36 protein-coding genes (1 of these 36 cut by a window edge) are annotated in these 49,357 nt (G+C 66.2%); 26 read left to right on the forward strand and 10 right to left on the reverse strand.

Translation table 11 applies throughout. The features are described 5' to 3' along the window. The 19 genes from ABIA73_RS02600 to ABIA73_RS02690 all read left to right on the forward strand — a co-directional run. Window positions 1-955, forward strand: the 3' portion of a protein-coding gene (locus ABIA73_RS02600) for a chemotaxis protein CheA (RefSeq protein WP_354275389.1). The gene continues 872 nt to the left of window position 1, outside the view; the window shows 955 of its 1,827 coding nt (coding positions 873-1,827); the start codon falls outside the window, past its left edge; its stop codon occupies window positions 953-955. Window positions 956-1,101: 146 nt separating this feature from the next. After that, on the forward strand, window positions 1,102-1,842 hold the full coding sequence (locus ABIA73_RS02605) for a flagellar motor protein (protein WP_025878976.1): 741 nt from the start codon (window positions 1,102-1,104) through the stop codon (window positions 1,840-1,842). Window position 1,843: 1 nt separating this feature from the next. Beyond that, window positions 1,844-2,857 (forward strand): flagellar motor protein MotD, encoded by a 1,014-nt coding sequence (gene motD / locus ABIA73_RS02610; protein ID WP_059064122.1) that lies wholly within the window; start codon window positions 1,844-1,846, stop codon window positions 2,855-2,857. Window positions 2,858-2,861: 4 nt separating this feature from the next. Beyond that, entirely contained in the window at window positions 2,862-3,644 is a 783-nt protein-coding gene (locus ABIA73_RS02615) for a ParA family protein (protein WP_059064121.1), read from the forward strand. Continuing rightward, the gene (locus ABIA73_RS02620) at window positions 3,641-5,005 is read left to right on the forward strand and encodes a chemotaxis protein CheW (RefSeq protein WP_354275390.1); all 1,365 of its coding nucleotides are present in this window, start codon (window positions 3,641-3,643) and stop codon (window positions 5,003-5,005) included. The genes ABIA73_RS02615 and ABIA73_RS02620 overlap by 4 nt, the downstream gene beginning before the upstream one ends. 94 nt (window positions 5,006-5,099) lie before the next feature. Beyond that, window positions 5,100-5,408 (forward strand): STAS domain-containing protein, encoded by a 309-nt coding sequence (locus tag ABIA73_RS02625; protein WP_032975458.1) that lies wholly within the window; start codon window positions 5,100-5,102, stop codon window positions 5,406-5,408. Beyond that, a complete protein-coding gene (locus ABIA73_RS02630) occupies window positions 5,405-5,770 on the forward strand; it encodes a response regulator (RefSeq protein ID WP_025878971.1) in 366 nt (121 codons plus the stop codon). The genes ABIA73_RS02625 and ABIA73_RS02630 overlap by 4 nt, the downstream gene beginning before the upstream one ends. Window positions 5,771-5,815: 45 nt before the next feature. Continuing rightward, window positions 5,816-7,795, forward strand: a complete 1,980-nt coding sequence (locus ABIA73_RS02635) for a chemotaxis protein CheA (RefSeq protein ID WP_025878970.1) — start codon at window positions 5,816-5,818, stop codon at window positions 7,793-7,795. A 385-nt stretch (window positions 7,796-8,180) separates the two neighbouring features. Next, window positions 8,181-10,427, forward strand: coding sequence for a methyl-accepting chemotaxis protein (locus ABIA73_RS02640; protein ID WP_025878969.1), 2,247 nt, complete (start codon window positions 8,181-8,183; stop codon window positions 10,425-10,427). Window positions 10,428-10,640: 213 nt separating this feature from the next. After that, on the forward strand, window positions 10,641-11,414 hold the full coding sequence (locus ABIA73_RS02645) for a flagellar brake protein (RefSeq protein ID WP_099842420.1): 774 nt from the start codon (window positions 10,641-10,643) through the stop codon (window positions 11,412-11,414). A 229-nt stretch (window positions 11,415-11,643) separates the two neighbouring features. Then, window positions 11,644-12,135, forward strand: coding sequence for a chemotaxis protein CheW (locus ABIA73_RS02650; protein ID WP_354275391.1), 492 nt, complete (start codon window positions 11,644-11,646; stop codon window positions 12,133-12,135). Window positions 12,136-12,272: 137 nt separating this feature from the next. Next, window positions 12,273-12,656 (forward strand): hypothetical protein, encoded by a 384-nt coding sequence (locus ABIA73_RS02655; protein WP_025878966.1) that lies wholly within the window; start codon window positions 12,273-12,275, stop codon window positions 12,654-12,656. Between the two features lie 98 nt (window positions 12,657-12,754). Continuing rightward, window positions 12,755-15,130: a methyl-accepting chemotaxis protein gene (locus tag ABIA73_RS02660; protein ID WP_354275392.1), complete on the forward strand. Its 2,376-nt coding sequence runs from the start codon at window positions 12,755-12,757 to the stop codon at window positions 15,128-15,130. 517 nt (window positions 15,131-15,647) lie between these two features. Next, entirely contained in the window at window positions 15,648-17,912 is a 2,265-nt protein-coding gene (locus ABIA73_RS02665) for a methyl-accepting chemotaxis protein (RefSeq protein ID WP_309908931.1), read from the forward strand. Window positions 17,913-17,944: 32 nt separating this feature from the next. Beyond that, entirely contained in the window at window positions 17,945-18,814 is an 870-nt protein-coding gene (locus ABIA73_RS02670; RefSeq protein WP_032975462.1) for a CheR family methyltransferase, read from the forward strand. Further along, entirely contained in the window at window positions 18,811-19,407 is a 597-nt protein-coding gene (cheD, locus tag ABIA73_RS02675) for a chemoreceptor glutamine deamidase CheD (RefSeq protein WP_025878962.1), read from the forward strand. The genes ABIA73_RS02670 and cheD overlap by 4 nt, the downstream gene beginning before the upstream one ends. Further along, window positions 19,404-20,477, forward strand: coding sequence for a protein-glutamate methylesterase/protein-glutamine glutaminase (locus ABIA73_RS02680; RefSeq protein ID WP_099842416.1), 1,074 nt, complete (start codon window positions 19,404-19,406; stop codon window positions 20,475-20,477). Before cheD ends, ABIA73_RS02680 begins: the two co-directional genes overlap by 4 nt. Window positions 20,478-20,564: 87 nt before the next feature. Further along, a complete protein-coding gene (locus ABIA73_RS02685; RefSeq protein ID WP_313283419.1) occupies window positions 20,565-22,154 on the forward strand; it encodes a hypothetical protein in 1,590 nt (529 codons plus the stop codon). A gap of 112 nt (window positions 22,155-22,266) precedes the next feature. Next, a complete protein-coding gene (locus ABIA73_RS02690) occupies window positions 22,267-22,641 on the forward strand; it encodes a hypothetical protein (protein ID WP_144435748.1) in 375 nt (124 codons plus the stop codon). Between the two features lie 115 nt (window positions 22,642-22,756). Here ABIA73_RS02690 and ABIA73_RS02695 read toward each other — a convergent pair whose 3' ends face one another. The 4 genes from ABIA73_RS02695 to ABIA73_RS02710 all read right to left on the reverse strand — a co-directional run bounded on the left by ABIA73_RS02695 (window position 22,757) and on the right by ABIA73_RS02710 (window position 27,923). Next, complete coding sequence (locus ABIA73_RS02695) at window positions 22,757-24,184, reverse strand: WG repeat-containing protein (RefSeq protein WP_167552081.1); 1,428 nt, start codon at window positions 24,182-24,184, stop codon at window positions 22,757-22,759. A 473-nt stretch (window positions 24,185-24,657) separates the two neighbouring features. After that, window positions 24,658-27,249 carry a bifunctional aconitate hydratase 2/2-methylisocitrate dehydratase gene (gene acnB / locus ABIA73_RS02700; protein ID WP_025878957.1) on the reverse strand — a complete coding sequence of 864 codons (2,592 nt, stop codon included), beginning with the start codon at window positions 27,247-27,249 and terminating at the stop codon, window positions 24,658-24,660. Window positions 27,250-27,290: 41 nt separating this feature from the next. Continuing rightward, entirely contained in the window at window positions 27,291-27,692 is a 402-nt protein-coding gene (locus tag ABIA73_RS02705) for a type II toxin-antitoxin system VapC family toxin (protein WP_049466025.1), read from the reverse strand. Window positions 27,693-27,698: 6 nt separating this feature from the next. Next, window positions 27,699-27,923, reverse strand: coding sequence for an AbrB/MazE/SpoVT family DNA-binding domain-containing protein (locus tag ABIA73_RS02710; protein WP_025878955.1), 225 nt, complete (start codon window positions 27,921-27,923; stop codon window positions 27,699-27,701). Between the two features lie 190 nt (window positions 27,924-28,113). Between ABIA73_RS02710 and bamE the strand changes: the two genes are divergently transcribed. Together bamE and acnA are read left to right on the forward strand one after the other, a co-directional pair. Then, complete coding sequence (gene bamE, locus ABIA73_RS02715) at window positions 28,114-28,485, forward strand: outer membrane protein assembly factor BamE domain-containing protein (RefSeq protein WP_025878954.1); 372 nt, start codon at window positions 28,114-28,116, stop codon at window positions 28,483-28,485. A gap of 257 nt (window positions 28,486-28,742) precedes the next feature. After that, window positions 28,743-31,496, forward strand: coding sequence for an aconitate hydratase AcnA (gene acnA, locus ABIA73_RS02720; RefSeq protein ID WP_354275393.1), 2,754 nt, complete (start codon window positions 28,743-28,745; stop codon window positions 31,494-31,496). A gap of 113 nt (window positions 31,497-31,609) precedes the next feature. Here acnA and ABIA73_RS02725 read toward each other — a convergent pair whose 3' ends face one another. Then, window positions 31,610-33,160, reverse strand: a complete 1,551-nt coding sequence (locus ABIA73_RS02725; protein ID WP_025878952.1) for a BCCT family transporter — start codon at window positions 33,158-33,160, stop codon at window positions 31,610-31,612. Between the two features lie 170 nt (window positions 33,161-33,330). On the opposite strand from ABIA73_RS02725, the gene betI reads away from it, so the two are divergent. The 5 genes from betI to ABIA73_RS02750 all read left to right on the forward strand — a co-directional run bounded on the left by betI (window position 33,331) and on the right by ABIA73_RS02750 (window position 40,192). Continuing rightward, window positions 33,331-33,921 carry a transcriptional regulator BetI gene (betI, locus tag ABIA73_RS02730; RefSeq protein WP_354275394.1) on the forward strand — a complete coding sequence of 197 codons (591 nt, stop codon included), beginning with the start codon at window positions 33,331-33,333 and terminating at the stop codon, window positions 33,919-33,921. 41 nt (window positions 33,922-33,962) lie between these two features. After that, window positions 33,963-35,435, forward strand: a complete 1,473-nt coding sequence (gene betB / locus ABIA73_RS02735; RefSeq protein ID WP_080148841.1) for a betaine-aldehyde dehydrogenase — start codon at window positions 33,963-33,965, stop codon at window positions 35,433-35,435. Between the two features lie 101 nt (window positions 35,436-35,536). Continuing rightward, window positions 35,537-37,219 carry a choline dehydrogenase gene (betA, locus tag ABIA73_RS02740; protein ID WP_080148842.1) on the forward strand — a complete coding sequence of 561 codons (1,683 nt, stop codon included), beginning with the start codon at window positions 35,537-35,539 and terminating at the stop codon, window positions 37,217-37,219. Between the two features lie 262 nt (window positions 37,220-37,481). Continuing rightward, entirely contained in the window at window positions 37,482-39,158 is a 1,677-nt protein-coding gene (locus ABIA73_RS02745) for a long-chain fatty acid--CoA ligase (protein ID WP_025878948.1), read from the forward strand. 161 nt (window positions 39,159-39,319) lie between these two features. Then, on the forward strand, window positions 39,320-40,192 hold the full coding sequence (locus tag ABIA73_RS02750; RefSeq protein WP_025878947.1) for a crotonase/enoyl-CoA hydratase family protein: 873 nt from the start codon (window positions 39,320-39,322) through the stop codon (window positions 40,190-40,192). A gap of 96 nt (window positions 40,193-40,288) precedes the next feature. Here ABIA73_RS02750 and ABIA73_RS02755 read toward each other — a convergent pair whose 3' ends face one another. The 5 genes from ABIA73_RS02755 to ABIA73_RS02775 form a co-directional block, all read right to left on the reverse strand. Beyond that, on the reverse strand, window positions 40,289-42,460 hold the full coding sequence (locus ABIA73_RS02755; protein WP_032975476.1) for a response regulator: 2,172 nt from the start codon (window positions 42,458-42,460) through the stop codon (window positions 40,289-40,291). Continuing rightward, window positions 42,457-43,602: a cyclic di-GMP phosphodiesterase response regulator RpfG gene (rpfG, locus tag ABIA73_RS02760; RefSeq protein ID WP_025878945.1), complete on the reverse strand. Its 1,146-nt coding sequence runs from the start codon at window positions 43,600-43,602 to the stop codon at window positions 42,457-42,459. The genes ABIA73_RS02755 and rpfG overlap by 4 nt, the downstream gene beginning before the upstream one ends. Window positions 43,603-43,805: 203 nt before the next feature. Next, window positions 43,806-45,317, reverse strand: coding sequence for a lysine--tRNA ligase (lysS, locus tag ABIA73_RS02765; RefSeq protein WP_025878944.1), 1,512 nt, complete (start codon window positions 45,315-45,317; stop codon window positions 43,806-43,808). 394 nt (window positions 45,318-45,711) lie between these two features. Next, window positions 45,712-47,352 carry an acetolactate synthase large subunit gene (locus ABIA73_RS02770; protein ID WP_025878943.1) on the reverse strand — a complete coding sequence of 547 codons (1,641 nt, stop codon included), beginning with the start codon at window positions 47,350-47,352 and terminating at the stop codon, window positions 45,712-45,714. Window positions 47,353-47,427: 75 nt separating this feature from the next. Next, window positions 47,428-48,819, reverse strand: a complete 1,392-nt coding sequence (locus tag ABIA73_RS02775) for an NAD-dependent succinate-semialdehyde dehydrogenase (protein WP_354275395.1) — start codon at window positions 48,817-48,819, stop codon at window positions 47,428-47,430. Window positions 48,820-49,357 lie beyond the last annotated feature (538 nt).

The following is a 49,357-nucleotide window of genomic DNA, read 5'->3' on the forward strand; positions in this document are numbered from 1 at the left end:
CCGTATGCAGCCGGTCGGCAAGGTGTTCTCGCGCTTCCCGAAGGTGGCGCGCGACGTCGCGCGTTCGCTGAAGAAGGAAGTGGACCTGGAACTGATCGGCGCCGAAACCGAGCTCGACCGCAACCTGGTCGAAGCGCTGGCCGACCCGCTGGTGCACCTGGTCCGCAACGCCATCGACCATGGCGTGGAAATGCCTGACCTGCGCGAAGCGCAGGGCAAGCCGCGGATGGGCCACGTGCGCCTGTCGGCACAGCAGGAAGGCGACTACGTCAGCATCGAAGTGCAGGACGATGGCGCCGGCATCGATCCGGAAAAACTGCGCGCCAAGGCGCGTGAGAAGGGCCTGATCGATCCGGAAGCCGCCGCCCGCCTGAGCAGCGAGGAATGCCTGCACCTGGTGTTCCTGCCAGGGTTCTCGACCAAGCAGCAGGTCACCGACATTTCCGGCCGCGGCGTCGGCATGGACGTGGTGCAGTCGCGCATCCGCGAGCTGAGCGGGCAGATCCAGATCCAGTCGGAACTGGGCCGCGGCAGCCGTTTCATGATCCGCGTACCGCTGACCCTGGCGATCCTGCCGACCCTGCTGGTGCAGGCCGGCGAAGACGTCTACGCACTGCCGCTGGCCCGTGTGATGGAAGTGCTGCATGCGCCGCGCACCTCGTTGGGCTGGTTCGACGGCCGCGCCGTGCTCGACCGCCGCTCGCACACGCTGGCGCTGGTCGACCTGCGGCAATGGCTGGATGTGACGCCGGCCACCTCGCCCCTGCTGACCATCGTCGTGCTGCAGGCCGGTGAAGCACGCTTCGGGCTGGTGGTGGACCAGGTGCGCGGGCGTGAGGAAGTGGTCATCAAGCCACTACCCAAGGCCCTGCGCGGCCTGCGTGGTTATGCCGGTGCAACTCTGATCGGCGATGGTCGCATGGCGCTGATCCTGGACGTGGACGGGCTGCGCTGAAGCCCGCCGGGCATGGCCCGGCGCTACCGGAAACGGCCCCGCAGGGTAGCGCCGGGCCATGCCCGGCGACCCGAAAACTGTGACTACCGTCTGTACACGACCTACCGGTGTCTCAAGTCCCATTCATACAAGCCGATACCGGACCCATGGATAGACTCAGCCTCATTGGACTTTTCCTCGCCCTGGCCTCGCTGGTCGGTGGCAGCATCCTCAAGGGCGCCGGCCTGGCGTCGTTGTGGTCGCCTGCGGCGTTCGTGATCGTCATCGTCGGCACCATCGCCGCCATCCTGCTGCACACCTCGCCAGCGGTGTTCAAGCACGCCTTCAAGATCGTGCGCTGGGTCGTGCGGCCGCCGCACAGCGACCGTCGTGAACTGATCCAGCAGATCGTGGAGTGGAGCAACATCGCCCGCCGCCAGGGCCTGCTCGGCCTGGAATCGCAGGTGGAAGCGCAGCAGGACCCGTTCCTGCGCAAGGGCCTGCAGCTGCTGGTGGACGGCGTTGAACCCGAATCGATCCGGCACATGCTGGAGATCGAACTGGGCAGCCAGGAGCACCAGGACCAGGCCGCCGCCAAGGTGTTTGAAAGCATGGGCATCTATGCGCCCACGCTGGGCATCATCGGCGCCGTGCTCGGCCTGATCGCGGTAATGAAGAACCTCGCCGACCCGAGCAAGCTCGGCCACGGCATCGCCGCCGCGTTCACCGCCACCATCTACGGCATCGCCTCGGCCAACCTGCTGTTCCTGCCCATCGCCGCCAAGCTGAAGGGCGTGATCGCCCATTCCAGCCGCGACCGCGAAATGGTCATCGAAGGCCTGATCTCGATTGCCCAGGGCGAGAACCCGCGCAACATCGAAACCAACCTCTCCGGCTTCCTGCACTGACATGGCCCGCCGCAAGCACCACGAAGAGCACGCCAATCACGAGGCATGGGCCATCCCCTATGCCGACCTGATGACGCTGCTGCTCGCCTTCTTCGTGGTCATGTACGCGATCTCCTCGGTCAACGAGGGCAAGTACCGGATCATGGCCGACGCCCTCACCGATGCCTTCGGCGGCGCGCCGCGCACCATCAATCCGGTGCAGGTGGGCAACAAGCAGGTGCAGGGCGGCGGCTGGGACAGCCCGTCGGTGATCAAGTCCGGCACCAAGATCGGGCCGTCCGCTCCCGCGCCCTCGCACGACCCCACCCTGCTGCCGGCGATGGCCTCGCAGATGCGCATGCCGGTGTCGGTGCACAACCAGGAACAGATCGCGCGTGCCGAGCGCCAGCTCAACAGCATCGCCGACCGCCTGACCGCCGCGCTGGCGCCACTGATCGACCGCGGCATGATCAGCGTGCGCCGCACCGAGCTGTGGATCGAAGTGGAGATCAACAGCGACATCCTGTTCCCGACCGGCTCGGCGGCGCTGGACGTGCATGCGCGCGACACCCTGGCCAGCCTGGCCGGCGTGCTGCGCGACGTGCCCAACAGCGTGCGCGTGGAAGGCCACACCGACAACGTGCCGATTGCCACTGCCACCTTCCCGTCCAACTGGGAACTGTCGGCCGGGCGCGCGGCCAGCGTGGTGCATCTGTTTGCCGACCAGGGGCTGCAGCCATCGCGGCTGGCGATGGTCGGCTACGGCCAGTTCCGCCCCCGCGAAGACAACGACAGCGCACAGGGCCGCAATCGCAACCGGCGGGTGATGGTCATCATCCTGGCCGACACCAGTCATTCGGTGGACCCGCTCGGCGAACGCCTGAATGCCGCCACCGGCACTGCCCGCGGCGCCAGCGAACAGGCCGCCGCAGCACCGGCCACCACCCCCACTTCCCCCATCGCACCGGTGCAGTTGCCACCGGTGCCGGCTGGCAGCCGTGTCGGCGCCGCCGTTCCCCCGGCAATGAAGGAGTAATCCGATGCGCATCTGGGCAGTCGCCAACCAGAAGGGCGGAGTCGGCAAGACCACCACCACCCTCGCCCTCGGTCGCGGCCTGGCCGCGCTCGGCCACCGCGTGCTGCTGATCGATCTCGATCCACATGCCTCGCTGACCCGCGCCTTCGGCGTGCCGATCGAGCCGGCACCGGCCGGCGTGCTGGAACTGTTCGCCGCACCGCCGGCCGACCTGTCCGCGCTCAGCCATGCCAGCAACATCGGCGGACTCGATTACGTGTGCGCGCAGGCCTCGCTGGCCACGCTGGAACGACGCAGCGCCAACCAGCCCGGCCTCGGCCTGGCCCTGCAGAACGCGCTTGCCCGCCACCAGGGCCAGCACGACTACATCCTGCTGGACTGCGCACCGACCCTGGGCCTGCTGATGATCAACGCACTGGCCGCGGCCGATCGGCTGATCATTCCCACCCAGGCCGAGCCGTTGGCCCTGCACGGCCTGGATGGCATGGTCCGCACCGGCGAGATGGTCGAGCGTTCGCGCCGCCGCCCGCTGCCGATCTCGATCCTGCCAACGCTGTTCGACCGCCGCACCCGCACCGGCAATGAATCGCTGCGCGCCATGCAGGACCGCCACGCGAGCCGCGTCTGGGAAGACGCGATTCCGATCGACACTCGCATCAGCAACGCGGCCGGCCTGACCCTGCCGAGCATCGGCGAGGACTACCCGGGACGCGGCCTGGCGGCCTATCGACGCGCGTTGAACTGGATCCTCGGTGAGGACGCACGTGCCCTGGAGCAGGCGGCATGAACACCACTGGCATGCTGGACGACTATCTGGACGAACTGCTCGGCGACATTGCCGTCGCACCGGTCGCCACTGATGCCGCGCCACGCCCGACGAGCGCAGCGGCCGACGGCGAGCGCGAGCCGACCTGGGATGATCTGCCGGCCGAAGTGGTCTACGAAACCGACGCCGTCGCAGTGGCTCCGGCCAACGACGATGCTTCGCTCGAAGCCGCCTTCGACGCGGCTGCCTTGCCTGCAGCCGATACCGGGCGCGAGCCGACCTGGGACGATCTGCCGGCCGAAGTGATCTACGAAACCGACACCGTCGCAACCGCTCCGGCCAATGATGATGCGGCGCTGGAAGCCGCCTTCGACGCCGTTGCCACGCCTGCGGCCGATACCGGGCGCGAGCCGACCTGGGACGATCTGCCGGCGGAAGTGATCTACGAAACCGACGCCGTCGCAGCCGCTCCGGCCAACGATGATGCGGCGCTGGAAGCCGCCTTCGACGCTGCTGCCGCACCTGCCGCCGACGCTGACCGCGAGCCCACCTGGGACGACCTGCCGGCCGAGGTCGTCCATGAAACCGCGCCCGTGGCCACTGCCGCTGTCGCACCGCCCGCGCCGGAACCCACCTGGGATGACCTGCCGGACGAAGTGATCTACGAAACCGACGCCGCCGACAGCCTGGCGCACACCGACAGCCCCGGATTGCAGGCCGCCTTCGAAGCCGCCGCCGACGGCGAGGTGGTTGCTGCCATCGCTGCGCCGGCCGTTGCCAAGGCCGCCGCGCGCCCCGCACCAGCACCGATGCCATCGATGACCCGCGCCGCTGTCGCACCGCCGCCGCAGTTCGCGGTGGACACCCCCTCCAGCAACCGCCCCGGTTCCTGGCAGGAGCTGCAGGCCCAGGCGCATCAGCCCGCCAGCAGCCCGCATCCGCAGAACCGCCGCGCCGGCGAACGCACGTCGCGTTGGCTGCGCCTGCGCTGTGGCACCCAGGCCTACGCGCTGGAACTGCTGAAGGTGCAGGAAGTGGTGCTGCCGGTGCCGTTGCTGCCATTGCGCGGCACTGCCCCGGAAATGCTCGGCATCATGAACCTGCGTGGCCAGGTGGTGCCGGTGATGGATCTCGGCCTGCACCTGGGTGCGGCCTCCGCCGAGGATGACGCGCAGACCCGCATTGTCGTGCTTGAAGAGAACGGCGAGACCCTGGGCCTGCGTGTGTCGGCCGTGGAGGACGTCGCCAACCTGACCGACTCGCAGATCGAGCCACCCGATACCGCCCGCATCTGCCAGATCTCCAATGAACTGTTCCGCGGCGTGGCCCGCATCAGCCAGCGGCCGATGATCCTGCTCGACGCCACGCAGCTGCTGGGGTGAATCCGTGCTCTGAATCGGCGCGCAGCGCCGATACCCCTAAAGAACCGCCCCACGGTGCCGTTATGAATGCTGGAACCGTTTGTCCGGAGCAACGATGAGCACTGTCGAACTGGGTGAGGATCTCGGCATCGAGAGCAGCACCGAGCTCAAGAACCGCCTTTCGCCCTTGGTGGCGGAAGCAGGCGAGCTGACCCTGGATGCAAGCCAGGTCGGCCGCATCCACACCGCCAGCATGCAGGTGCTGTGCGCCTTCGTGCAGGCCCGCCGCGAGGCAGGCCTGGGCACCGGCTTCCACGGTTGCACTGCAACCTTCCGTGACGCTGCACGCCTTTTGGGCGTCACCCAGGCCCTGGGCCTGGACGTACCCCATGACAACCTGAAATCTGTGGAGAACGCTGCATGAGCGCACGTATCTTGGTGGTGGACGATTCGGCGTCGATGCGCCAGATGGTTTCCTTCGCCCTCACCTCGGCCGGTTTTGCCGTCGAAGAAGCTGAAGACGGCGCGGTCGCGCTCGGACGTGCCAAGGGCCAGCGCTTCAATGCGGTGGTCACCGACGTCAACATGCCGAACATGGACGGCATCGCGCTGATCCGCGAACTGCGCCAGCTGCCGGACTACAAGTTCACGCCGATGCTGATGCTGACCACCGAGTCGGCAGCGGACAAGAAGTCCGAAGGCAAGGCCGCCGGTGCCACCGGCTGGCTGGTGAAGCCGTTCAATCCCGAACAGCTGGTCGCCACCGTGCAGAAAGTGCTGGGCTGATCGCCCCGCACTGCTCCCCCTCTTCGCTTCCGGATCGCCACTGCCATGAGCATGGACCTGCAACGCTTCCACGCCACCTTCTTCGAGGAGAGCCGCGAAGGCCTCGACGCCATGGAGGCTGGCCTGCTGGCCCTGGAATCGGGACAACAGGACCCGGAGATCATCAACTCGGTGTTCCGTGCCGCCCACTCCATCAAGGGTGGCGCAGGCACGTTCGGTTTCGATGCCATCGCCGGGCTGACCCATGTGCTGGAAACGCTGCTCGATGAGCTGCGGGCCGGCAAGCGCGCACTGGAAGGCAACGCCGTCGATGCGATGCTGTCGTCGGTGGACGTACTGCGCGCCCTGTTGCGCGAGGCCGAGCACGGCCAGCCCGCCGATCCTGCAGCGGTTGCTGCGGTGAAGGCGCGCCTGGAAGCGGTGCTGTCCGGCCAGGCACCCGCCGCCGCTGCACCCGCTGCCGCCAGCAAGGTGGACGACACGCCGGAAGCCTGGCAGATCGGCTTCACCCCGGCGCCGTCACTGTTCATGAGTGGCAACGACCCGTTGCGCATCATCCGCGAACTGGAACACCTGGGTTCGCTGCAGGTGGCCGCGCGCATGGATCGCCTGCCCGGCTTCGCCCAGCTCGACCCGCTTGAAGCCCACCTGGCGTGGGACCTGGGCCTGGTCGGCAAGGTGCCGCGCAGCAAGATCGAAGACACCTTCGCCTGGGTGCTGGACGACTGCGAACTGGACATCCGTCCGGCCGCACCGCCAAGCCTGGCCACCCAGGCACCGGCTGCCGCGCCGGTCGCTGCGCCTGCGCCCGCCGCTGCCGCACCGACGGCCAGCACCGGGGCCAGCCAGGAAGCAGAAACCTCCATCCGTGTCAGCGTCGACAAGGTCGATGCACTGATCAACCTGGTCGGCGAACTGGTCATCACCCAGGCCATGCTCAAGCAGGTCTCGCACGCGCTGGACCCGGTGCATGCCGAGAGCCTGTTCGCCGGCCTGGACCTGCTTGAACGCAATACCCGTGACCTGCAGGAGGCTGTGATCGGCGTGCGCATGCTGCCGGTCGACGCAGTGTTCCGCCGCTTCCCGCGCCTGGTCCGCGACCTGTCCGGCCGCCTGGGCAAGCACGTGCGCCTGCGCACCATCGGCGAAGGCACCGAGCTGGACAAGGGCCTGATCGAGAAGATCGCCGATCCGCTGGTGCATCTGGTCCGCAATTCCATCGACCACGGCCTGGAAATGCCGGACGTGCGTCGCGATGCCGGCAAGGACGAGACCGGCACGATCACCCTGGCGGCCTCGCACCAGGGCGGTCATATCGTCATCGAAGTCAGCGACGACGGCCGCGGCCTGAACCGCGAGAAGATCCTGGCCAAGGCGCAGGAACGCGGCCTGGCCGTACCGGACAACCCCACCGACTCGCAGGTCTGGGACCTGATCTTCCAGCCCGGCTTCTCCACCGCCGATGCGGTCACCGACCTGTCCGGTCGTGGCGTGGGCATGGACGTGGTCCGCCGCAACATCCAGGCGCTCGGTGGCGAGGTGCAGATTGAAAGCGGCCTCGGCACCGGCACCCGTACGCTGATCCGGCTGCCGTTGACCTTGGCCATCCTCGACGGCATGACCGTGGCGGTGGCCGGCGAAACCCTGATCCTGCCGCTGGCCTACGTGCTTGAAGCACTGCAGCCGCAGCCTGACGACATCCGCAGCATGGCCGGCGAAGGCCGCGTGCTGCGCGTGCGTGGCGAATACCTGCCGATCCTGTCGCTGAGCGAGTACTACGGCTATGGCCAGCGTGCACCCGGCAGTGAATCGCTGGTGGTGGTGGTTGAAGGCGATGGCCAGAAGATCGCGCTGGAAGTGGACGAACTGGTCGGCCAGCAGCAGGTCGTGGTGAAGAACATCGAGAACAACTACCGCCGCATCGGCGGGGTCTCCGGTGCCACCATCCTCGGCGATGGCCGCGTCGCCCTGATCGTCGACATCGGCGGCCTGGTGCGTTCGCTGCGGGTGCCGCAGGCCGCCTGAGCTGCGCTACACGTTGTACCTGACCGCCGCCCTCCGGGGCGGCGGTTTTCGTTTGCGCGCGAGCGCAGGCAGCAATCGTACCCACGCGCAACGCGGCGGCGCCCGCAACTGTGACCTCCGTCGTCCTGCGTCGTGAACCTGATCGGGCGCATGGTTTCGCCTGAAACCACGCCGCCACGGCGAAAGCCCCGCCACTGTTTGCTTTCCGTTGGTTTCCCCTACGCCAGCGAATGTGACATCGGTCCATAAAGTACGGCGCAGCTGCGCCGCTATCTCGGGTTGACGGCAGTCACCGATCCTTCACCCGGCACCACCGTTCCCTCCTGCAACGACCTTTTGCCCGCGGCGCCGCCGCCGGTATTCTGCCCACCTTGGAGCACCCTGCATGAAGTGGTTCCACGATCTGCCCATCGCCCGCAAGCTGGCTGTGGGATTCACCCTGACCACCCTGATGACCGTCGTGCTGGGTGCGTTCGCCCTGGTCCGCCTGTCCGAAGCCAACGCCAAGCTGACCTCGATGGCGACCAACGACATTCCATCGGTGCAGTACCTCGGTGAAGTGCGCTCGCAGCTGGGTGAGTTCCGCACCTATGAACTGGCCCAGATCAGCATGCTGGACCAGCCGGAGAAAGTGGCCGACTACAACAAGCGCATGAACGACACCGCTGCAGTGGTGCGCGAGCAGCTGGCGGCCTATGCCAAGCTGCCGTCCGGCGACAAGGAGCGCACGCTGTACCAGGCCGTGCAGGCTGACGTCGATGGCTACTTCGCCGCCAATACCAAGCTGCGCGAAGCGGCCACCGCCGGTGATGGCGAAGCGGCCCGGCAGATTTCCGATGAGCAGTCGCGCCCCCTGCGCCGCAAAGCCTTCGAGGACCTGAAGGCGCTGGGTGCGCTGCTGGGAACCCAGATGCAGGGCAAGATCGACGACGCCAACGCGACCCACCGCAACAGCATGCTGGCCATCATCGCCGCCATCGTGCTGCTGGTCGTGGTCGCCGCCACCCTGGCCGTGATCATCTCGCGCGCCGTGGTCGGCCCGCTGGGCAAGGCAGTGCATGCCATCCAGGCCGTCGCCCGCGGCGATCTCAGTGTCACTACCCAGGCCACCGGCAAGGATGAGGCGGGTCGCATGTTGGCGGCCACCGCGGAGATGACCGCGATGCTGCGTCGCTTCTCCGAGCAGACCCAGCTGATGGCACAGATGCATGCCGGCCCCGATATCAGCCACCGCATTCCGGAAGACTTCCCGGGCGTCTATGGCCAGCTCGCCGGCGGCATCAACACGGTCATCTTCGAACACCTCGATGCGATCCGTGATGCCATCGATGTGCTCAACCAGTACGCCACCGGCAACCTCGCCCCCGATGCGCGCCGGTTGCCGGGCAGCCGCGCGATCCTGCACGAATCGATGGATGCGGCCAAGGCCAGCCTGCTGGCCATCAACACGCAGATCCAGCAGCTGGCATCGGCCGCTGCCGCCGGCGACTTCAGCCAGCGCGGCGATGCGCAGCGCTTCGATCACGATTTCCGCGTGATGATCGAGCAGCTCAACAGCATGATGGAGGTCGCCGACGGCAATCTTGGCCAGCTGTCGCAGCTGCTGCAGTCCATCGCCGCAGGTGACCTGACCGCACGCATGGACGGCCAGTTCCACGGCGTGTTCGCCCGCATGCGTGACGATGCCAACACCACCGTCGCCCAGTTGACCCAGATCGTCAGCCAGATCCAGGCCAGCACCTCGAGCATCACCCTGGCCTCGGGCGAAATCGCCTCCGGCAACAGCGACCTGTCGCGCCGTACCGAACAGCAGGCGGCCAACCTGGAAGAAACCGCCGCCTCGATGGAGGAACTGACCTCTACCGTGCGCCAGAACGCCGAACACGCGCGCCAGGCCAACCAGCTCGCCATCGGCGCGCACGGCGTGGCCTCGCAGGGCGGTGAAGTGGTCGGCCAGGTGGTCACCACCATGTCGGCCATCGAAGCCTCCTCGAAGAAGATCGCCGAGATCATCTCGGTCATCGATGGCATCGCCTTCCAGACCAACATCCTGGCGCTGAATGCCGCAGTGGAAGCGGCCCGTGCCGGCGAACAGGGCCGTGGCTTCGCCGTGGTCGCCAGCGAGGTGCGTACCCTCGCCCAGCGCTCGGCCGCCGCCGCCAAGGAGATCAAGGGGCTGATCGACGAATCGGTCGGCAAGGTCGCCGAGGGTTCCAGCCTGGTCCACCAGGCCGGCAGCACCATGGGCGAGATCGTCGCGTCGGTGCAGCGCGTGACCGACATCATGGCCGAGATCTCCGCCGCCTCGCAGGAGCAGTCCGCCGGCATCGAGCAGGTCAACCAGACCGTGGTGCAGATGGACGAAACCACCCAGCAGAACGCCGCGCTGGTGGAAGAAGCCACCGCCGCAGCGCGGGCGATGGAAGACCAGGCCGCACAGCTGGGCGAGGCCGTCGCACGCTTCCGCCTGGCCGCACCGAGCGCGGGCAATGCGATACCGCGCGCAGCCATGGCCGTGGCCAGCAGTGCTCCGCGCAAGGCGGCGCCCGCATCCATCGCCGCACCGGCGCGCGTGCGCAAACCCGTTGCGCAGCCGGCCCTGGCCGGTGACGGCGACTGGCAGGAGTTCTGATCGCAGCATCGGGGTGGCCGCGCGCCACCCCGTCAGCGGAAAGGCAGCGCCGGGCCATGCCCGGCCCGGGCACCACGCTTGCCCGACCGCCGCGGGCATGGCACAACGGAGCAAACGAGTGCGTTCGGTGCTACATAAATCCGCAACGCAGCCGATACCTCTTTCGAGCCACGCGCCCACACGCGTCGGCGCCCGCCCCTGACCACAGATTCCATGTCCGACGGCCACGACACTGCACTGCCCGAAGTCCATGCGGCCGATGCCGCGGATGATCGCTTTCTGGTCCGCAACCCCCGCCAGGTGCGGCAGCTGCTGCGTTCACTGATCGACCAGCGATCACTGATCAACGCCCATATCGACGGCCGCGATCGATCCTTCCCCACCGCCCTGCTTGAACTGGACGACGACGAGGATTTCCTGCTGCTCGATGGCAGCCCGCAGGAGGCCTCCAACCGCGCCGCCGAACAGGCCGACCACCTGCTCTGCTTCGCCCAGCTGGAACGAGTGATGGTGCGTTTCCGCCTGCACGAACTGCAACGCGTGGACAACGAAGGCCACGTCGCCTTCCGGGCACCGTTCCCCGAGGAGCTGGTGCATCTGCAGCGACGCGAACTGTACCGGCTGGAGACCCCCATCACCGATTCACCGCACCTGCTGCTGCCGCCGGGCGAGGCCCAGGCCGAAGCGCTGTCGATGCGGGTGGTGGACATCAGTGGCGGCGGCCTGGCGGTGACCGTGCCCGTCGATTGCGCGATCTTCGGCCTGCAACAGCGCTACCGCGCGCAGCTGTCGATGCCCGATGGCCCAGACCTGCAGATCGAACTGGTGGTCTGCAACCTGCTGCCGCAACGCCTGCCCAACGGCACCGAGGTCAAGCGCGTCGGCATGCGCTTCGACGACCTGCCGCGCGGTGGCGACAGCGCCATCCAGCGCTACATCTTCCGCATCGACCGCCAGCGCAAGGCACGCCGCAACGGCGAGCTCTGACACCCCCACGGCGGGTGGTGCCGGCCGCTGGCCGGCAACCTCGAAACCGCGTGGATACCGGTGCCAGTAGATCCACGCCATGCGTGGATGCAGGAACCAGTAGATCCACGCCATGCGTGGATGCAGGATTGCCGGCCAGCGGCCGGCACTACCAGATGCCTAAAGTCCCCCACCCAGGGGCCGATATCGAGCCTGACACCGGCACTTCCGGCAGAACCAGGACCCCTCGATGAACGACAAGAACAGCTCCGCCGCCGGCGCCGATGGCGAATTCCTCAGCTTCACCCTCGGTGCCGAGCACTACGGCGTGGACATCCTCAAGGTGCAGGAAATCCGCGGCTACGACGCCGTCACCCGCGTCCCCGATGCCCCGGACTACATCAAGGGCGTGATCAACCTGCGCGGCACCATCGTGCCGGTGATCGACCTGCGCCTGAAGCTGCGCCTGGAAGACGCCCGCTACGACGCCTTCACCGTGATGATCGTGCTCAACGTGGACGACCGCGTGGTCGGCATCGTGGTCGACAGCGTCTCCGACGTGATCCCGCTGTCGGCCGAGCAGATCCGCCCGACCCCGGAATTCGGCGCCGCCGTCGACACCCGCTTCATCTCCGGCATCGGCACCCACGACGACCGCATGCTGATCCTGCTGGATATCGAAACCCTGCTGGACAGCGCCGACATGGGTCAGACCAACGTCGTCGAAGACGCTGTCGCCTGAGCAAACGGACCTTTTTCACGTTTCTGTTACGCAGCCCTTCAGTTCCCCTCATCCACGCCGATAGGGGGACAGAAGCCGGTCGCGCAGGAACGCGCCAAGGCCGGATCCACCATCACCATCCCCGGAGAATCACCCCGATGAAGTCCCTGCTTGCGTTCGTTTCGGCTGCCGTCCTGGCCACCACCGCTTCCTCCGCCTTCGCGCAGTCGGCCGAGATGATTCCGCCGGAGATGGCACCGCGCGCCGTCGGCAAGGACGGCATGGTCTGCGGCAAGGTCGAAAAAGCCCGCTTCGCAGAAGGTTCCGAAGGCCAGCCGACCTTCCTGTACATGGGCGGCGCCTTCCCGCGCCACACCTTCTCGGCACGCATCGCCGGCGAGAACCGCGGCAAGTTCTCCTTCCCGCTGGAAACCCTGGAAGGCAAGACCGTGTGCGTGATCGGCAAGATCCAGCGCGACGCCTCGCGCGCGGAAATCGAAGTCAGCTCGCCGTCCAGCCTGAAGCTGGCCAACATCAAGTAATCCGCTGTCCGTCAGACCGCGCCGGCCAGCGTGCCGGCGTGGCTGTTGCAACCGGGCCCCGCGCCCGGCCGCGTCTGCCTTAGGAGATCGCAACGCCCATGCCGTGGATCAACAACCTGAAACTGATGCCGAAGCTCATGCTGACCTTCGGTGTCCTCTTGCTGGTGATGCTGCTGCAGGGCATCGTCGCCTACCGTGGCCTGCATTCGCTGAACAACGTGACCACCGAACTGGCTGGTTCACGCATGGAGAGCATCCGCATGGCCGGCGAGATGCGCGGCATGCTCGGCGAGTACCGCAACAGCGCCTACCAGCAGCTGATCCGCGCCAGCGACGACGTCAAGGCCGACGCCCGCAAGCAGGCCGTCGAACTGCGCACCAGCATGGACAAGTCGATCAAGGACTATCCGAAGCTGGTCGACAACGCACAGCAGAAGAAGCTGTTCGACACCTTCGCCAAGGACTGGAAGGACGCGCTGGCCTCCTATGACAGCGTCACCGAAATGCTGGAGCTGGACCTGCCCGACGATGCGATCGACACCTTCGTCGGCGAGACCCGCACCAAACACCGCAAGGCCGGTGCCGCGCTTGAAGCGCTGATCGCCGAAGACAACCGCCTCGCCCGCGTCTCGCGCGACGAAGCCGCCTCCACCTACTCCGCCTCGGCCGTGCTGATCGTCATCGCCCTGCTCGGCGGCGCCGCGCTGGGCCTGGTGCTGGTGTGGCTGTTCGCCCGTGCCCTGGTCGGCAGCGTGCGTGGCGCCGTCTCGGTGGCCAACGACGTCGCCGGTGGCAAGCTCGATGGTCACATCGATGTCAGCCGCCAGGACGAAGTGGGCGAACTGATGCAGGCCATGCAGCGCATGCAGCGCGACCTGCGCGAGCGCACCGAAACCGACCAGGCCATCGCCCGCGAGAACCTGCGCATCCGCACCGCGCTGGATTACAGCTCGACCGGCGTCTACCTCACCGACCCCAACAACACCATCGTCTACAGCAACCGCGCCCTGCAGCAGACCCTGGCCCAGTACCAGGACGAGCTGCGCCGCGACCTGCCCGACTTCGACGTCCACGCCTCGCTGGTCGGCAAGCCGGTCACCGTGCTTGAACACCGCGGCGAGATGGACAACACCCTGCTGGCCAACCTCAAGCAGCATGGCGTTGCCCGCCGCCCGATGCAGTACGGCGATGCCCAGTTCGCCCAGGTCGTGTCGACCATCCGCAACGAAGACGGCGACACCGTCGGCTACGTGGTGGAATGGCGCGACCGCACCCAGGAAGCGCAGGTCGAGGCGGAAGTGGCACGGGTCATCGCCCAGGCTGCTGCCGGCGACCTGTCCGGCCGCATCGATGCCAACGACAAGGAAGGCTTCTTCCTGCAGCTGGCCCAGCAGATCAACGGCCTGCTGGACGCCAACTCGGGCAGCATCGAACAGATTTCCGGCCTGCTCGCCGCACTGTCGCAGGGTGACCTGACCGTGCGCATGCATGGCGACTACCAGGGCGTGTTCGCCCGCATGCGCGACGATGCCAATGCCACCGCCGCGCAGCTGAGCGAGATCGTCACCCGCATCAAGCAGTCCAGCCGTGCGATCAGCTCGGCCGCCGGTGAAATCGCCTCCGGCAACAGCGACCTGTCGCGCCGCACCGAACAGCAGGCCGCGAACCTGGAAGAAACCGCCGCCTCGATGGAGGAACTGACCTCCACCGTGCGCCAGAACGCCGAGCACGCGCGCCAGGCCAACCAGCTCGCCATCGGCGCGCACGGTGTGGCGTCGCAGGGCGGCGAAGTGGTCGGCCAGGTGGTCACCACCATGTCGGCCATCCAGGCCTCGTCGAAGAAGATCGCGGAAATCATCTCGGTCATCGACGGCATTGCCTTCCAGACCAACATCCTGGCGCTGAACGCCGCGGTGGAAGCGGCCCGTGCCGGCGAACAGGGCCGTGGCTTCGCCGTGGTCGCCAGCGAGGTGCGTACCCTCGCCCAGCGCTCGGCCGCCGCCGCCAAGGAGATCAAGGGCCTGATCGACGACTCGGTCGGCAAGGTCAACGACGGCTCGGCGCTGGTGCACAAGGCCGGCGCCACCATGGGCGAAATTGTTGCCTCGGTGCAACGCGTGACCGACATCATGTCCGAGATCTCTGCTGCCTCGCAGGAGCAGAGCGCCGGCATCGAGCAGGTCAATCAGACCGTGGTGCAGATGGACGAAACCACCCAGCAGAACGCCGCGCTGGTGGAAGAAGCCACCGCCGCCGCACGTGCGATGGAAGAACAGGCGGGCCACCTGAGCGAGGCAGTCTCGATCTTCGTGGTCGACGAAGCCGAAGCCGTGGTCGCCACGCGCGCACCGGCACCGCGCGCGTCTGCACCGGCAGCCCCGGCTCCGGCAGCGGCCGTACCGCCGGCCCGCCGCAGCACCGGCGGCCGATCCATGGCCACCGAACTGGCTGATGGAGACTGGCAGGAATTCTGATTCCCGCCTGACCTGAGGCACGAAAACGCCCCGGCCCTGCGCTGGGGCGTTTTCTTTTGCGGCCTCGCCAGGTGTTGTCCAGCCAACGGCGCAGTGCTTCCGGGGTCAGATCCGTTTTCCTGCGGAAAACGGATCTGACCCCTCTTTCCAATTGGAAACTCAACGCACTTGCCGTCCGACACCGGGATGCCAGATGAGTCGTGCGGGGATGGGCTGGCGGGACCGTTGGCGCCATGGATGGCGCCATCGAGCCCCCATGGATGGGTTTACGGCGTGTCCCGCCAGCCCATCCCCACACGGCTCGCCCTCAACATTGCAGGGCCGACCATCCGCAGTTGCTGTTGCTCTCGCTCCAAAAGCCTGCCGCAGGCAGCGCCGCAGCCGCCGCTGCGAACAAACCTGAATACGTTCGAACAGCCCACCTCAATCCCCCGCCCCCGCGGCCGATAACGGTCATGTCACCGCTGCTCCCGATCAGCACCGGCGCCTCCACCCACCACCACCCGGGTACTGCTCGATGAATCTCCTGCATCGCTGGCAACACTACTTCAGCAATCTCTCCGTCCGACGCAAGCTCAATCTGCTCACGCTGCTGATCGCACTCGGCGTGATCGCGCTCTCGGTGATCGCTGCCCGCATGCAGTACCTGGACCTCAATGAAACCCGCAAGTCGTCGTTGAAGACCCAGGTTGAACTGACCTACGGCATCCTCGACCACTACCACGGGCTGGCCGCCAGCGGCGAACTCACCGAGCCCGCCGCCCGCCAGGCCGCGCTCGATGCGCTGGCGCGCATGCGCGCCGACAGCGATACGTATTACTACAGCGTCTACGACACGAACTACCGCGTGCTGATGCATCCGTTCCGCAAGGACCTGATCGGCAAGGACATGAAGGACTTCCGCTCCGAGGACGGCGTGCAGCTGTTCCACGACCTGGTGGAAGTGGCTCGCAAGGGCGGCGGGGTGGTCTCCTACAAGTGGGCCAAGGCCAACAGCGAAGGCCTGTACGACAAGGCGTCCTACGCCGGCCTGTTCAAGCCCTGGAACTGGGTGGTCAGCAGCGGCGTATACATGGATGACGTGCAGCAGCAGGCACTGGTCTTCACCGCCATCATGACCCTGGCCGGTGGCGTACTGGTGCTGATCGTGCTCGCATTGAGCTGGGTCATCGGCAACCGCATCGCACGCCCGCTGAAGCAGGCCACCGCCGTGGCCGAAGGCATCGCCGGCGGCAAGCTGGACAGCCACATCGGCCCGCAGCCGCATGACGAAACCGGTCGCCTGCTCGAAGCCATGTCGCGCATGCAGCAGCAGCTGCACGCGGTCATCAGCGGCCAGCGCGAGATGGCGCGCCGCCACGATGGCGGTGAACTCAGCTACCGCATCGACGCCAGCAGCTTCCCCGGCGAGTACGGACTGATGGTGCAGGAAACCAACGTCCTGGTCGGCAGCCACGTGCAGACCCTGCACGATGTACTGAATGTCGTGCAGCAGTACGCCGTGGGCGACCTCAGCAGCGACATCGCGCGCTATCCGGGCGAAAAGGCGGCGATGACCACCACCGTCGACACGGTCAAGGCCAACCTCGGCCGCATCAACGCCGAGATCAAGCAACTGGCCAGTGCCGCCGCCGCGGGCGACTTCAGCCAGCGCGGCGATGCACAGCGCTTCGATCACGATTTCCGCACCATGCTGGAAAACCTCAATGCCATGATGGCAGTCAGCGATGACAACCTCGGCAAGCTCTCGCAGCTGCTGTCGTCCATTGCCGACGGCGACCTGACGGCACGCATGCACGGTGACTACCAGGGCGTGTTCGCCCGCATGCGCGACGATGCAAACGCCACGGTCAGCCAGCTGACCCAGATCGTCGGCCAGATCCAGGCCAGTGCCTCCAGCATCACCCTGTCGGCCGGCGAAATCGCGTCGGGCAACAGCGACCTGTCGCGCCGTACCGAGCAGCAGGCCGCCAATCTGGAAGAAACCGCCGCCTCGATGGAGGAACTGACCTCCACCGTGCGCCAGAACGCCGAACACGCGCGCCAGGCCAACCAGCTCGCCATCGGCGCGCACGGCGTGGCCTCGCAGGGCGGCAGCGTGGTCGGCCAGGTGGTCACCACCATGTCGGCCATCGAAGCCTCCTCGAAGAAGATCGCCGAGATCATCTCGGTCATCGATGGCATCGCCTTCCAGACCAACATCCTGGCGCTGAATGCCGCAGTGGAAGCGGCCCGTGCCGGCGAACAGGGCCGTGGCTTTGCCGTGGTCGCCAGCGAAGTGCGTACCCTCGCCCAACGCTCGGCCGCCGCCGCCAAGGAGATCAAGGGGTTGATCGACGACTCGGTCGGCAAGGTCGCCGAGGGTTCCAGCCTGGTCCACCAGGCCGGCAGCACCATGGGCGAGATCGTCGCGTCGGTGCAGCGCGTAACCGACATCATGGCCGAGATCTCCGCCGCCTCGCAGGAGCAGTCCGCCGGCATCGAGCAGGTCAACCAGACCGTGGTGCAGATGGACGAAACCACCCAGCAGAACGCCGCGCTGGTGGAAGAAGCCACCGCTGCAGCACGGGCGATGGAAGACCAGGCCGCACAGCTGGCCGACGCCGTGGCGATCTTCCGCCTCGACAACCAGGTCGCTGTCGCAGTGAAGGCGGTGACCGCCAAGGTCGCGCCGAAGGCTGCCAGCCCTGCGCCTTCGCGACCGTTGTCGACGCCCGCACCGATCCGCCGTACCCACTCCAGCACCGTCGTCTCCAACGACGGCGACTGGCAGGAATTCTGATCCTCGCGGCGGCTCCGGCCGCCGCCCCGCCGATGGACACGTCACCCGTGCAGAGCCCTACCCCCATCGTCAGCGGTACGCGCGAATTCGAATTCGCCGACCGTGATTTCCGCCGCGTCTGCGACCTGATCTACCAGCGCGTGGGCATCGCCCTCGCCCCGGCCAAGCGCGACATGGTGTACGGACGCCTGTCGCGCCGGCTGCGCACGCTGGGCATGCGCAGCTTCCAGCAGTACCTGGACCACCTGGAACAGGGTGATGGTGACGAGTGGCAGGCATTCACCAATGCGCTGACCACCAACCTCACTGCGTTCTTCCGCGAGCCGCACCATTTCGACAAGCTGCGCGAAGAGCTGCAGCAGCGCAACGGGCGCGGTCCGCTGCTGTTGTGGTCGTGCGCCGCCTCCACTGGCGAAGAGCCCTACTCGATGGCGATCACCGCCTGCGAAGCGTTCGGCACCCTGAAGCCGCCGGTACGCATCGTCGCCACCGACGTCGACACCCAGGTGCTGGCCACCGCCGGGCGCGGCGTCTACAACATCGACCGTGTCGCCGGCCTCGATCCGGACCTGCGTCGCCGCTATTTCCAGCGTGGCAGTGGCCCCAACGAAGGCCAGTGCCGCGTACTGCCGGCGCTGCGCGAACTGATCGAATTCCGCCCGTTGAACCTGCTGGCACCGCGTTACGACGTCGGCGGCCCGTTCGATGCGCTGTTCTGCCGCAACGTGATGATCTACTTCGACAAGCCGACCCAGCGCGCGATTCTTGGCCGCCTGGTCAACCACCTGGCCGACGACGGCCTGCTCTATACCGGCCATTCGGAGAACTACCTGCACGCGGCCGATCTGATCCAGCCCTGCGGCCGTACCCTGTACCGTCGTGCGGCAAAGGCCGGCGCATGAACGCATCACTGCGTACCGACGATGTGATGCGCTACCAGGACGCACGCTTCAAGACCATCGCCGCCAAGCTGCTGCCAACCCAGTACCTGGTGGTGGATGACACCACCGCGCTGACCACTACGCTGGGCTCCTGCGTGGCGGCTTGCCTGCGCGACCCGGTACTGAAGATCGGCGGCATGAACCACTTCCTGCTGCCCGAAGGCAACGCCGGCGACGGCGCGCCCGCACGTTATGGCAGCTACGCGATGGAACTGCTGATCAACGACATGCTCAAGCGCGGCGCCCACCGCAAGCGCATCGAGGCGAAGGTGTTCGGCGGCGCCAACGTGCTGAAGGGCTTCACCAGCAATCCGGTAGGCACCCGCAACGCCGAATTCGTGCGCCAGTACCTGCAGGCCGAACACATCCCGATCCTCGCCGAGGACCTGTGCGGCATCCATCCGCGCAAGATCTGGTTCTTCGCCGATACCGGCCGCGTGGTGGTGCAGCGCCTGCCACACGCCCACGAAGCCGAAGTCGCCGCGACCGAATCGGCCGTGCGCGCACGCCTGTCCAAGGCCCCGGTCACCGGTGGCGTGGAGCTGTTCGAATGACCCTGACCGGCAACGCCCCCTGCCGGGTCCTGATCGTCGACGACTCCGCCGTCGTGCGGCAGATGCTTACCGAGATCCTGTCCAGCGATCCGGCAATCGACGTGGTCGGCACCGCCGCCGACCCGCTGCTGGCCCGCGAGAAGATCAAGCGCCTGGCCCCGGACGTGATCACCCTGGACGTGGAAATGCCACGCATGGATGGCCTGGCGTTCCTGGAAAACCTGATGCGCCTGCACCCGCTGCCGGTGGTGATGATCTCTTCGCTGACCGAACGCGGCGCCGATACCACCCTGCAGGCACTGGGCCTGGGCGCGGTGGACTTCGTATCCAAGCCCAAGCTCGACGTGGCCCGTGGCCTGCAGGGCTATGCCGATGAAATCATCGCCAAGGTAAAGATGGCTGCGCGTTCCCGGGTGCGCCCGCTGGTACGCGTGGCCGCACCGAAACTCACGCTGGACGCCGCCCCTGCCGCGCGCCCGGCAGCAACGCAGTTCCGCACCACCGACCGCCTGATCGCCATCGGCTCGTCGGCTGGCGGTACCGAAGCATTGCGCGTGGTGCTGGAAGGCATGCCCGCCGACGGTCCGGCCGTGGTGATGACCCAGCACCTGCCCGCCAGCTTCAGCACCGCCTTCGCCGAACGACTGGACCGTCACTCGGCAATGGCCGTGCGCGAAGCCAGCGACGGTGAAGCGGTGCTGCCCGGCCACGCCTACCTGCCTCCGGGCGGCAAGCACCTGCGGATCATCCGCGACGGTGCGCGCTGGCGCTGCCGTGTCGACGATGGTCCTGCGGTGAACCGGCACAAGCCGGCGGTGGACGTGCTGTTCCGCTCGGTGGCACAGAGCGCGGGCGGCAATGCCATCGGCGCGATCCTCACCGGCATGGGCGACGACGGTGCACGCGGCCTGCTGGAAATGCGCCAGGCCGGCGCGCCGACGCTGGTGCAGGACGAGGCGACCAGCGTGGTCTGGGGCATGCCCGGCGCGGCCTTCAAGCTCGGCGCCGCCGAAGAACAGGTGCCGCTGGAGCGCATTGCCGAACGACTGCTGGCGCTGGCCCGCGGCTGACCGACCACAGCGCCGCAGCGCTTCATCCCGTCTTTCAAACGCCGGCCCCGGAGGGGCCAGCTGTTTCGTTCTTCAAGGAGCTTCACCATGGCCCAGCGCCGCTTCCCCACCCGAACCTCGCTGCTGACTGCCGCGCTACTGGCCCCGCTGGCGGCCACGTCTGCCGCACAATCAGCACCGCCGCACACAACACCCGTCGCTGCCACCGCTACCACCACCGACCACCCTGCCCCCTGGACTGATCGCGTACAGATCCAGAGCGGTCCGGCCGGCGCGCTGAAGCGTATGCACGCACCCGACGTGGCGCTGCGCATCGTCACTCCCGATGACAGCGAGGCGCTCACGCCTAAGGGGCTCGCGCTTCTCTTCAGCGGCAACGAGCCGGACTACTTCCAGCGTAACAACCTGCCCGGCAGCATCATCGAAGGACAAGCCAGTCCCGCCATCACGCTGATGCCAAACGTGGCCAAGGCGCTGGTGGGCGGCTACTTCCGCTATGCACCCGACGCGCTGCCCGCGCAGACCAGTACCCTGCGCTTCAGTGCAGACACGTGGGCCCTGGTGCACCAGGGCAACACGCGCAAGGATCCCCTCTACCGCCTCAACCATTCCAGCACGATCCAGCAGCGCCGCGCCGATGGCAGCCTGGCCGAGATCATCAGCTGCAACGACAGTGATGACCGGGCGACCCTGGGCGCGTGGCAGGCCGATGATTACGCGCGGCTCAAGGGGGCCGCGCAGATGATCACGATGAAATGCATCGAGAAGCTGGTCAAGAGGATCCCCGCAATGTACCCGCGCCCGTTGGCCGCTGAAGATGTCAGCGCCTATGCTGACGGCGCCGCTCCCCCGGCACGGGTGCGCGTCTACGCAGCCATGGGGCGCACCACCACCCTGTACACCGATGCCGCCTGCCGCGAGGATTACCGCGACAGGATCGACGTCAAGTACAACAACGCCGGTGACAAGGGCCTGCTTGGCATTCCCAGCACCGAGGCCCTGCGCAGCAAGGAGAACCAGCGATTCTCCACGCTCAGCTACCAGGAATACGAAGTGCCCGGTGGCAAGCCGCTGATCTTCGAGGCACGCTTCGACGCAAGCAGTCGCGTGTACTGCGACGGCAAGCTGTCGGGTCAGTTCGTGGCCAGGCCCGGTCAGGATTACGAAGTGGAATTTGAAGTGGCCGACAAGATCTGTCGGCTGCATATCCGCCAGGTGCATGCCGACGGCAGCATGACACCGCAGCAGGCGCGGCCAACCCCCACGATCTGCGAGGGCACCCGCGCGCCGGTGCGCATCGAACCGCGCCAGGACATGCAGGTCCTGCTGTTCACCCCGGGCAAGCTGCAGATCCAGGACGCCACGCAGAACAGTGCGCAGCAGCAGCTGAGCGACGACGCCAGCGCCAACGCCGCGCTGCAGCAGGTGCTGCAGCAGGCCAGCAGCACCCCCGGTACGCGGTTGTGCATCGTGACGCCCGGCAGCACCTACAGCAGCCCACTGCGCGACGCGCTTTGGAACCGGGTGCTGGAATCGCCACAGGCGCTGCCCAGTCTGTGGCTGGAGGCTGCCGCAGTGACTCCGTCGCACAGCGCCGCAGCAGGCGCCCAGGTCGACCTCGCCACCGCCATGACCCACTGCAAGGCAATCCCGATCAAGGAATTCGCCGCGTACTGATGGCCGTCCAACGCGGGCGGGATGGGTCATGCCATCCCGCCTGCGTGTCGGCCGCGGTGCCGGCATGGGCCGGATTTGCTTTCATTGCAGCAACGCATAACGGATGCTGCGCATGTCGACACGGATGTGGTGGAAAGCCCACCTGCTGGCCCTACTGGTGTCGCTGCCCGTGGCTCCGGCCGTCGCCAGTGGCGACCTGTTCTACTTCGAGGCCCAGCACGGCGAGATATTCTTCACGCTGATGATGGTCGGCCGTGAGGACCCCGGCGAAGTCAACGTCAGCTGGAAGGGCCCATCGATTGCGGAGGTACCGAATGTTCGCCGCCGGTACTACATCGAATTCAACCGCGCCAAGCGGCGGGCCTACGTCCGCCCGCTCACCCGCGACAGCCTGCCCTGGTTCGAGATGGACGTCTCCGGCGGGCGCGGCAACGTGCTGTTCGCCGGCCAACGCCTGCAGGGCACGGCGGACTGGACCATCCAGTAACAAAAAGCCCCCGGCTTGCACCAGGGACTTTCATCACAACAGTAGTCTCACCCGCTCGGGTAGCGCCGGGCCATGCCCGGCGTGATCTTCAATCCGCGGCAACCTGCCCCGACTGTCATCTGGGGCTCGGTCGCAAGCTCGCCAGAACGGATCGGTCAGGCTTCATCAGCTCCAAAGTCCGGTCTGTCTTCAACATCTCAAATAGACCATCCGCGCGATGATGAATCGATAGGAATCCCTGCTCAAACAGCATTGTTCCTGTGTCTGGATCAAGAAAATTAACCGTAACATCACCGGCACTGTTTCGCTCACGCACGGAAACCAAGCCATTCGAAACACTCACGTAGCCGTAGCGGGGCGCCAGCCTCCACCGCCCCGACTCATCCAGAAGGCCCCAGCGACCCCGCAGTGAGAGGGCATAGACCCTCGTTCCATCCGCCAAGAGCGCCGGTGAGGGATCATGCGGGGTGAAATCAGCCAGCGCATTACCGCGCAGATCGAGTATGTGATACCCCGGGTCATACCCCGGCCGTTCGAATGCCGCGACCAGATTCGGACCCAATGGCCTTATTCGACGGTAGCGAGGAGGAATCAGCCAAGCGCCAGCGACATCTATTACACCCCATCCTCCATCGGCTTGGGCCAACAGCAGTTGGTCATCCAGTCCTGCCGCGGTTTGAAAAGGCGCAAGTCGGTAGTACAGGGAGGACGAGATGCTGCCATCATCCAGCATCATGAAACGCACCCCTGCTTCGCCGGGCTTTTGATACCGGACCATCCTGCGGTTCAACGGATACAGGCCTGCAGTGTGTTGCGCAGAGCGCAGCGATCCATCCAGGCCTACGACGTACTCATCATCTTCCGAACTGAAGATTACATAGCCCACTCGTTCAGCGAACTCATCTGTCTTCATACAGTGGCCTGCAGGGGTCGGAAACATCGAACCCGCGCGCGTGAAGTGCAGGCACTCGCCGTCTTCGGCTACCGCAGAAAGCAGGTACTCACCCCGACCAAACTTGAACCGATATCGACCCATGGGTGCCACTTGCACCCCGTGGGGATCCAGCACCGTGTCGTTGCCGCCTTGGGTGGCGAGCGCGAAACCCGACCTGTTGAAGGTCATCTGGTCGTAGTCCTGGCGTCCTATGCCTGCCAGCGATCGATCAACCAGGCCAAAGTGGACACCATCGCGCGAAGCGATGGCCACTTCCCCCTCATGACCCAAGGGACCAAAACTGCCAAAGACACTGAAAACGGGACCGGACCTGCCCTTCGCGTCAAGGAAGCGGGTCGTGCAGCGCCGCTTTTCACTGTTGCAGAGCTCTACAGCCGGGTTTCCAGCCCAGGACGCCGATTGCAGGAGATCGTTCTCGCCTTTCTCCTCAAACCGACGCACCAATCGGCCCCGTGCATTGAAGAAGTCGATTCGCGTGAACGCCTTGGGCGGGTTCCGCAGCAACACCTTGGCTTCGATCATCCCGTTGCCATGTACCTCAACCCAGTCGTAATGCGCTTCAAGGACGATACGTCCTTCTGAATTCATGACGCCCCTGTTCGTCCCCCTTTCGAAGACCGCCACTCCACTTTTGAATGGGCGGATGTATTGCATTCCCCGATGCTCGGCCAGTTGTCGGCCCGTGCCATCCAGCACCACGCAGCGACCCTCATGACAGAGGCCGTGGCGTGTAGTGCTATCGAAACGTGGCGGCGGTTCGATGGGCTGTGGCATTGCGGGCGCCGGCGTTGCGCCTGCCGATGGCGCAATGGTCAGAAGTACAGAAGCCAATAGAATGCCCAGAGCCTGGGTGGTGACGGTACGGCGATGGGTAGGGCAGGAAGTCAGCAGAAATGAGCGGCGCATCTCAGTCGAGACCGAAGAGGGGGCATCCACGGTAGGCGCCATGCATCTCCACAGAAATACAACTTCTACGAAAGTGCCCTGTCCACAAAAAACCCCCGGCTTTCACCGGGGGTTCTTCGTTTCAACGGGCTACCGGCCAACGGCCGGCCCTACCCTCAGGCAGCGACCGTGTTGGCCACGTCCTGGTATTCCTCGATCTGGTCGAAGTTCATGTAGCGGTAGATCTCGCTGCCGCTGGCGGCGATCACACCGATATCGGCCATGTACTCTTCCTTGGTCGGGATGCGGCCCAGACGCGAGCAGATTGCCGCCAGTTCCGCCGAACCCAGGTACACGTTGGTGTTGCGGCCCAGGCGGTTCGGGAAGTTGCGGGTCGAGGTCGACATCGCGGTGGAGCCTTCGCGGATCTGCGCCTGGTTGCCCATGCACAGCGAGCAGCCCGGCATTTCCATGCGTGCGCCGGTCGCGCCGAAGGTGCCGTACACGCCTTCCTTGGTCAGCTCGGACGCATCCATCTTGGTCGGCGGGGCCACCCACAGGCGGGTCGGCAGGTCACGCTTGCCTTCCAGCAGCTTCGCAGCCGCGCGGAAGTGACCGATGTTGGTCATGCACGAACCGATGAACACTTCGTCGATCTTGGCGCCAGCAACTTCGGACAGGGTCTTCACGTCGTCCGGGTCGTTCGGGCAGGCCACGATCGGCTCGTGGATGTCGGCCAGGTCGATCTCGATGACGGCGGCGTACTCGGCGTCGGCATCCGGCTCCAGCAGCTCCGGGTTGGCCAGCCACGCTTCCATCTTCTCGATACGGCGCTGCAGCGAGCGCGGATCCTGGTAACCCTCGGCAATCATCCACTTCAGCAGCGTGATGTTGCTGGTCAGGTACTCGATGATCGGCTCCTTGTTCAGGCGCACCGAGCAGCCGGCCGCCGAACGCTCGGCCGAGGCATCGGACAGTTCGAAAGCCTGTTCGACCTTCAGTTCCGGCAGGCCTTCGATTTCCAGGATGCGGCCGGAGAAGATGTTCTTCTTGCCAGCCTTGGCCACGGTCAGCAGGCCCGACTTGATCGCGTACAGCGGGATTGCGTTGACCAGGTCACGCAGGGTCACGCCCGGCTGCATCTTGCCCTTGAAGCGCACCAGCACCGACTCCGGCATGTCCAGCGGCATCACGCCGGTGGCAGCGGCGAAGGCGACCAGGCCCGAACCGGCCGGGAACGAAATGCCGACCGGGAAGCGGGTGTGCGAGTCGCCACCGGTGCCGACGGTGTCCGGCAGCAGCATGCGGTTGAGCCAGCTGTGGATCACGCCATCGCCCGGACGCAGCGAGATGCCGCCGCGGGTGGAGATGAACTCCGGCAGGGTGTGGTGGGTCTTGACGTCCACCGGCTTCGGGTAGGCCGCGGTGTGGCAGAACGACTGCATCACCAGGTCGGCCGAGAAGCCCAGGCAGGCCAGGTCCTTCAGCTCGTCGCGGGTCATCGGGCCGGTGGTGTCCTGCGAGCCCACCGAGGTCATCTTCGGTTCGCAGTAGGTGCCCGGGCGCATGCCCTGGCCTTCCGGCAGGCCACAGGCACGGCCAACCATCTTCTGCGCCAGCGAGAAGCCCTTGCCGGTGTCGGCCGGCTGCACCGGCAGGCGGAACAGATCGGTCGGGGCCAGGCCCAGCGCTTCACGCGCCTTGCCGGTCAGGCCACGGCCGATGATCAGCGGAATGCGGCCACCGGCGCGCACTTCGTCGAACAGCACTTCGGACTTGACCTGGAACTCGGCGATCACTTCGCCGTTCTTCAGCGCCTTGCCATCGTACGGACGCAGCTCGACCACATCGCCGTGCTCCATCTTCGACACGTCCAGCTCGATCGGCAGCGCGCCGGCATCTTCCATGGTGTTGTAGAAGATCGGGGCGATCTTCGAACCCAGGCAGACGCCACCGGCGCGCTTGTTCGGGATGTACGGAATGTCATCGCCGGTCCACCACAGCACGCTGTTGGTGGCCGACTTGCGCGAGGAACCGGTGCCGACCACGTCGCCGACATAGGCGACCAGATGGCCCTTGTCCTTCAGCGACAGGATCTGCTGGATCGGGCCGCGCTTGCCGTCTTCTTCCGGGGTGAACGCGGCGTCGTCACGCTTGTTCTTCAGCATCGCCAGGGCGTGCATCGGAATGTCCGGGCGGGTGGTCGCGTCCGGTGCCGGCGACAGGTCGTCGGTGTTGGTTTCGCCCGGCACCTTGAATACGGTGACGGTCAGGCTCTGCGGCACTTCCGGGTTGCTGGTGAACCACTCGGCATCGGCCCAGCTCTGCATCACGGCCTGGGCGTTGGCGTTGCCCGCCTTGGCCTTTTCCTGCACGTCGTGGAAGGCATCGAACACCAGCAGGGTCTTCTTCAGCGCGTCGGCAGCGATGGCGCCAACGCTGGCATCGTCCAGCAGCTGCACCAGCGGCGCGACGTTGTAACCGCCCAGCATGGTGCCCAGCAGTTCGGTGGCGCGCTCGCGGCTGATCAGCGGGTTCTGCTCGCTGCCCAGTGCGATCGCGGCCAGGTACGAGGCCTTGACCTTGGCAGCGTCATCGACGCCGGCCGGCACGCGGTGGGTCAGCAGGTCGAGCAGGAACTCGGCCTCGCCCTGCGGCGGGTTCTTCAGCAGTTCGATGACATCGGCCGTCTGCTGCGCGGTCAGCGGCAGGGGCGGGATGCCAAGCGCAGCGCGCTCGGCGACGTGGTGGCGGTAGGCTTCCAACATGACAACTCCCGGGTAATGCGTGAGGTGAATAAAAAGTGGGCTCAGGCTTGCGGCACGATCAGCTTCAGGCCCTTGAAGTAGTCGCGATAAAACGTGTCGTTCCAGGTGATCAGGCCATCGCACTGCAGCAGGGCGTGCGCGCCGATCATGAATTCGTCCAGGCCACGGCGCTGGCTGCCGCCGCGCTGGCGATGGCGGCGATGCATCTCACCCGCGCGCAGTGCCGACTTGGCTTCCAGCGCGTTGAAGTGCACGCCCATTTCTTCCAGCGCTTCCAGCACCTCGGCACCGCCGCGCAGGGCGGCGCAGATCTCGGCCAGGGTCGCGCCGCAGACCACCACGCGGCCGCCGACCAGGCTCTGCCGCAGGCAGGCTTCCACCGCATCGGCCTGCGGGCCGTTGCTGAGCAGTTCGACCAGTACCGGTGAATCGACGGCGATCATCACCGCTTACTCCTCGTCGCGCAGGTCGCGCACGGCCGCGTCGGCCGATTCGAAGCCGTCCAGCGAGAACTTTCCGCGGGCGCGGGAGATCGCATCGTCCACGCTCTTGCGCAGGATGATCCGGCTGCCTTCCAGTTCCACCTTCAGCAAGGTGCCCTTGGTCAGGCCCAGCGCATCGCGCACTGCCTTGGGCAGGGTGATCTGTCCGCGTTCAGCAACGGTGGCTTCCATGGGGTACGCCTCAAAAAGTATGTATGAATTATACATACCCGTCGCATCCGGAACAAACCTCCCGATATGTGACCCTGATCCCGCGTCAGTCGCAGCCGGGGGTTAGACTCGCCCAGCAGCCCTGCTGCGCCCCGGCTGGACGCCCCGGCGTTCCAACCGCACCTATCCGCTCCATAAATAAGGAAGTTTCATGCGCGCGCTCGCCCTTGCCCTGATCCTCGCAGCCCCGCTGGCCGTTTCGACGACCTCCGCCCATGCCAACCCGTTCGGCGCCTACACCACCGGCATCGAGATCACCCAGCAGCAGATGGACACCCTGGAAGTGGGCAAGACCACCCAGGACAACATCCGTGAGAAATTCGGCGCCCCCGGCCGCCGCGAACAGCTGGGCGACACCCAGGTCTGGTACTACGACTTCGTGAAGATCAAGAGCTTCGGCAAGAACATCCAGGAAGCGACCGTACTGGAGTTCAACAAGCAGGGCGTGCTGACGGCCAAGTCCAAGAGCAACGCTGTCGGCAAGACCGGCAATCCGCTGATCGATGCCGCCAACGGCAAGTAAGTCCTGCAGCCGATGCATTCCTGGACGGGGCGCCCATGAGCGCCCCGTCTGCGTGCGGGCCGGCGCAAAAACGATGCACACGCTGACACGAAGGCTACACACACCGCTGTAACCTTGCGTTCCAAGCCTGCCGGGTCATTGCCGGGCGCTGGATCGCCGATACTGGGCACGATCCGGGGCCGGAGTGCCACCGGCAAACGCAAGCAGGCCCGCCCATGCGGGCCACTGCAAGCCATCCGCAAGAGGAGTCATCCCGCATGAGCGATTCGTTCTCCACCCGCAGCCAGCTGGACGTCGGCGGCAAGACCTACGACTACTTCAGCCTGCCCAAGCTGGGCCAGCGCTTCGACATCTCCCACCTGCCCTACTCGATGAAGATCCTGCTGGAGAACCTGCTCCGGCACGAGGATGGCGGCGTCACCGTCGGCAAGGATCACATCGAGGCCGTCGCCCGCTGGCAGCCCAGCGCCGAACCGGATACCGAAATCGCCTTCATGCCCGCGCGCGTGGTCCTGCAGGACTTCACCGGCGTGCCCTGCGTGGTCGACCTGGCCGCGATGCGCGATGCGGTGGTCAAGCTCGGCGGCCGCCCCGAACAGATCAATCCGCTGATTCCCTCCGAACTGGTCATCGACCACTCGGTGCAGGTGGATGTGTTCGGCAAGCCCGACGCGCTGGACCTCAACGGCAAGATTGAATTCCAGCGCAACCAGGAACGCTACGGCTTCCTGCGCTGGGGCCAGAAGGCCTTCGACAACTTCAAGGTGGTGCCGCCCAACACCGGCATCGTCCACCAGGTGAACCTGGAAAACCTGGCCCGCGTGGTGATGACCGCGGACAAGGACGGCAAGGCCGTTGCGTATCCGGATACCGTGTTCGGTACCGACAGCCACACCACGATGATCAACGGCATCGGCGTGCTCGGCTGGGGCGTGGGCGGCATCGAAGCCGAGGCGGCCATGCTCGGCCAGCCTTCGTCGATGCTGATTCCGCAGGTGGTCGGCTTCAAGCTGACCGGCAAGCTGCCCGAAGGCGCCACCGCCACCGACCTGGTGCTGACCGTCACCCAGATGCTGCGCAAGCTCGGCGTGGTCGGCAAGTTCGTGGAGTTCTACGGTGATGGCCTGCAGCACCTGCCACTGGCCGACCGCGCGACCATCGGCAACATGGCCCCCGAATACGGCGCCACCTGCGGCATCTTCCCGATCGACAACGAATCGCTGACCTACCTGCGCCTGTCCGGCCGCAGCGAAGAGCAGATCGCCCTGGTCGAAGCCTACGCCAAGGCGCAGGGCCTGTGGCACGACGCCAACAGCCCGCATGCGCAGTACAGCACCACGCTGGAACTGGACATGGGCACGGTGAAGCCCTCGCTGGCCGGCCCCAAACGCCCGCAGGACCGCGTGCTGCTGGAAGACGTGCAGAAGAACTACCGCGACGCGCTGGTCGGCATGACCGCCAACCGCGACAAGCGCAGCGAGGATGTCTCCACCTTCGTCAATGAAGGCGGCGGCGCCGCAGTGGGCAACGAGCAGCTGGCCAAGGGCTACGCTGACATCGAGATGGACGGCAGGAAGGTGCGGTTGAAGGATGGTGCGGTGGTCATCGCCGCCATCACCTCGTGCACCAACACCTCCAACCCGGCGGTGATGATCGGCGCCGGCCTGCTGGCCCGCAACGCTGCCGCCAAGGGGCTGGACCGCAAGCCGTGGGTCAAGACCTCGCTCGGCCCAGGCTCGCGCGTGGTCACCGACTATCTTGAAAAGGCCGGCGTTCTCACCGAGCTGGAGAAGATCGGCTTCTACGTGGTGGGCTATGGCTGCACCACCTGCATCGGCAACTCCGGCCCGCTGCCGACCGAAGTCAGTGCCGGCATCGCCAGTGGCGACCTGGTGGTGACCTCGGTGCTGTCGGGCAACCGCAACTTCGAGGGCCGCGTGCACCCCGAAGTGAAGATGAACTACCTGGCCAGCCCGCCGCTGGTGGTGGCCTACGCCATCGCCGGCACCACCGACATCGACCTGACCACCGAGCCGCTGGGCACCGGCAGCGATGGTCAGCCGGTGTACCTGCGCGACATCTGGCCGAGCAACAAGGAGATCGGCGACGTCATCGCCGCCACCGTCGGCCCGGAGATGTTCAAGCAGAACTACGCCGACGTGTTCAAGGGCGATACCCGCTGGAACACCATCGCCTCGCCGGACGGTGACCTGTACGAATGGAGCGATGCGTCCACCTACATCAAGAACCCGCCCTACTTCGATGGCATGACCATGCAGGTCGGCAGCATCGATGATGTGCACGGCGCGCGGGTGATGGGCCTGTTCGGCGATTCGATCACCACCGACCACATCTCCCCGGCCGGCAACATCAAGAAGGATTCGCCGGCAGGTCGCTTCCTGCAGGAGCGCGGCGTGCAGCCGGCCGACTTCAACAGCTACGGCAGCCGCCGCGGCAACGATGACGTGATGGTCCGCGGCACCTTCGCCAACATCCGCATCAAGAACCTGATGTTCGGTGGCGAAGAAGGCGGCAACACCCTGTACTACCCGGCCAACGGCGGCCAGCCGGAAAAGCTGGCGATCTACGATGCGGCGATGAAGTACAAGGCCGACAAGGTGCCGCTGGTGGTGCTGGCCGGCAAGGAATACGGCACCGGCTCGTCGCGTGACTGGGCCGCCAAGGGCACCCTGCTGCTGGGGGTGAAGGCGGTCATCGCCGAAAGCTTCGAACGCATCCACCGCTCCAACCTGGTCGGCATGGGCGTGCTGCCGCTGCAGTTCCGCAACGGCGAAAACGCACAGTCGCTGGGCCTGGATGGCTCGGAATTGATCGATGTCACCGGCCTGCAGGACGGCGCCAGCAAGCGCGCCACGGTCACCGCGACCAAGGCCGATGGCACGAAGAAGACCTTCGAAGTCTCGGTGATGCTGCTGACCCCGAAGGAAGTGGAGTACTTCCGCCACGGTGGCCTGCTGCAGTACGTGCTGCGCCAGCTGGCTGCCAGGTAACGGGTAGCGCCGGGCCATGCCCGGCGGATCGCGGAAACAAACGAAAAGGGCCGGATCCTCACAGATCCGGCCCTTTTCTTTGCTGCTCGCCGGGCGTGGCGGCCCGGCGCCACCTACCGTCGCGGCGCGTCCGGGTCGGTACGCAGCGCCTTCAGCAGGCCCCACATGTAGAACGCCAGGATGAACGAGAACGGCAGGCCGCACAGCACCACCGCCGTCTGCATCGCGCTGAAGTTGCCGGCCAGCAACAGGCCGACACTGGCCACGGTGATGCCCGCCGCCCAGAACACGCGCAGCCAGATCGGCGCGTCATGCCCATCCTCCACGCCATCATCGACACGCCGGGTGCACAGGTTGGCGATCATCAGCGTGCCCGAATCTACCGGGGTCAGGAACAACACGAAACCAATGACCACTGCCGCACCAGCGATGTACGGCGCTGCAGGCAAGTATTCCAGCAGCTTGAACAGGGTCATCGCCGCATCGTGCTGAGCCACCTGGCCCAGCACCGCCTGGCCATGGTTCAGCACCAGGTCGATGGCGGTGTTGCCGAAGATCGACAGCCAGGCCAGCGTGAAACCCAACGGGATCAGCAGCACGCCCATGATCACTTCGCGGATGGTGCGGCCGCGCGAGATGCGCGCCACGAACAGGCCCACGAACGGCGCCCAGGCAATCCACCACGCCCAGTAGAACAACGTCCACGAGCCCATCCACTCACGCCCCTTCGGGTCGTTGAGGTACATGTCGAAGCTCTTGCGCACGAACGCGCCCAGGTAGTCGCCGGTGTTCTGTACCAGGCCATCGAACAGGTGCAGGGTTGGCCCGGTCACCAGCACGAACAGCAGCAGCAGGCACAGCAGGCGCACGTTGAGGTTGGACAACCAGGCGATGCCCTTCTCCACGCCGGCAACCACGCCGATGGTGGCTACGACCATCATCACCAGCACGATGGCCACCAGCACCTGCGGCGTATCCGGGATGTGGAACAGGTAGACCAGGCCGGACTGCACCACCAGTGCACCGATGCCGAGGTTGGTGACCATCGAGATCAGCGTCGCGAGGATGCCGAAACCATCGACCATGTCGCCGATGCGGCCATGGATGCGCTCGCCGAAGATCGGGTACAGCGCCGAACGCAGGGCCAGCGGCAGGTTGCGGCGGTAGGCGAAGTAGCCCAGCGCCACGCCGACCAGCGCGTACAGCGCCCAGCCATGCAGGCCCCAGTGCAGGAAGGTCAGCACCATCGCTTCGCGGCCCGCGGCGACGGTGCCGCCGGGCTGCCCGGGCGGGTTGAGGAAATGATCGAGCGGCTCGTAGGCGCCGTAGTACAGCAGCGCGATGCCGATGCCGGCCGAGAACAGCATCGACACCCAGGCCACGTAGCCGAACGCCGGCGATTCCTCGTTATGGCCCAGGCGGATACGCCCATACGGCGAGAACGCCAGCCACAGCACGAAGCCCAGGCAGGCCACGATCAGCAGCATGTACCACCAGCCGAACGCCGCCGAGACCTCGGCCTGTGCCCATTGCAGCCAGTGCTCGCTGGCCTCCGGGAAGAACACGGTCAACGCACCGAGGATGCCGATGGAGACCGACGAACTGAAGAACACGAAACGGTTCAAGCGCAGGGGCGAGCGCTTGGGATGAGCCAAGGAAGACATGGGGTCGTCTCATCAGTCCAAGGGGGCACATGGGCGGGGCCGGACCGGAAACCGGGCCCATGGCGTGGGGGCGCGACCGGCATCGTAGGGTTTATTGATTGAACGTTCAATCAATAAAAAGTATGATCTTCACCAGCCCGGCATTCCGGGTCGCAATCCGTGGAGAGACAATGCCGAAGAAAGGCGTGGAACCGGTCCGCCGCGAGCAGCTGATCCGGGCCACTTTCCAGACCATCGACGAGATCGGCATGGCCGATGCCACCGTCGCCACCATCGCAAGGAAGGCCGGCCTGTCCAGCGGCATCGTCGCCCACTACTTCGGCGACAAGGACGGCCTGCTCAATGCGGCGATGCGGCAGATCCTGCGCGAACTGAAGGCAGCCGTTGCCCACTATCGCGACGCCGCCGCCGGCGACGCTCGTTCACAGCTTCGCGCCATCGTCGATGGCAACTTCGACGACAGCCAGACCAACGGAACCGCCATGCGCGTATGGCTGACCTTCTGGGCCGCCAGCATGCATCAGCCGGAACTTGCGCGGCTGCAGCGCGCCAACGACCAGCGACTGTTCTCCAACCTCTGCCATCAGTTCAACCGCCAGTTGCCGCATGCACAGGCACGCCTGTCCGCACGCGGGCTGGCCGCGATGATCGACGGCCTGTGGCTGCGCGGCAGCCTTGTCGGTGGTGACTTCAACGCCGACAAGGCGCGCCGCATCGCCTACGGCTACATCGATTTCCAATTGCAGGCCAACGCGCCCTGAGCGCGCCACGACCCCGCCCCATCCCTTCCAGGAGCAAGCCGATGACCACCCTGCCCGTGCAACAGCTCTACATCCACGGCCGCCGCGTCGACGCCACCAGCGGCAAGACCTTCCAGACCGTCAACCCTGCCAATGGCCAGGTGCTGGCCGACGTGCAGATCGCCAGCCAGGCCGATGTCGAACGCGCCGTTGAAAGCGCCAGCGAAGGCCAGAAGGTGTGGGCAGCGATGACCGCCATGGAGCGCTCGCGCATCCTGCGCCGTGCCGTCGAGATCCTGCGCGAGCGCAACGACGAGCTGGCCCACTTGGAAACCCTGGATACCGGCAAGGCGCTGGCCGAAACCACCACGGTAGACATCGTCACCGGTGCCGACGTGCTGGAGTACTACGCCGGCCTGGCCACCGCCATCGAAGGCATCCAGCTGCCGCTGCGCGAATCGAGCTTCTTCTATACCCGCCGCGAGCCGCTGGGCGTGGTCGCCGGCATCGGCGCCTGGAACTACCCGATCCAGATCGCCATGTGGAAGTCGGCCCCGGCCCTGGCCGCCGGCAATGCAATGGTGTTCAAGCCGTCCGAAGTGACCCCGCTGACCGCGATCAAGTTGGCCGAGATCTACTCCGAAGCCGGCGTGCCGGACGGCGTGTTCAACGTCGTGCAGGGCCCGGGCCGCGAGATCGGCAACTGGCTGACCGAGCACCCGGTGATCGAGAAGATCTCCTTCACCGGCGGCGTGGCCACCGGCAAGAAGGTCATGGCCAGCGCTGCGTCGTCGTCGCTGAAGGAAGTGACGATGGAACTGGGCGGCAAGTCGCCGCTGGTGATCTGTGACGACGCTGATCTGGACCGTGCCGCCGACATCGCGGTGATGGCCAACTTCTTCAGCTCCGGCCAGGTCTGCACCAACGGTACCCGCGTGTTCGTGCCGCGCAGCATGCTGGCCGCGTTCGAAGCTGCCGTGGTGGAGCGCGTCAAGCGCATCCGCATCGGCGACCCGATGGCTGAAGAGACCAACTTCGGCCCGCTGACCAGCTTCCCGCACATGGAAAACGTGTTGCGCTTCATCGAAAGCGGCAAGAGCGAAGGCGCGCGCCTGCTGACCGGCGGCGGTCGTGCCACAGACGGTGCCCTGGCCGACGGCGCCTACGTGCTGCCGACCGTGTTCTCCGACTGCCGCGACGACATGACGATTGTCCGCGAAGAGATCTTCGGGCCGGTGATGAGCATCCTTGCCTACGACGACGAAGACGAAGTGATCCGTCGCGCCAACGACACCACCTTCGGCCTGGCCGCAGGCGTGGTCAGCAAGGACATCAGCCGCGCACATCGCATCATCCATCGCCTGGAAGCCGGCATCTGCTGGATCAACACCTGGGGCGAGTCGCCGGCGGAAATGCCGGTCGGCGGCTACAAGCAGTCCGGCGTTGGCCGCGAGAACGGTATCTCCACCCTCGGCCACTACACCCGCATCAAGTCGGTGCAGGTCGAGCTGGGCGACTACGCCAGCGTGTTCTGACCGGCGCGCCCTGAGCACCGCCCATCGTCCGGCCACCGCGCCGATCCGACATTCCGCCGGGACGCCTGCATGCAGCGCGACCGGCCTGCAGGAGAGCAACCATGAGCACCCATAACGAGTACGACTACATCATCATCGGCGCCGGTTCGGCCGGCAACGTGCTGGCCACCCGCCTCACCGAAGATGCCGATGTCAGCGTGCTTCTGCTGGAAGCCGGTGGCCCGGACTACCGGCTCGATTTCCGTACCCAGATGCCCGCCGCACTGGCCTTCCCGCTGCAGGGCCGCCGCTACAACTGGGCGTACAAGACCGATCCCGAGCCCTTCATGAACAACCGCCGGATGGATTGCGGTCGTGGCAAGGGCCTGGGCGGTTCGTCGCTGATCAACGGCATGTGCTACATCCGCGGCAACGCGATGGACTACGACAACTGGGCCGGCATGCCGGGCCTGGAAGACTGGACCTACCTGGACTGCCTGCCGTACTTCCGCAAGGCCGAAACCCGTGACATCGGCCCGAACGACTACCACGGCGGCGACGGCCCGCTGCGCGTCACCACGCCCAAGGCCGGCAACAACGAACTGTTCGCGGCGATGGTCGAGGCCGGCGTGCAGGCCGGTTACCCGCGCACCGACGACCTCAACGGCTACCAGCAGGAAGGCTTCGGTCCGATGGACCGCACGGTCACGCCGAAGGGCCGTCGTTCCAGCACGGCCCGTGGCTACCTGGATCTGGCCAAGCCGCGCCCGAACCTGACCATCGTCACCCACGCGCTGACCGACCGCATCCTGTTCTCGGGCAAGCGCGCAGTGGGCGTGCAGTGGCTGCACAACGACCAGCCGCAGCGCGCCACCGCACGCCGCGAAGTGCTGCTGTGTGGTGGTGCCATCGCCTCGCCGCAGATCCTGCAGCGCTCCGGCGTCGGCCCGGCCGACCTGCTGCGCAGCCTGGACATCGACCTGGTGCACCACCTGCCCGGCGTCGGCGCCAACCTGCAGGACCATCTTGAGATGTACCTGCAGTACGAGTGCAAGAAGCCGGTCTCGCTGGCCCCGGCACTGAAGCTGTACAACCAGCCGGCGATCGGCGCCGAATGGCTGTTCCTGGGCACGGGCATCGGCGCCAGCAACCAGTTCGAAGCTGGCGGCTTCATCCGCAGCGATGCCGAGTTCGACTGGCCCAACCTGCAGTATCACTTCCTGCCGGTGGCGATCAACTACAACGGCTCCAACCCGATCAAGGCGCACAGCTTCCAGATGCATGTCGGCTCGATGCGCTCGCCCAGCCGCGGCCGCATCCACGTGCGCTCGAAGGATCCGCGCGAAGATCCCAGCATCCTGTTCAACTACATGTCGCACGACCAGGACTGGCGCGAGTTCCGCTCGGCAATCCGGATCACCCGCGAGATCTTCGCGCAGCCGGCGTTGGCACCGTACAGCGGCCGCGAGATCTCGCCGGGCAGCGCGCTGCAGACCGACGCGCAGATCGATGCGTTCGTGCGCGAGCATGCGGAGACCGCCTACCACCCGTCGTGCTCGAACAAGATGGGCCACGCCGATGATCCGATGGCGGTGGTCGACGGCCAGGGCCGCGTGCACGGTCTGGAAGCCCTGCGCATCGTCGATGCCTCGATCATGCCGCAGGTGGTCACCGGCAACCTCAACGCACCGACCATCATGATCGCCGAGAAGCTGGCCGATGTGATCCGTGGCCGCGCGCCGCTGCCGCGCAGCACGGCTGCGTACTACAAGGCCAACGGCGCGCCGGTGCGCAACAAGAGCTGAGTCTCCGGCCATCGGAATCATCCGCCGGGCATGGCCCGGCGCTACCAGGCGGGCTTTGCCTTCGGTCGACGGGCATGGCCCGGCACTACGAGGCGAGCTTTGCCTTCGGTAGCGCCGGGCCATGCCCGGCGGCTTTTGGCGCATACGGCCGCGCAGTGTCCACCCTCTTCGCGTTTTCCCTACGGGACGGTATGCTGCGGAGAGCGGTTCTGGCGGATACTGTCCGCGCCGCACCCATCATTACGATTCCTGGAGGGGGAATATGAGTCTGGATCGTCCCTGGCTGCAGAGCTATCCGAAAGGCGTTCCCGCCGAAATCGACGTCAACGAGTTCCATTCGGTAGTTTCGGTCTTCGACGCCTCCGTCGCGAAGTACCGCGACCGACCGGCCTACTCCAGTTTCGGCAAGACCCTCACCTACGGTGAGACCGACGCCCTGGTCGAACAGTTCGCCGCTTACCTGCTGGGCGAGCTGAAGCTCAAGAAGGGCGACCGCGTCGCCCTGATGATGCCCAACTGCCTGCAATACCCGATCGCCACCTTCGGCGTGCTGCGTGCCGGCCTGACCGTGGTCAACGTCAACCCGCTGTACACCGCGCGCGAGCTGAAGCATCAGCTGGTCGACGCCGGCGTGACCGCGCTGGTGGTGGTGGACAACTTCGGCGATACCGTCGAACAGGTCATCGCCGATACCCAGGTCAAGCAGGTCATCACCACCGGCCTGGGCGACCTGCTCGGCGCCAAGGGCACGATCGTCAACTTCGTGCTCAAGTACATCAAGAAGATGGTGCCCAACTACCATCTGAAGGGCGCGATCCGCTTCAAGCAGGCGCTCAAGCTGGGCAGCCGCCACACCCTGCCGAAGGTCGAGATCGACCATGACGACGTGGCGTTCCTGCAGTACACCGGCGGCACCACCGGTGTGGCCAAGGGCGCGATGCTGACCAACCGCAACCTGATCGCCAACATGCAGCAGGCCTCGGCCTGGATCAGCGCGTCGGGCATCGAGATGGGCAAGGAATGGATCATCACCGCCCTGCCGCTGTACCACATCTTCGCGTTGACGGCGAACGGCCTGGTCTTCATGAAGTTCGGTGGCTGCAACCACCTGATCACCAACCCGCGTGACATGAAGGGCTTCGTCAAGGAGCTCAAGTCGGTGCGCTTCACCGCGATCACCGGCGTCAACACGCTGTTCAACGGCCTGCTCAACACCCCCGGCTTCGACACCGTCGATTTCTCCTCGCTGAAGGTGACCCTGGGCGGCGGCATGGCCGTGCAGCGTGCGGTCGCCGAGCGCTGGAAGAAGACCACCGGCGTCACCCTGGTCGAGGCCTACGGCCTGACCGAGACCTCGCCGGCGGCCTGCATCAACCCGCTTACCCTGGCCGAATACAACGGCTCGATCGGCCTGCCGATCCCCTCCACCGATGCCTGCATCAAGGACGACAACGGCAACATCCTGGCGCTGGGTGAAGTGGGCGAGCTGTGCATCCGCGGCCCGCAGGTGATGAAGGGCTACTGGCAGCGCCCGGAGGAAACCGCCAAGGCCATCGACGCCGACGACTGGCTGCACACCGGCGACATGGCGAAGATGGACGAGCACGGCTTCTTCTACATCGTCGACCGCAAGAAGGACATGATCCTGGTGTCCGGCTTCAACGTGTACCCCAATGAAGTCGAGGACGTGATCGCGATGATGCCGGGCGTGCTGGAAGTGGCCGCGGTCGGCGTACCGGACGAGAAGTCCGGCGAGGTGGTCAAGGTGGTCATCGTCAAGAAGGACCCGAACCTGACCGCCGAGATGGTCAAGGAGCACGCCCGGGCCAACCTGACCGGCTACAAGCACCCCAGAATCGTTGAATTCCGAAAAGAGCTGCCGAAGACCAACGTCGGCAAGATCCTGCGTCGCGAACTCCGCGATACGCCCGCCCCGTAAGGGTTTCGGGAAAGTTGAACGCGCTCAGGCCCGGGTCGGCAACGACCCGGGCCTTTTCGCATGCGCGGGCCCGGGGCCGGTGTAGCATCGCCGCGTGAGTGGACCGTTCGGCCCGCCGGCCACCACCTTGATCTGCGGGCCGCACCGCCGAGGACCCTTCCATGAGTACCATCGAAAAGCTGCCCAGCAGCGGCTCGCCCTATGCCACCATCCGCACCCAGGACAGCGCCGACGGCGCCGCACACTGGCTGTTCATGCACGCCGATGCCTCCACCGGCGTGCGTCCCTGCTGCCGCAAGGACATGCTGGACGAGATGTGGAGCTACATGAGCGCCATCACCCGCGGGCCGGCGCAGCGCCACAGCGGCCAGCTGCGCCATTTCGTGCTGGCCTCCGACGCCGCCGCCTACAACCTGGGCGGCGACCTGGACCTGTTCACCCGCCTGATCCGCGAAGGCAACCGCGACCTGCTGCTGACTTACGCCCAACGCTGCGTGGAGGGCGTTCACCACCTGCACACCGGCTTCGGCGGCGACGTCCGCTCGATCGCCCTGATCCAGGGCGATGCGCTGGGCGGTGGCCTGGAAATGGCCCTGGCCTGCCACACCATCGTGGCCGAGGAAGGTTGCGGCATGGGCCTGCCCGAAGTGCTGTTCGGCCTGTTCCCGGGCATGGGTGCCTACTCGTTCCTGTGCCGCCGGGTGGCGCCGCAGCTGGCCGAGAAGATCATCCTCGATGGCCGTATCTACAGCGCCGAAGAGATGCACGCGATGGGCGTGGTCGACGTGCTGGTCAGGAAAGGTGAAGGCCGCGGCGCGGTCGAAGAGATGATCCGCCAGCAGCAGCGCCTGCCGCAGTCGTACCTGGCAATGAACGCCGCGCGCAACCTGGCACAGGCGGTCAGCTATGACGAACTGCTGGAAATCACCAAGGTCTGGGTCGATTCGGCACTGGCCCTGGGCGATCGTTCGCTGCGCACCATGGACCGTTTGATCAAAGCGCAGACCCGACGCGCCAATCTGGATGTGGCCTGATACGTTCCCCTCCCCCGCAGGGTTCAAGCCCGGCTGGCCACCGGGCTTTTTTTATGCGGCGCGCAGTCATCGACAACCCGCCGCGCAAGCCCGGCTCTACCGCTCGCCGTCGTCGGCCACGCCGCGTGCCTTGCGTTCGGCGCGCGCATCCAGCGCCTGCCGGCCTTCCTTGATGGCCCCCTGCAGCACCGCAAGACGCTGCCGCCATTCGGCCTTGAGCTGCCAGTCGGCCATCCGCATCAACTCACCGGCGCGGTTGGACGCGCGCACCAGGCCCAGATTGCTGGCCACGCCCTTGATCGCATGCGACTGCTCGCGGAAAGCACCCCAGCGTGCCGCTTCACCATCACCTTCGGCCTTGCGCAGGCACGACTCGGCATCGTCCAGGCACTGGCGGATGAACTCGCGCTCGAAACCCTCGCCCATTCCCAGCGACGCCAGCTCATCAAGCACGCCGGTATCGAGCACGCCATCGAGGTTGGTGACGGTGCGCACGATCGGCGGCGCACTGGCCTTGAGCTGAGCGTTGTTGGCAATCTCGGCCAGGGTGTCCAGCAGTCGCACGGCCACCACGGGCTTGGCCAGGAACGCATGTGCACCGGCCTGGGTACAGCGCTGGATGGCTTCGGGAGTGACGTCGGCGCTGAGCACCAGCACCGGCGTGCGCGGGCCGCCGCCGGCCTGCATCACCCGCAGCTCCTTCAGCATGTCCAGGCCACTCATGCCCGGCATGTGCAGGTCGACGATGGCCGCATCGAACTCGCTTTCAGCCAGTGCGTCGAGCACCGCCTCGCCACCATCGACGCACAGCACCTTGTGCCCGGCCTTCTGCAGCAGCCGCTGCAGCACCATGCGGTTGGCCTCGTGGTCGTCGGCGACCAGGATCTGCATGCTGCGCACGCGCGCGCGATGGCGCAGGAACGGATCGGCGAAGGCGATGACGTTGCCGCCGGCACCGGTTTCGTCGCCAGCCGCGAGGGTCGGTACCGCTCCCGGGACCACCGGCTGCGGCGGCGCGAACGGCAGTTCCACCCAGAAGTGGCTGCCCTGCGGCGGGTTGTCCAGGTAACCGATCTCGCCGTCCATGGCTTCCACCAGCCCCTTGGCGATGGTCGTGCCCAGGCCGGTACCCTCATGGCGGCGGGCCATGCTGACGTCGGCCTGCTCGAAGGCCTCGAACAGACGCGGACGCATCGCCGGTGCAACGCCGATACCGGTGTCGAGAATGTCGAAGCGCAGCCGCACCCCACCCTGGGTGTCGGCGTGGACAACGCTGACGCGGATCTCGACCCGGCCGTGATCGGTGAACTTGACCGCGTTGCCGGCCAGGTTGAGCAGGATCTGCCGCAGATGCCCGACGTCGCCGCGCAGGGTCGGCGGCACGGTCTCGGCCACCTTCACCCGGTAGTCCAGGCGCTTGGCCTTGGCCTGCGGCAACAGGATCAGGCCGATCGCCTGCATCACTTCGGAAAGAACGAAATCCTCGGCGACCACGCGCAGCTTGCCGGCCTCGATCGCCGAGATGTCCAGCACTTCCTCGACCAGCGCCAGCAGGCTGCGCGATGACGCCTGGATGGTACTCACGCACTCACGCTGCTCGTCATCCAGGCGCGTGGTCGCCAACACTTCTGTCATGCCATTCAATCCATTGAGTGGGGTACGAAACTCGTGGCTCATGTTGGCCAGGAATCGACTCTTGGCTTCGCTGGCGCGCCGCGCCTCGGCCATCGCTTCGGTCAACTGCCGCAGCAGCGTGGAAAAATACAGGGGAACCGCCGCCAGGCCAAGCCACAGGCCGATGGCCAGGCGTGCGTTCTGTTGCCAATAGGGGGTCGACAGCGCGGTACTGCCGAAGCTGACCATCGCCATCGCCACGGCCACATACAGGTAGTGGTTGCCGAAGCGCATGCCGTTGCCCACCGTCACCCACATCACCACGATGTAGACCCACGACAGCGGCTCGCCCATCTGGATCATGCCGGCGGCTATCAGGCCGTAGTCGGCCAGCATGCCCAGTACGCGGCGCGGATCGGAACGCTGCGGCCGCCACAGCAGCCAGCCGAACAACAGCAGCGACAGACTCAGCCCGGTCAACACGATCGCCAGCACACCGACATACTGGGTGTGCGGCAGATCGTGCCGCGCCGAAGGCAGCAGCACGTAAGCCAGGATCAGGCTGATCAGGACGATGCGGACGATCTGCTGCCCGTGCTCGCTGTCCTGCCGCTGGGACAGGCGCAACCGCAATCGCGACAGCAGGCGTTTCACGCGCCCAGTCCCGGCCGTGCAGAGGCGGTGGAGTGCTCGGCGCAGATCTGTTCCAGCTGCTCACGGCCGCGCAGCAACGCGTCCACGCAACGCGGATCGAACAGGCGCCCGCGCTGGGCATACAGGTAGGCCATGGTGGCTTCCATCGTCCACGCTTCCTTGTAGGGGCGCGGCGAGATCAGCGCATCGAACACGTCGGCCACAGCGACGATGCGTGCCTCCAGCGGAATCGCATCGCCGACCAGGCCATCGGGATAACCACTGCCGTCGTAGCGCTCATGGTGACGCAGCGCGATCAATGCACCGACCTGGATGAAGCGGTTCTGGCTGCCGCTGAGCAGTTCATGGCCAATGCGTGGATGCCGTCGCATGATCGCCAGCTCCTCATCATTGAGCTTGCCCTGCTTGAGCAGCACCGCATCGGGAATGGCGATCTTGCCCATGTCGTGCAGCGGCGCGGCCATCTCGATCAACTTGACGTCGTCTTCCGGCAGGCCCAGCTGTTCGGCGATCAGGCCAGCCACACGCGCCATGCGCTCAAGGTAGGCACTGGTGCCGGCATCACGGAACTCGATCGCACGCGCCAGCCGCGAAAGCGTCTCGCGCTCGCGCTCCTCCACCTCGTGCATGCTGGCCAGCAGCCGCTGCTCCAGCGACAGCGCACGCTGCTTCACGTTCTCGGTCTGCTGGCGCAGCTGCAACAGGTTGTAGCAGCGTGCGCGCAGTTCGCGCGGGCGGATCGGCTTGACCAGGAAATCAATCACGCCGGCTTCCAGTGCTGCCTGGCGGATCGGCTCATCACCCACCACGGTGATCAGGATCACCGGAATATCGCGATGTTTGGGCAGCCGGCGGAAGCGGCGGGCGAATTCCAGCCCGTCCATCTCCGGCATGCGGTAATCGAGAAGCAGCAGGTCGACCGGGTACGATTCGCACCATGCCAACGCCGTCAACGGATCGCCGAAGTCATGCACGCTCAGTTCCGGCGCGATGTCCTCGATGACGTGACGGAGCATCGTCCGTGCGGAAGTCTGGTCATCGACGATGACGATGTTCAAGGCGTTCTCTGCCTGCTTTCTCGACCATGCTGAAAGGTCAGCGGGCGAGGATACCCCGCCGCTGTGCACGCTGGCACCCTGCATCGGCTCGACTCCCGTCACAAGCTCCCCGATTCATGATCGTCGTCACAATGTGAAGCGGATTCTCCACATCGCGGCCTCCCCTGACCCCATGAAGCCATAGCCGGTGTCAAGGTTGTGCAATAACGATACGCCGAGTGCGGGATGCGTCAATGGCGCCGTCTCAAACCGAGACGACGCGCACAAACGGACGCCGAAAACGCCGGTTACTGCTCCGGACGCATGTACGGGAACAGCAGCACGTCGCGGATCGAGCTGCTGCCGGTCAGCAGCATCACCAGGCGATCGACGCCGATGCCAAGGCCGCCGGTCGGCGCCATTCCGTACTCCAGCGCACGGATGTAGTCGGCGTCGTAGTGCATGGCCTCGTCATCGCCGCCTTCCTTCGCCGCCACCTGCGCCTGGAAGCGCTGGGCCTGGTCTTCCGGGTCGTTCAGCTCGGAGAAGCCGTTGGCCAGCTCCTTGCCGTTGACGAACAGTTCGAAGCGGTCGGTATAGCCCGGATCGTTGTCGTTGGCGCGGGCCAGCGGCGAGACCTCCACCGGGTGATCGGTGATGAAGGTCGGCTGGATCAGGGTGTGCTCGACGGTGGCTTCGAAGATCTCCAGCAGCAGCTTGCCCCAGCCGTAGGACGGCTTGACGCGGATCTTCAGGCGCTCGCAATGGCGCAGCAGCGCGTCACGGTCGGTGCAGTCGGCCGCGGAGATTTCCGGGTTGTGGTGGCGCACCGCCTCGTCCATGCGCCAGCGGCGGAACGCCGGGCCCAGGTCGATGTTGGCGCCGTCCCACTCGACCACGGTGGTGCCGTTCACCGACTGTGCCACGTCACGGATCACGCCTTCGGTCAGGTCCATGATCTCGTTGTACGTGGCATAGGCCTCGTACAGTTCCATCATGGTGAATTCCGGGTTGTGGCGGGTGCTGACGCCTTCGTTGCGGAAGTTGCGGTTGATTTCGTAGACGCGTTCCAGGCCACCGACGGTCAGGCGCTTGAGGTACAGCTCCGGCGCAACGCGCAGGTACAGGTCAAGGTCCAGCGCGTTGTGGTGGGTGGTGAACGGCTTGGCCGCCGCGCCGCCGGGGATGTAATGCATCATCGGCGTTTCGACTTCGAGGAAGTCGCGGTTGTCCAGCCATGCACGCATCGCACGGATGATCTTCGAGCGCTTGATGAAGACCGCGCGCGACTCCGGCGTCACGATCAGGTCGACGTAACGCTGGCGGTAACGCTGCTCGACGTCGGCCAGGCCATGCCACTTGTCCGGCAGCGGGCGCAGCGACTTGGTCAGCAGGCGGATCGATTCGGCCTTGACCGACAGCTCGCCGGTCTTGGTGCGGGTCAGGCCACCTTCGACAGCGATGATGTCGCCCACGTCCCAGCCCTTGAAGGCAGTGTAGGCATCACCCAGCACGCTGCCCTGCAGGAACAGCTGGATGCGGCCCGATTCGTCCTGGATCTGGGCGAAGCTGGCCTTGCCCATGACCCGCTTGGCCATCAGGCGACCGGCCATCTTCACCTGGCGGCCGTTGCCTTCCAGGGTTTCGGCGGTCCACTGCTCCGCATCGGCGAATTCTTCCTGCAGGCTGCCGGCGAAGTCCTCGCGACGGAAGTCGTTCGGATACGCGATCCCCTGCCCGCGCAGCGCTTTGAGTTTCTCACGGCGCTCGGCGATCAACTTGTTTTCGTCGACGGGGGGGGTATCGGTAGCTTCGCTCATGGATCTGCGGGAATCGTGTAGTGAGGGGGAGTGTTGCGCCCGGCGCAGCCGGTTGCCCAGCATACCAAAAGCGTCCCGCCCCGGCCTCCGGACGCGCCCTACCCGGCCTCGGGCCGCCCCTGCTCCGGTAGCCGCCAACCTTGGTTGGCGCCCACCGTGTCGACCAAGGTCGACACCTACCGGGCTCCCAGGAACCCCTGCCGCAGCCGGTCAACCTCGATCCACCGCCCTGGTAGCCGCCAACCTTGGTTGGCGCTCTACCGCGCCGGGCATGGGGAGGCATCCACGCATGGTCTGGATCTGCTGTGTCGACCAAGGTCGACACCTACCGGGCTCGGGGTCGACACCTACCGGGCTCGGGCGGCGACGCCTACGGGGCTCCGGGGGGCGACACCTACCCGTTTCCCGGGAATGCCTGCCGCAGCTCATCCACCAGCACCCGCTGGTTCTCCGAATAGTCCACCGGCACCGACACCAGATGCACGCCGCCCGCGGTGAAGGCCGCTTCCAGGGTCGGAATGAACTGCTCGATCGCCGTCACCTCGTGCCCCTGGCAGCCATAGGCCTCGGCGTATTTGACGAAATCCGGATTGCCGAAGGTCATGCCGTAGTCGGCGAAACCATCCACCGCCTGCTTCCAGCGGATCATCCCGTAGGCGCCGTCGTTGAGGATCAGCACTACCAGGTTCAGGCCCAGCCGCCGCGCGGTCTCCAGCTCCTGGCTGTTCATCATGAAACCGCCATCGCCACACACCGCCAGCACGCGGCGCTGCGGGTACAGGATCGAGGCCATGATCGCCGACGGCAGCCCCGCGCCCATCGTTGCCAATGCGTTGTCCAGCAGCAGCGTATTGGCCACCTGGGTACGGTAGTTGCGCGCGAACCAGATCTTGTACATGCCATTGTCCAGCGCCACGATGCCGTCCGGCGGCATCACCTGGCGCACGTCATGCACCAGCCGCTGCGGCGTGAAACCGGCCTCTTCGGCGCGGTCGGCGATGTGCTCCAGGATCGTCGCGCGCAGCGGCAGCAGTGCAGCGGCGTTGTCCACCCTGCCCTCGATACGGTCGGCCAGCAGGGTCAGCGAGCGGCCGATATCGCCGATCACCTCCACCTGCGGGAAGTACACCTGCTCCACCGCGGCCTGCGAGTAGCCGATGTGGATGACCGTGCGGCCACCCGGGCGCATCACGAAGGGCGGCTTCTCCGTCACCTCGTGGCCAATGGTCACGATCACGTCGGCCTGATCGATGGCCATGTGCACGTAGTCGCGCTCGCTCAGTGCCGCCGTGCCCATGTACAGGCCCGAGCCACCGGCCACCGCGCCCTTGCCCATCTGCGTGGTGACGAACGGGATGCCGGCCCGCAGCACGAAGGCCGACAGCGCTTCGCTGGACTGCGGTCGCGACGCCGCCGACGCGATCACCAGCAGCGGACGCTTGGCCTCGCGGATGATCTGCGCCGCACGGTCCAGCGCCTCGGGACTGGCGATCGGCCGATCCACCGGGTGTGGCGGGATCAGTGCAACGTCCTCGACCTCCATCGCCGCGATGTCCTCGGGCAGTTCCAGCAGCACCGGCCCGGGGCGCTCCTCCAACGCCGTGCGGAAGGCCTCGCGGACGATGGTGGGGATGGTGCGCGCCGAAACGATCTGCCGCGCCGACTTGGTCAGTGGCTTCATCGTGCTGACGATATCCACGATCTGGAAGCGCGCCTGCTTGCTGGCCACGATGCCCTTCTGCCCGGTGATCATGATCACCGGCCACGCGCCGAGCAGTGCGTAGGCGGCACCGGTGGTGAAGTTCAGTGCACCCGGGCCGAGCGTGGCCAGGCACACGCCGGGCTTGCCGGTCAGGCGGCCGTAGGTGGCGGCCATGAACACGGCAGCCTGTTCGTGGCGGGTGATGACCAGCTCGATGCTGGAGTGGCGAAGCGACTCGACGACATCGAGGTTCTCTTCACCGGGAATGCCAAAAATGCGCTCGACTCCCTCGTTTTCGAGTGCGGCGACGAGCAGATCGGAACCCTTGGACATGGAATGACGTCCTTCTCGCAGTGCGTGATGATGGAACGTTGCAGGGATGCTGACAGGAACGGTGGATGGCCGGCGTCAACGGCGGTCGAACCACACCGTCTGCGCGTTGACGAACTCGCGGATGCCGAAGTGCGACAGCTCGCGGCCGAAGCCGCTCTTCTTCACTCCGCCGATCGGCACGCGTGGATCGGAGGCAGAGAAACCGTTGACGAACACGCCACCAGTCTGCAGCCGGCGCGCCAGCTGCATCGCGCGGGCGTGGTCGCCGGTCCACAGATTGCCGCTCAGGCCGAACTCGCTCTGGTTGGCCAGTTCCACCGCATGGTCGGCGTCGCGCGCGCGGCTGATCGACGCCACCGGCCCGAAGGTCTCGGTGTCGAAGGCCTGCATGCCCGGCTCGACGCCCGCCAGCACGGTGGGTGCATAGAAACTGCCGAGGCGATCGAGCTGCTTGCCGCCCACGAGCAACTGCGCACCGGCCTCGACCGACGCACGCACCTGTGCATCAAGCTGTTCAAGCAGGTCCTGCCGGGCCATCGGTCCGATCCGGTTGCCGGCCTCGCGGCCATCGCCCACGGTCAGCGCCTGCACGCGCTCGCAGAACAACGCCACGAAACGCTCATACACGGCGTCTTCGACGATGATGCGCTTGCCGGCAATGCACACCTGCCCGGTGTTCTGGAAGCGCGAGGCCACCGCGGCATCGACCGCTGCCTCCAGGTCGGCGTCGGCCAACACGATGAATGGATCCGAGCCACCCAGCTCCAGCACCACCTTCTTAAGCGCCTGCCCGGCCTGCGCGGCGATGCTGCGCCCCGCGGCGACGCTGCCGGTCAGGGTCACGGCAGCGATGCGGTCATCGGCGATGGCGGCACTGGTTCCCTCGCGGCTGATGTTGGCGGCGATGAAGGTGCCGTCGGGCAGGCCCGCGTCGCGCCACGCAGCGGCGAGCAGCCCGGCGGTGCCGACGATGTTTTCGGCCGGCTTCAGCAGGAAGCCGTTGCCGCCCATGAGGATCGGCACGGCCGCGCGCATCACCTGCCAGTACGGGAAATTCCACGGCATGATGCCCAGCACAACGCCCAGCGGCAGGTAGGAGACATAGGCCTTGTTGTCGGCCACCGCGGTCGGCTCGTCGCGCAGGAACGCCGCACCGTTGTCGGCGTACCAGTCACACAGCACCGCGCACTTCTCGATCTCGGCCAGCGACTCGGCGTGGACCTTGCCCATTTCGGCAGTGGCCATCGCAGCGAGGGGTTCGCGGTCGCGACGCAGCACAGCGGCCATCGCACGCAGCACGCTGGCGCGTTGTTGCAGTGACTGCGCGCTCCAGGCTGCAAAACCGGCCTGGCCGCGGTCGAGGATGGCTTCCAGTTCGGCGTCGGTGGCGAAGGGGTGGCTGGCGATCTGCTGGCCGGTCGCCGGATCGCGGGAAATGGCAGCGGGGGCTGCGGGGGAAGCGGACATGCAGGTCTCCTGTTGTCTCGACAACGGGCGGCTGCCCGTTTCCTGACAACGAATGTGGACCCGATCGATGGCAGCAACAAGGCGTCTGCGTATCCTGTGACCTGTACTTACCTGCCTGAATGGGGTGGTTTCCCGGCAGGGCTGCGCCCGGGTACGCGCCATCGCATGCGCGCTGCCGCTCCCACGCTTCGCTACGCGAACCGCGGGCCCCACTTACCAGCCCCCCCATACCCCCGCCGCTTCGCGGCCGCCCCCTGACTCAGGGGGCTCTTCTCCAGACCCAACCCGGCGCCTCCAGTAGATCCACGCCATGCGTGGATGAATTTCCATCGAGATCGACTATCTCGAATTGAAACCGAAAAGCATCCACGCATCGCATGGATCTACCGTGTCGACCAAGGTCGACACCTACCAACAGCCATCGGAATCTGTCAGAGGCGGGGGGGGGGGGGGGGGGGGGGGGGGGGGGGGGGGGGGGGGGGGGGCGGCCGCGGACCCCCCCCACGGGAGGCGCGGGGCCGCCCGCCACCCCCCCCCC

Source organism: Stenotrophomonas sp. 2694 (genome assembly GCF_040548715.1).
Lineage (GTDB): Bacteria > Pseudomonadota > Gammaproteobacteria > Xanthomonadales > Xanthomonadaceae > Stenotrophomonas > Stenotrophomonas indicatrix.

Bases quoted from the DNA above. Each gene is read 5' to 3' on its own strand.
- ABIA73_RS02605 (WP_025878976.1), top strand. From the start codon at position 1,102: ATGGATAGACTCAGCCTCATTGGACTTTTCCTCGCCCTGGCCTCGCTG.
- motD (WP_059064122.1), top strand. From the start codon at position 1,844: ATGGCCCGCCGCAAGCACCACGAAGAGCACGCCAATCACGAGGCATGG.
- ABIA73_RS02615 (WP_059064121.1), top strand. From the start codon at position 2,862: ATGCGCATCTGGGCAGTCGCCAACCAGAAGGGCGGAGTCGGCAAGACC.
- ABIA73_RS02620 (WP_354275390.1), top strand. From the start codon at position 3,641: ATGAACACCACTGGCATGCTGGACGACTATCTGGACGAACTGCTCGGC.
- ABIA73_RS02625 (WP_032975458.1), top strand. From the start codon at position 5,100: ATGAGCACTGTCGAACTGGGTGAGGATCTCGGCATCGAGAGCAGCACC.
- ABIA73_RS02630 (WP_025878971.1), top strand. From the start codon at position 5,405: ATGAGCGCACGTATCTTGGTGGTGGACGATTCGGCGTCGATGCGCCAG.
- ABIA73_RS02635 (WP_025878970.1), top strand. From the start codon at position 5,816: ATGAGCATGGACCTGCAACGCTTCCACGCCACCTTCTTCGAGGAGAGC.
- ABIA73_RS02640 (WP_025878969.1), top strand. From the start codon at position 8,181: ATGAAGTGGTTCCACGATCTGCCCATCGCCCGCAAGCTGGCTGTGGGA.
- ABIA73_RS02645 (WP_099842420.1), top strand. From the start codon at position 10,641: ATGTCCGACGGCCACGACACTGCACTGCCCGAAGTCCATGCGGCCGAT.
- ABIA73_RS02650 (WP_354275391.1), top strand. From the start codon at position 11,644: ATGAACGACAAGAACAGCTCCGCCGCCGGCGCCGATGGCGAATTCCTC.
- ABIA73_RS02655 (WP_025878966.1), top strand. From the start codon at position 12,273: ATGAAGTCCCTGCTTGCGTTCGTTTCGGCTGCCGTCCTGGCCACCACC.
- ABIA73_RS02660 (WP_354275392.1), top strand. From the start codon at position 12,755: ATGCCGTGGATCAACAACCTGAAACTGATGCCGAAGCTCATGCTGACC.
- ABIA73_RS02665 (WP_309908931.1), top strand. From the start codon at position 15,648: ATGAATCTCCTGCATCGCTGGCAACACTACTTCAGCAATCTCTCCGTC.
- ABIA73_RS02670 (WP_032975462.1), top strand. From the start codon at position 17,945: ATGGACACGTCACCCGTGCAGAGCCCTACCCCCATCGTCAGCGGTACG.
- cheD (WP_025878962.1), top strand. From the start codon at position 18,811: ATGAACGCATCACTGCGTACCGACGATGTGATGCGCTACCAGGACGCA.
- ABIA73_RS02680 (WP_099842416.1), top strand. From the start codon at position 19,404: ATGACCCTGACCGGCAACGCCCCCTGCCGGGTCCTGATCGTCGACGAC.
- ABIA73_RS02685 (WP_313283419.1), top strand. From the start codon at position 20,565: ATGGCCCAGCGCCGCTTCCCCACCCGAACCTCGCTGCTGACTGCCGCG.
- ABIA73_RS02690 (WP_144435748.1), top strand. From the start codon at position 22,267: ATGTCGACACGGATGTGGTGGAAAGCCCACCTGCTGGCCCTACTGGTG.
- ABIA73_RS02695 (WP_167552081.1), bottom strand. From the start codon at position 24,184: ATGAATTCAGAAGGACGTATCGTCCTTGAAGCGCATTACGACTGGGTT.
- acnB (WP_025878957.1), bottom strand. From the start codon at position 27,249: ATGTTGGAAGCCTACCGCCACCACGTCGCCGAGCGCGCTGCGCTTGGC.
- ABIA73_RS02705 (WP_049466025.1), bottom strand. From the start codon at position 27,692: ATGATCGCCGTCGATTCACCGGTACTGGTCGAACTGCTCAGCAACGGC.
- ABIA73_RS02710 (WP_025878955.1), bottom strand. From the start codon at position 27,923: ATGGAAGCCACCGTTGCTGAACGCGGACAGATCACCCTGCCCAAGGCA.
- bamE (WP_025878954.1), top strand. From the start codon at position 28,114: ATGCGCGCGCTCGCCCTTGCCCTGATCCTCGCAGCCCCGCTGGCCGTT.
- acnA (WP_354275393.1), top strand. From the start codon at position 28,743: ATGAGCGATTCGTTCTCCACCCGCAGCCAGCTGGACGTCGGCGGCAAG.
- ABIA73_RS02725 (WP_025878952.1), bottom strand. From the start codon at position 33,160: ATGTCTTCCTTGGCTCATCCCAAGCGCTCGCCCCTGCGCTTGAACCGT.
- betI (WP_354275394.1), top strand. From the start codon at position 33,331: ATGCCGAAGAAAGGCGTGGAACCGGTCCGCCGCGAGCAGCTGATCCGG.
- betB (WP_080148841.1), top strand. From the start codon at position 33,963: ATGACCACCCTGCCCGTGCAACAGCTCTACATCCACGGCCGCCGCGTC.
- betA (WP_080148842.1), top strand. From the start codon at position 35,537: ATGAGCACCCATAACGAGTACGACTACATCATCATCGGCGCCGGTTCG.
- ABIA73_RS02745 (WP_025878948.1), top strand. From the start codon at position 37,482: ATGAGTCTGGATCGTCCCTGGCTGCAGAGCTATCCGAAAGGCGTTCCC.
- ABIA73_RS02750 (WP_025878947.1), top strand. From the start codon at position 39,320: ATGAGTACCATCGAAAAGCTGCCCAGCAGCGGCTCGCCCTATGCCACC.
- rpfG (WP_025878945.1), bottom strand. From the start codon at position 43,602: ATGCAGGGTGCCAGCGTGCACAGCGGCGGGGTATCCTCGCCCGCTGAC.
- lysS (WP_025878944.1), bottom strand. From the start codon at position 45,317: ATGAGCGAAGCTACCGATACCCCCCCCGTCGACGAAAACAAGTTGATC.
- ABIA73_RS02770 (WP_025878943.1), bottom strand. From the start codon at position 47,352: ATGTCCAAGGGTTCCGATCTGCTCGTCGCCGCACTCGAAAACGAGGGA.
- ABIA73_RS02775 (WP_354275395.1), bottom strand. From the start codon at position 48,819: ATGTCCGCTTCCCCCGCAGCCCCCGCTGCCATTTCCCGCGATCCGGCG.